52 protein-coding genes, 2 tRNA genes and 2 CRISPR repeat arrays (1 of these 56 only partly in view) are annotated in these 56,247 nt (G+C 57.9%); of the genes, 38 read left to right on the top strand and 16 right to left on the bottom strand.

Annotation, left to right across the window (positions count from 1 at the left end; genetic code table 11):
• Window positions 1-813, bottom strand: partial view of an octaprenyl diphosphate synthase gene (ispB, locus tag ACTJJ6_RS17750; protein ID WP_016929331.1) — the 5' portion only. The gene continues 159 nt to the left of window position 1, outside the view; the window shows 813 of its 972 coding nt (coding positions 1-813); the start codon lies at window positions 811-813; the stop codon falls past the left edge of the window.
• Between the two features lie 270 nt (window positions 814-1,083).
• On the opposite strand from ispB, the gene rplU reads away from it, so the two are divergent.
• The 4 genes from rplU to cgtA all read left to right on the top strand — a co-directional run bounded on the left by rplU (window position 1,084) and on the right by cgtA (window position 3,936).
• The gene (gene rplU / locus ACTJJ6_RS17745; RefSeq protein ID WP_004933561.1) at window positions 1,084-1,395 is read left to right on the top strand and encodes a 50S ribosomal protein L21; all 312 of its coding nucleotides are present in this window, start codon (window positions 1,084-1,086) and stop codon (window positions 1,393-1,395) included.
• 17 nt (window positions 1,396-1,412) lie between these two features.
• Window positions 1,413-1,670, top strand: a complete 258-nt coding sequence (rpmA, locus tag ACTJJ6_RS17740) for a 50S ribosomal protein L27 (RefSeq protein WP_004933559.1) — start codon at window positions 1,413-1,415, stop codon at window positions 1,668-1,670.
• A 105-nt stretch (window positions 1,671-1,775) separates the two neighbouring features.
• Entirely contained in the window at window positions 1,776-2,747 is a 972-nt protein-coding gene (locus ACTJJ6_RS17735) for a DMT family transporter (protein ID WP_021504260.1), read from the top strand.
• 16 nt (window positions 2,748-2,763) lie between these two features.
• Complete coding sequence (cgtA, locus tag ACTJJ6_RS17730; RefSeq protein ID WP_004933553.1) at window positions 2,764-3,936, top strand: Obg family GTPase CgtA; 1,173 nt, start codon at window positions 2,764-2,766, stop codon at window positions 3,934-3,936.
• 36 nt (window positions 3,937-3,972) lie between these two features.
• Here cgtA and pmrB read toward each other — a convergent pair whose 3' ends face one another.
• From pmrB to dacB, 3 genes are read right to left on the bottom strand one after another with little or no spacing between them, the layout of a single operon-like run.
• On the bottom strand, window positions 3,973-5,034 hold the full coding sequence (gene pmrB / locus ACTJJ6_RS17725; protein ID WP_176063786.1) for a two-component system sensor histidine kinase PmrB: 1,062 nt from the start codon (window positions 5,032-5,034) through the stop codon (window positions 3,973-3,975).
• A complete protein-coding gene (gene pmrA, locus ACTJJ6_RS17720; protein ID WP_004933545.1) occupies window positions 5,031-5,693 on the bottom strand; it encodes a two-component system response regulator PmrA in 663 nt (220 codons plus the stop codon). Before pmrA ends, pmrB begins: the two co-directional genes overlap by 4 nt.
• A gap of 8 nt (window positions 5,694-5,701) precedes the next feature.
• Entirely contained in the window at window positions 5,702-7,135 is a 1,434-nt protein-coding gene (gene dacB, locus ACTJJ6_RS17715) for a serine-type D-Ala-D-Ala carboxypeptidase (RefSeq protein WP_015376410.1), read from the bottom strand.
• A 256-nt stretch (window positions 7,136-7,391) separates the two neighbouring features.
• On the opposite strand from dacB, the gene greA reads away from it, so the two are divergent.
• Complete coding sequence (gene greA / locus ACTJJ6_RS17710; protein ID WP_004933539.1) at window positions 7,392-7,868, top strand: transcription elongation factor GreA; 477 nt, start codon at window positions 7,392-7,394, stop codon at window positions 7,866-7,868.
• 112 nt (window positions 7,869-7,980) lie between these two features.
• Here greA and yhbY read toward each other — a convergent pair whose 3' ends face one another.
• The gene (yhbY, locus tag ACTJJ6_RS17705; protein WP_004933536.1) at window positions 7,981-8,274 is read right to left on the bottom strand and encodes a ribosome assembly RNA-binding protein YhbY; all 294 of its coding nucleotides are present in this window, start codon (window positions 8,272-8,274) and stop codon (window positions 7,981-7,983) included.
• A 143-nt stretch (window positions 8,275-8,417) separates the two neighbouring features.
• On the opposite strand from yhbY, the gene rlmE reads away from it, so the two are divergent.
• From rlmE to yedF, 19 genes are all read left to right on the top strand, one after another.
• Entirely contained in the window at window positions 8,418-9,047 is a 630-nt protein-coding gene (gene rlmE / locus ACTJJ6_RS17700; protein WP_004933533.1) for a 23S rRNA (uridine(2552)-2'-O)-methyltransferase RlmE, read from the top strand.
• Between the two features lie 56 nt (window positions 9,048-9,103).
• Window positions 9,104-11,035 carry an ATP-dependent zinc metalloprotease FtsH gene (gene ftsH / locus ACTJJ6_RS17695; RefSeq protein ID WP_004933529.1) on the top strand — a complete coding sequence of 644 codons (1,932 nt, stop codon included), beginning with the start codon at window positions 9,104-9,106 and terminating at the stop codon, window positions 11,033-11,035.
• Between the two features lie 90 nt (window positions 11,036-11,125).
• Window positions 11,126-11,962, top strand: a complete 837-nt coding sequence (gene folP, locus ACTJJ6_RS17690) for a dihydropteroate synthase (RefSeq protein WP_016929326.1) — start codon at window positions 11,126-11,128, stop codon at window positions 11,960-11,962.
• A 4-nt stretch (window positions 11,963-11,966) separates the two neighbouring features.
• Entirely contained in the window at window positions 11,967-13,304 is a 1,338-nt protein-coding gene (glmM, locus tag ACTJJ6_RS17685; protein WP_021504256.1) for a phosphoglucosamine mutase, read from the top strand.
• A 220-nt stretch (window positions 13,305-13,524) separates the two neighbouring features.
• Window positions 13,525-13,860, top strand: a complete 336-nt coding sequence (gene secG / locus ACTJJ6_RS17680) for a preprotein translocase subunit SecG (protein ID WP_004933519.1) — start codon at window positions 13,525-13,527, stop codon at window positions 13,858-13,860.
• 68 nt (window positions 13,861-13,928) lie between these two features.
• Window positions 13,929-14,015: transfer RNA gene (locus ACTJJ6_RS17675), tRNA-Leu, on the top strand.
• Between the two features lie 60 nt (window positions 14,016-14,075).
• Window positions 14,076-14,152, top strand: a tRNA-Met gene (locus ACTJJ6_RS17670).
• Between the two features lie 217 nt (window positions 14,153-14,369).
• Window positions 14,370-14,822, top strand: a complete 453-nt coding sequence (gene rimP / locus ACTJJ6_RS17665) for a ribosome maturation factor RimP (RefSeq protein WP_028127574.1) — start codon at window positions 14,370-14,372, stop codon at window positions 14,820-14,822.
• A gap of 21 nt (window positions 14,823-14,843) precedes the next feature.
• A complete protein-coding gene (gene nusA / locus ACTJJ6_RS17660; protein WP_004933514.1) occupies window positions 14,844-16,352 on the top strand; it encodes a transcription termination factor NusA in 1,509 nt (502 codons plus the stop codon).
• A 23-nt stretch (window positions 16,353-16,375) separates the two neighbouring features.
• Window positions 16,376-19,063 carry a translation initiation factor IF-2 gene (infB, locus tag ACTJJ6_RS17655; RefSeq protein WP_004933511.1) on the top strand — a complete coding sequence of 896 codons (2,688 nt, stop codon included), beginning with the start codon at window positions 16,376-16,378 and terminating at the stop codon, window positions 19,061-19,063.
• Window positions 19,064-19,133: 70 nt separating this feature from the next.
• Window positions 19,134-19,544, top strand: coding sequence for a 30S ribosome-binding factor RbfA (rbfA, locus tag ACTJJ6_RS17650; RefSeq protein ID WP_004933508.1), 411 nt, complete (start codon window positions 19,134-19,136; stop codon window positions 19,542-19,544).
• Complete coding sequence (gene truB, locus ACTJJ6_RS17645; RefSeq protein ID WP_039567792.1) at window positions 19,544-20,488, top strand: tRNA pseudouridine(55) synthase TruB; 945 nt, start codon at window positions 19,544-19,546, stop codon at window positions 20,486-20,488. Before rbfA ends, truB begins: the two co-directional genes overlap by 1 nt.
• Before the next feature lie 124 nt (window positions 20,489-20,612).
• On the top strand, window positions 20,613-20,882 hold the full coding sequence (gene rpsO / locus ACTJJ6_RS17640; protein ID WP_004933502.1) for a 30S ribosomal protein S15: 270 nt from the start codon (window positions 20,613-20,615) through the stop codon (window positions 20,880-20,882).
• 256 nt (window positions 20,883-21,138) lie between these two features.
• On the top strand, window positions 21,139-23,256 hold the full coding sequence (gene pnp / locus ACTJJ6_RS17635) for a polyribonucleotide nucleotidyltransferase (protein ID WP_016929321.1): 2,118 nt from the start codon (window positions 21,139-21,141) through the stop codon (window positions 23,254-23,256).
• A gap of 128 nt (window positions 23,257-23,384) precedes the next feature.
• Window positions 23,385-24,269, top strand: coding sequence for a lipoprotein NlpI (nlpI, locus tag ACTJJ6_RS17630; RefSeq protein ID WP_004933495.1), 885 nt, complete (start codon window positions 23,385-23,387; stop codon window positions 24,267-24,269).
• A 116-nt stretch (window positions 24,270-24,385) separates the two neighbouring features.
• Entirely contained in the window at window positions 24,386-24,466 is an 81-nt protein-coding gene (gene yrbN, locus ACTJJ6_RS17625; RefSeq protein WP_099032700.1) for a protein YrbN, read from the top strand.
• Window positions 24,456-26,378: a DEAD/DEAH family ATP-dependent RNA helicase gene (locus ACTJJ6_RS17620; protein WP_004933492.1), complete on the top strand. Its 1,923-nt coding sequence runs from the start codon at window positions 24,456-24,458 to the stop codon at window positions 26,376-26,378. The genes yrbN and ACTJJ6_RS17620 overlap by 11 nt, the downstream gene beginning before the upstream one ends.
• A gap of 146 nt (window positions 26,379-26,524) precedes the next feature.
• Window positions 26,525-27,739 (top strand): selenium metabolism membrane protein YedE/FdhT, encoded by a 1,215-nt coding sequence (gene yedE, locus ACTJJ6_RS17615; RefSeq protein WP_097102908.1) that lies wholly within the window; start codon window positions 26,525-26,527, stop codon window positions 27,737-27,739.
• Entirely contained in the window at window positions 27,736-27,975 is a 240-nt protein-coding gene (gene yedF / locus ACTJJ6_RS17610; RefSeq protein WP_004933486.1) for a sulfurtransferase-like selenium metabolism protein YedF, read from the top strand. Before yedE ends, yedF begins: the two co-directional genes overlap by 4 nt.
• Window positions 27,976-28,012: 37 nt before the next feature.
• Here yedF and ACTJJ6_RS17605 read toward each other — a convergent pair whose 3' ends face one another.
• Window positions 28,013-29,026, bottom strand: coding sequence for a luciferase-like monooxygenase (locus tag ACTJJ6_RS17605; RefSeq protein WP_033633542.1), 1,014 nt, complete (start codon window positions 29,024-29,026; stop codon window positions 28,013-28,015).
• Between the two features lie 232 nt (window positions 29,027-29,258).
• Between ACTJJ6_RS17605 and ACTJJ6_RS17600 the strand changes: the two genes are divergently transcribed.
• The 4 genes from ACTJJ6_RS17600 to ACTJJ6_RS17585 all read left to right on the top strand — a co-directional run bounded on the left by ACTJJ6_RS17600 (window position 29,259) and on the right by ACTJJ6_RS17585 (window position 33,031).
• Window positions 29,259-30,230 (top strand): HlyD family secretion protein, encoded by a 972-nt coding sequence (locus ACTJJ6_RS17600; RefSeq protein WP_016929318.1) that lies wholly within the window; start codon window positions 29,259-29,261, stop codon window positions 30,228-30,230.
• Window positions 30,212-31,366 (top strand): ABC transporter permease, encoded by a 1,155-nt coding sequence (locus ACTJJ6_RS17595; protein ID WP_082997130.1) that lies wholly within the window; start codon window positions 30,212-30,214, stop codon window positions 31,364-31,366. Before ACTJJ6_RS17600 ends, ACTJJ6_RS17595 begins: the two co-directional genes overlap by 19 nt.
• The gene (locus tag ACTJJ6_RS17590; RefSeq protein ID WP_440802900.1) at window positions 31,363-32,502 is read left to right on the top strand and encodes an ABC transporter permease; all 1,140 of its coding nucleotides are present in this window, start codon (window positions 31,363-31,365) and stop codon (window positions 32,500-32,502) included. The genes ACTJJ6_RS17595 and ACTJJ6_RS17590 overlap by 4 nt, the downstream gene beginning before the upstream one ends.
• A 109-nt stretch (window positions 32,503-32,611) precedes the next feature.
• Window positions 32,612-33,031 carry a hypothetical protein gene (locus ACTJJ6_RS17585; protein ID WP_134954209.1) on the top strand — a complete coding sequence of 140 codons (420 nt, stop codon included), beginning with the start codon at window positions 32,612-32,614 and terminating at the stop codon, window positions 33,029-33,031.
• Between the two features lie 307 nt (window positions 33,032-33,338).
• On the opposite strand, the gene ACTJJ6_RS17580 is transcribed toward ACTJJ6_RS17585, so the two are convergent.
• Together ACTJJ6_RS17580 and ubiU are read right to left on the bottom strand one after the other, a co-directional pair.
• Window positions 33,339-34,217, bottom strand: coding sequence for a U32 family peptidase (locus ACTJJ6_RS17580; protein ID WP_033638898.1), 879 nt, complete (start codon window positions 34,215-34,217; stop codon window positions 33,339-33,341).
• An 11-nt stretch (window positions 34,218-34,228) separates the two neighbouring features.
• Window positions 34,229-35,224 (bottom strand): ubiquinone anaerobic biosynthesis protein UbiU, encoded by a 996-nt coding sequence (ubiU, locus tag ACTJJ6_RS17575; protein WP_440802897.1) that lies wholly within the window; start codon window positions 35,222-35,224, stop codon window positions 34,229-34,231.
• A 258-nt stretch (window positions 35,225-35,482) separates the two neighbouring features.
• On the opposite strand from ubiU, the gene ubiT reads away from it, so the two are divergent.
• The 8 genes from ubiT to cas6f all read left to right on the top strand — a co-directional run bounded on the left by ubiT (window position 35,483) and on the right by cas6f (window position 46,112).
• Window positions 35,483-36,004 (top strand): ubiquinone anaerobic biosynthesis accessory factor UbiT, encoded by a 522-nt coding sequence (ubiT, locus tag ACTJJ6_RS17570; RefSeq protein WP_028127577.1) that lies wholly within the window; start codon window positions 35,483-35,485, stop codon window positions 36,002-36,004.
• The gene (locus ACTJJ6_RS17565) at window positions 35,998-36,501 is read left to right on the top strand and encodes a GNAT family N-acetyltransferase (protein ID WP_016929312.1); all 504 of its coding nucleotides are present in this window, start codon (window positions 35,998-36,000) and stop codon (window positions 36,499-36,501) included. The genes ubiT and ACTJJ6_RS17565 overlap by 7 nt, the downstream gene beginning before the upstream one ends.
• A gap of 333 nt (window positions 36,502-36,834) precedes the next feature.
• A CRISPR array of direct repeats spans window positions 36,835-37,763; the repeat unit is 28 nt; unit sequence GTGCACTGCCGTACAGGCAGCTTAGAAA.
• A 200-nt stretch (window positions 37,764-37,963) separates the two neighbouring features.
• Window positions 37,964-38,944 carry a type I-F CRISPR-associated endonuclease Cas1f gene (gene cas1f / locus ACTJJ6_RS17560; protein ID WP_440802894.1) on the top strand — a complete coding sequence of 327 codons (981 nt, stop codon included), beginning with the start codon at window positions 37,964-37,966 and terminating at the stop codon, window positions 38,942-38,944.
• On the top strand, window positions 38,941-42,213 hold the full coding sequence (cas3f, locus tag ACTJJ6_RS17555; protein WP_440802892.1) for a type I-F CRISPR-associated helicase Cas3f: 3,273 nt from the start codon (window positions 38,941-38,943) through the stop codon (window positions 42,211-42,213). Before cas1f ends, cas3f begins: the two co-directional genes overlap by 4 nt.
• Window positions 42,214-42,243: 30 nt before the next feature.
• Window positions 42,244-43,581 carry a type I-F CRISPR-associated protein Csy1 gene (gene csy1 / locus ACTJJ6_RS17550; RefSeq protein WP_440802889.1) on the top strand — a complete coding sequence of 446 codons (1,338 nt, stop codon included), beginning with the start codon at window positions 42,244-42,246 and terminating at the stop codon, window positions 43,579-43,581.
• On the top strand, window positions 43,578-44,543 hold the full coding sequence (gene csy2 / locus ACTJJ6_RS17545; RefSeq protein ID WP_173888100.1) for a type I-F CRISPR-associated protein Csy2: 966 nt from the start codon (window positions 43,578-43,580) through the stop codon (window positions 44,541-44,543). Before csy1 ends, csy2 begins: the two co-directional genes overlap by 4 nt.
• 12 nt (window positions 44,544-44,555) lie before the next feature.
• A complete protein-coding gene (gene csy3 / locus ACTJJ6_RS17540; RefSeq protein WP_440802886.1) occupies window positions 44,556-45,548 on the top strand; it encodes a type I-F CRISPR-associated protein Csy3 in 993 nt (330 codons plus the stop codon).
• A 9-nt stretch (window positions 45,549-45,557) separates the two neighbouring features.
• Entirely contained in the window at window positions 45,558-46,112 is a 555-nt protein-coding gene (gene cas6f, locus ACTJJ6_RS17535; protein WP_440802884.1) for a type I-F CRISPR-associated endoribonuclease Cas6/Csy4, read from the top strand.
• A 129-nt stretch (window positions 46,113-46,241) separates the two neighbouring features.
• Window positions 46,242-47,950: direct repeats of the CRISPR family, unit length 28 nt; unit sequence GTTCACTGCCGTATAGGCAGCTTAGAAA.
• Window positions 47,951-48,037: 87 nt separating this feature from the next.
• On the opposite strand, the gene ACTJJ6_RS17530 is transcribed toward cas6f, so the two are convergent.
• The 4 genes from ACTJJ6_RS17530 to speFL form a co-directional block, all read right to left on the bottom strand.
• The gene (locus ACTJJ6_RS17530) at window positions 48,038-48,331 is read right to left on the bottom strand and encodes a GIY-YIG nuclease family protein (protein ID WP_325994716.1); all 294 of its coding nucleotides are present in this window, start codon (window positions 48,329-48,331) and stop codon (window positions 48,038-48,040) included.
• Between the two features lie 86 nt (window positions 48,332-48,417).
• A complete protein-coding gene (gene potE / locus ACTJJ6_RS17525) occupies window positions 48,418-49,734 on the bottom strand; it encodes a putrescine-ornithine antiporter (RefSeq protein WP_025305085.1) in 1,317 nt (438 codons plus the stop codon).
• Between the two features lie 62 nt (window positions 49,735-49,796).
• Window positions 49,797-51,959 (bottom strand): ornithine decarboxylase SpeF, encoded by a 2,163-nt coding sequence (gene speF / locus ACTJJ6_RS17520; RefSeq protein WP_016929309.1) that lies wholly within the window; start codon window positions 51,957-51,959, stop codon window positions 49,797-49,799.
• A gap of 275 nt (window positions 51,960-52,234) precedes the next feature.
• Window positions 52,235-52,339, bottom strand: coding sequence for a leader peptide SpeFL (speFL, locus tag ACTJJ6_RS17515; RefSeq protein WP_004933443.1), 105 nt, complete (start codon window positions 52,337-52,339; stop codon window positions 52,235-52,237).
• Window positions 52,340-52,772: 433 nt separating this feature from the next.
• On the opposite strand from speFL, the gene ACTJJ6_RS17510 reads away from it, so the two are divergent.
• The gene (locus ACTJJ6_RS17510; protein ID WP_015376428.1) at window positions 52,773-53,213 is read left to right on the top strand and encodes a YhbP family protein; all 441 of its coding nucleotides are present in this window, start codon (window positions 52,773-52,775) and stop codon (window positions 53,211-53,213) included.
• 30 nt (window positions 53,214-53,243) lie between these two features.
• Entirely contained in the window at window positions 53,244-53,876 is a 633-nt protein-coding gene (locus ACTJJ6_RS17505; RefSeq protein WP_197758665.1) for an NAD(P)H-binding protein, read from the top strand.
• On the opposite strand, the gene phnP is transcribed toward ACTJJ6_RS17505, so the two are convergent.
• The 4 genes from phnP to ACTJJ6_RS17485 all read right to left on the bottom strand — a co-directional run.
• The gene (phnP, locus tag ACTJJ6_RS17500; protein ID WP_049300827.1) at window positions 53,833-54,615 is read right to left on the bottom strand and encodes a phosphonate metabolism protein PhnP; all 783 of its coding nucleotides are present in this window, start codon (window positions 54,613-54,615) and stop codon (window positions 53,833-53,835) included. The two genes, ACTJJ6_RS17505 and phnP, sit on opposite strands and share 44 nt — an antisense overlap.
• Before the next feature lie 12 nt (window positions 54,616-54,627).
• Window positions 54,628-55,230: a DapH/DapD/GlmU-related protein gene (locus ACTJJ6_RS17495; RefSeq protein WP_049243056.1), complete on the bottom strand. Its 603-nt coding sequence runs from the start codon at window positions 55,228-55,230 to the stop codon at window positions 54,628-54,630.
• The gene (gene phnN, locus ACTJJ6_RS17490; protein WP_021504235.1) at window positions 55,227-55,796 is read right to left on the bottom strand and encodes a ribose 1,5-bisphosphokinase; all 570 of its coding nucleotides are present in this window, start codon (window positions 55,794-55,796) and stop codon (window positions 55,227-55,229) included. Before phnN ends, ACTJJ6_RS17495 begins: the two co-directional genes overlap by 4 nt.
• On the bottom strand, window positions 55,796-56,247 hold a 452-nt coding region (locus tag ACTJJ6_RS17485; RefSeq protein WP_440827417.1), incomplete at its 5' end, for an amidohydrolase family protein. The genes phnN and ACTJJ6_RS17485, both read right to left, overlap by 1 nt.

The following is a 56,247-nucleotide window of genomic DNA, read 5'->3' as shown; positions in this document are numbered from 1 at the left end:
CACCGGCTCCAACAGGTGACGGCCGTTGCCTTGCTCAATCGCGCCGCGGATCATGTCACGCTGGGCGTCGTCGCCGTTGTGCATCGCGTGCAGCAGCGGCAGGGTCGGTTTCCCTTCGTTCAGATCGTCGCCGGTGTTTTTGCCCAGGGTGCTGCCGTCGGCGCTGTAGTCGAGCAGATCGTCGATCAGCTGGAAAGCGGTGCCGAGGTAGCGGCCATAATCTTGCAGAGCCTGTTCTTGCTCAGCGCTGGCGCCGGACAGGATCGCCGACGATTGCGCCGCCGCTTCAAACAGACGGGCGGTTTTGCTGTAGATCACCCGCATATAACTTTCTTCGCTGATGTCGGGATCGTGCACGTTCATCAACTGCAGCACTTCACCTTCGGCGATGACGTTGACCGCCTCCGACATCAGCGCCAGCACGCGCAGGGATTCCAGGCTGGTCATCATCTGGAAGGCGCGGGTATAGATAAAGTCGCCGACCAGCACGCTGGCGGCGTTGCCGAACGCCGCGTTGGCGGTGGCTTTGCCGCGGCGCATGTCCGATTCGTCGACGACGTCGTCATGCAGCAGCGTGGCGGTATGAATGAATTCGATCAGGGCGGCGACGGTGACGTGCTTGTTGCCTTCGTAGCCCAACGCCCGCGCCGCCAGGACGGCGATCATCGGCCGGATGCGCTTACCGCCACCGCTGATAATGTAATAGCCAAGCTGATTGATGAGCGTGACATCGGAATTCAGCTGTTCGAGAATTGTTGCGTTCACGGCCGCCATATCTTGCGCGGTTAACTCGGTAATTTGCTCTAGGTTCATTGTGTTTTTTTCAGCTGTGTTTCTCTTCACCGCGTTGAGATCGCTGCTCACATCGGTACATGGCGGTAACTGTCCCTATGATTGTACTTGAAAAACGGTTCAGATAAACGCCACGAAAGAAACTGCGCTTTTTTTCTTCTTTTTTCTTGTTCTGGTCTTATTCTGCTCTTGTCATGCGCTGCTTTTTTGCGTAGAATTCGCGCCCTATTGTGAATATTTATAGCGCGCTCTGAACTAACACAGTCGGGCACGCGGAAAGCGGAGTTTTATATGTACGCGGTTTTCCAAAGTGGTGGTAAACAACACCGAGTAAGCGAAGGTCAGACCGTTCGCTTGGAAAAGCTGGACATCGCAACTGGTGAAGCGGTTGAGTTTGACCAGATTCTGATGATCGCTAATGGCGAAGATATCAAAATCGGCGTTCCTTTCGTCGATGGCGGCAAGATCAAAGCTGAAGTCGTTGCTCACGGTCGTGGCGAGAAAATTAAAATCGTTAAGTTTCGTCGTCGTAAACACCACCGTAAGCAGCAGGGCCACCGTCAGTGGTTCACTGACGTTAAAATCACCGGCATCAGCGCTTAAGTTAGGAGAGCGGATTAATGGCACACAAAAAGGCTGGCGGCTCGACTCGTAACGGTCGCGATTCAGAAGCTAAACGTCTGGGCGTAAAACGCTTTGGCGGCGAAGCAGTACTGGCAGGCAGCATCATCGTTCGTCAGCGCGGCACCAAATTCCACGCTGGTACCAACGTGGGTTGCGGCAAAGACCACACTCTGTTTGCTTTGAAAGACGGTAAAGTCAAATTCGAAGTTAAAGGCCCGAGCAATCGTAAATTCATCAGCATCGAAGCTGAATAATTTTTCGAGCCTTACGAAATAGATGTAAGCCCCGCAATTCGTTGCGGGGCTTTTTACATTTATGGGTTGCCTGAGGGCAGGCCCGTCAGCGTTGGCGAAGGTGATATGGATACGAAGCAGCAGGTCGGCGTTGGCATTTCTCTGGCGTTAACCACGGCGGTTTGCTGGGGCGCGTTGCCGATCGCGATGAAAGAAGTGTTGGTGGTGATGGAGCCGTTTACCGTTGTCTGGTATCGCTTTACCATGGCCGCCATCGGTTTGGGCGTGATCCTTGCGGTGCGCGGCAAGCTGCCGCCGCTGACGATGTTCCGCCAGCCGCGTTGGCTGCTGCTGTTGGCGATCGCGACGGCGGGGCTGCTGGGCAACTTTGTGTTCTTCAGCTCCTCGCTGCAATACCTGAGCCCGACGGCTTCGCAGGTGATTGGCCAGCTGTCGCCAGTCGGTATGATGTTCGCCAGCGTGCTGATTTTAAAAGAACGCATGCGCATCACCCAGGTCATTGGCGCCCTGATGCTGATTTGCGGGCTGATGCTGTTTTTCAACGTCAGTCTGATAGAGATCTTCACCCGGCTGACGGACTACACGCTGGGCGTCATGCTGGGTGTGTGTGCGGCGATGGTCTGGGTGAGCTATGGCGTGGCGCAGAAGGTGTTGCTGCGCCGGCTGGCTTCGCCGCAGATCCTGGTTATGTTGTACACTTTATGTGCGATTGCGTTGTTCCCTCTGGCCAAACCCGAGGTGATTTTCCAGCTTAGCGGCTGGCAATTGGCGTGCCTGCTGTTTTGCGGCGCCAACACGCTGATCGGCTATGGCGCGCTGGCGGAAGCGATGGCGCGCTGGCAGGCGGCGCAGGTGAGCGCGTTGGTTACGCTGACCCCGCTGTTTACCCTGCTGTTTTCAGATTTATTGGCGCTGGCTTGGCCCCAGGCATTCGCCATGCCGACGCTGAACATCGTCGGCTATGTCGGTGCGTTTGTGGTTGTGGCGGGCGCCATGTTTTCCGCAATTGGTCACCGGTGGTGGCCGCGACGGGCAGACCCTCCCCTGGTTGCTCCTTTGAAGCAGCCCGGTGAATGATTTACGGAGACGGTAAATGAAGTTTGTAGATGAAGCAGCGATTCTGGTCGTTGCAGGCGACGGCGGCAACGGGTGCGTCAGCTTCCGCCGCGAAAAATATATCCCGAACGGTGGGCCTGACGGCGGTGACGGCGGCGACGGCGGCGACGTCTACCTGCTGGCGGACGAGAACCTTAACACCCTGATCGACTACCGCTTTGAGAAGTCTTTCCGCGCCGAGCGTGGCCAGAACGGCCAGAGCCGCGATTGTACCGGCAAACGCGGTAAAGACGTCATCATTAAGGTGCCGGTCGGCACGCGCGTGAAGGATCAGGGCACCGGCGAGATCCTCGGCGACATGACCCGCCACGAGCAGAAGCTGATGGTCGCCAAAGGCGGCTGGCACGGTCTGGGCAACACCCGTTTCAAATCTTCGGTCAACCGAGCGCCGCGTCAGAAGACGCTGGGTACCGCCGGCGAAGCGCGTGACCTGTTGCTGGAGCTGTTGCTGCTGGCCGATGTGGGCATGCTGGGGCTGCCGAACGCCGGCAAATCGACCTTCATCCGCGCGGTGTCCGCCGCCAAGCCGAAGGTGGCCGATTATCCGTTCACCACGCTGGTGCCGAGCCTGGGCGTGGTGCGCATGGACCACGAGCAGAGCTTTGTGGTCGCCGACATTCCGGGGCTGATCGAGGGCGCTTCGGAAGGCGCCGGTCTGGGTATTCGTTTCCTGAAACACCTGGAGCGTTGCCGCGTGCTGCTGCACCTGGTGGACATCGCGCCGATCGACGAATCCGATCCGGTGGAAAACGCCAAAGTCATTATCAACGAGTTGAACCAATACAGCGAAAATCTGGCGCAGAAGCCGCGCTGGCTGGTGTTCAACAAAATTGATGTGATTGGTGAGGAAGAAGCCGCCGAACGCGCCAAGGCGATTGTGGAAGGCATGGGCTGGGAAGGGAAGTACTACATGATCTCCGCCGCCAACCGCGAAGGCGTCAATGCGCTGTGCTGGGACGTGATGAACTTCATCAACACCCAGCCGAAAGCGATGGCGATCGAAGAAAGCGCACCGGAAAAAGTCGAATTCATGTGGGATGACTACCACCGCGAGCAAATTGCGGAAGTGGAAGCCGAAGCGGAAGATGACTGGGATGACGACTGGGACGAAGACGACGACGAAGGCGTCGAAATCATTTACCAGAAGTAATTCGGTGATAAAGGGCTCAGCAACGCTGGGCCCTTATTATTTGAGCGCCTTTTCCGGCAGCCAGCACTGGGCATTCAGGCCGCGCGCATCGCGGCGGTTTTCCAGCGTCAAACGCCCCTGGTGCAGTTGCGCGATGCGGATTACGATATTCAGGCCCAGTCCGCTGCCGCCGTAGCGTTGATCCATGCGGCGAAACGCCTGCGTCAGTTCCCCGACCATCTCTTCCTTGATTCCCGGGCCATCGTCGATGACCTGCAGCAGATAGCCGTTGTCTTGCGGCGTTAACCGCACCTGTATCGCGCCGCCTTCCGGGCCGTAACGGTGGGCGTTTTCGACCAGGTTGCGCAGCAGCAGCCGCAGCAGCACCGGATCGCCGTTCACGGTGGCAGCAGCCGGCAATTGCCAGCCCAGCGTCTGCTCGCGTTGGGCGGCCATTTCGTCGAGCTCTTCACGCAGCGGCTGGATCACATCAGCCACCCAATCGAAATGCTGATAATGGCCGCTGGCGAAGTCTTGCCCGGCGCGCGACAGCATCAGCAACTGCTCGACGGTGTGCATCAGCTGATCGATGCGGGCGATCAGCGCCTGGCTGCCCTTGACGCCCTGCTTTTCCATCAGTTCCAGGTGCAGGCGGATGCCGGCCAGCGGCGTGCGCAGCTCGTGGGCGGCGTCGGCAGTGAACAGGCGTTCCTGTTGAATGGTGTTATCCAGCCGTGAAAACAGCTGATTGAGTGCATTGGTGACCGCCACCATTTCCTGACTGTCGCTGGTGATTGGCAGCGGCGTCAGGTTATCGGCAGAGCGTTTTTCCAGCCGTTGCTGCAGTTGGTTGAGTGGGCGGATGATCCAACTGATGGCCCAAAACGACGCCAACAGCGTGACGATCATCATGATCAGCGAAGGCGCCAACAGCGACGCGATGGCCTCGGCGATCTCGGTATCGACGCGTTCGGTACGCACTTTGGCGGACAGGGTTTCGTCCACCAGGAAGCTGATCTGCTCCTGGCTTTCGTGCCACAGCCAGAAGGCGCTGATGAGTTGCGTGACCAGCAGGATCAGCGCCAGCATCAGCAGCAGGCGGCGGCGCATGCTGATCATGACGAGGGTTCCAGGCGGTAGCCGATGCCGCGCACGGTGCGGATGCGATCCTTGCCCAGTTTGCGGCGCAGGTTGTGGATATGCACTTCCAGGGTGTTGGAACCTAAATCATCTTGCCAGGTGTAGAGATCCTGCTGCAGGAGTTCGCGGTTGACCGTCTGCCCGGCACGCATGATCAGGCGCGCCAGAATGGCGAACTCTTTCGGCGTGACCTCCACCGGCTGCTGTTGCAGATAGACCTGCTGGCTGGAGAGATTCAACTGCAGGTCATCCACCTGCATCAGATTGTCGCTGTGGCCCTGGTAGCGCCGCAGGAGAGCGCGCACGCGCGCCTGTAGCTCAACCAGCGCGAAGGGTTTGACCAGGTAGTCGTCGGCGCCGGCGTCCAGCCCATCGACGCGGTCTTCCAGGGCGTCGCGGGCGGTCAGGATCAGCACCGGCAGATCGATCTGCTGGCGGCGCCACTGCCGCAGCAGCGCTGCGCCGTCCATGTCCGGCAGGCCGAGATCCAGGATCACCATGCTGTATTGGCTGGTGATGAGCAGGCTGCTGGCCTCCGCCGCTGTGGCGGCGCAGTCGCACACGTAGCCTTCACCGGTCAGCGCCAGCGCCAGCCCTTGTTGCAGCAGTTCATCATCTTCAACGACCAGCAGCTTCATGGCGATCCTCAGTTGTTTTGGTAAATATCCCGATACAGGCGGCTTTCGAAACGCACCAGCGGCGCACGGCGCTGTTTCTGATCTTCCGGTGGCACGGCGTAGCCGGAGAGATACTGCACGAAGGCCATGCGCTGGCCGCTGGCGGTAGTGATGAAACCCGCCAGGTTGTAGACGCCCTGCAGCGCGCCGGTCTTGGCCGACACCTTGCCGTCTACGCCGGCCTCATGCAGGCCGCCGCGGTAGCGCAGGGTGCCGTCATAGCCGGACAGCGGCAGCATCGAGATAAAGTTCAGCTCGTTGTCGTGCTGCGCGATGTACTGCAGCGCCTGCATCATGGTCGCCGGGGCCAGCAGGTTGTGGCGCGACAGGCCGGAACCGTCGGCGATGATGGTGTTGCCCAGATCGATGCCGGCCTTCTGGCGCAGCACCTGCCGTACCGCATCGGAACCGGCTCGCCAGGTGCCCGGCACGCCGAAGCGTTCGTGGCCGATGGTGCGGAAGACGGTATCGGCGATCATGTTGTCCGATTTCTTCAGCATGATTTTCAACAGATCGTGCAGCGGCGCCGACTGGGTTTGTGCGATCACCGTGCCGGTGATGCCGGGGCGCGTCTGGCGTTTCAAATGCCCGTCGATCTGGATGTCGGCCTGCTTCAGCTCGTCTTTCAGGATGGCGCCCGCATAGCTGGCACCGTCCTGGATGGCGAAGGCCAACGGCAGCGGTTCGCTGCGCTGCGTCAGGCAGCCGGTCAGGGTAAAGCGGTTCAGCTCGCCCGGCACCACGTCCAGTTCGCAGTATTGCGCGTCTGCGGATCCGCGCGCCAGGGTGCGCACCTGGCTAAACATATTGACCGGATAATAGGAGGCGACGCGGATAAACGCCATGTCGCCCGGGTTCGGCGCGCTGTACAGCGAGACCGAGAAACAGTTGCGATCGACGATGGCGGCGGCCGGCGGCGCGCTGAAGCACTGCGTCAGATCGTTCCACGGCCAACCAGGCGCCTTGTCATGGCTGGCGAAGACCGAGGTATCGACCAGCACGTCGCCGCTGATTTGGCGCACGCCCTGCTTCTTCAGGACGGCCACCATATTGCGCAGGCTCTGACGTTTGAAGGTCGGATCGCCGCTGAAGCGGGCGATCAGGTTGCCGCGCAGCACGCCGTCGCGGATATCGCCCTGGCTCTCCAGCGTGGTGGTGAAACGGTAATCGGGCCCGAGTTGCAGCAATGCCGCCAGCGCCGTCAGCACTTTTTGGGTACTGGCCGGCAGCGCCATCTGCTGAGAGTGATAATCGATCGTCGGCGCACCGGCACCGATCTTCTGAACGACCAGGGCAAGGTTGGCCCCATCAGGCAGATATTGTGTGTACTCTTCAACCGGGGCCGCATTCGCATTCAGAACAAATGCGCAAGCCAATGCACTGACAATTCGTGAAAAACGCATAATCTCGGGATAACAGCTGGATAACGTGCCGTCATACTACGGTGCAATCAGGGAAAAAGTAAACGATGACCCTCAAGGAACTCTAGGCTAAAATGCGTATCAAAATGCAAAACCGATCTTGGCTTGGGCCCCGTTCCGAGTCAGGTTTCTTTTGTTTGTCGCCTGGAGGCGGGGGGCGGAATGCCAACCGTGTTTTCATACGAATACGTCAGGATGACGGTTATTTGAACAGGAAAGATTTAGAGGTATTTATACGATGAACCAAATTCCGATGACCTTGTTTGGCGCTGAAAAACTGCGCGAAGAGCTCGAATATCTGAAAAGCGTGCGCCGCCCGAAAATCATTGCGGATATCGCTGAAGCGCGTGAACACGGCGACTTGAAAGAAAATGCCGAGTACCATGCCGCCCGCGAACAGCAGGGTTTCTGCGAAGGCCGCATTCAGGAGATCGAAGCCAAGCTGTCCAATGCGCAGGTGATCGATATCACCAAGATGCCGAACACCGGTCGGGTGATCTTCGGCGCCACCGTATCGGTGATGAATCTGGACAGCGAAGAAGAAGTGACTTACCGCATCGTTGGCGACGATGAGGCCGATTTCAAGAAAAATCTGATTTCGGTAAACTCGCCGATGGCGCGCGGCCTGATCGGCAAAGAGCAAGACGATGTGGTGGTGATCAAAACCCCTGGCGGCGACGTGGAATACGAGATCCTGAAGGTCGAGTATCTCTGATCGGGACCGTTGGTCATTAATGCGCCAACGTTTTGTAAAGATAGGAAAAAGGCCGCAAGCGGCCTTTTATCTTGGTCAGGCGCATGGCACCTTTTCGTTAACCTGATGGTTATTAACGCGGTAGACTGATCTTGCGCTCTTTCGACGGGCGGTAAAGAATAAGTGTACTGCCGATAACTTGCACATTGCAGGCGCCCGTTTCACGCACGATAGCGTCGGCGATCAGGGTCTTGGTTTCGCGATCTTCAGCGGCGATTTTTACCTTGATCAGCTCATGATGCTCCAGAGCCTGTTCAATTTCAGCCAGCACCCCTTCGGTAAGACCGTTATTGCCCAGCATCACCACCGGTTTTAACGGATGCGCCAGGCCTTTCAGGTGCTGTTTTTGTTTATTATTCAGATTCATTGTCTTTTTTGCTTAAGTTGGGATTGAAAACGGTACATTCTACCGCCATCTCATGTATATCACCAAATCGGTCTTCACCGGTGTGAGTCTACGTGAGCAGCGACCCTGACATAAGACTCTTTTTATGATAGTTGGAAAACGAGATGGCTAATAAAAAGCGTTCGGCTAGCTCCAGTCGCTGGTTACAAGAACACTTTAGCGATAAATATGTACAGCAGGCGCAGAAAAAGGGACTGCGTTCCCGTGCCTGGTTTAAACTTGATGAAATACAGCAGAGCGACAAACTGTTCAAACCGGGCATGACCGTGGTTGACCTGGGCGCCGCACCGGGCGGCTGGTCGCAGTATGTGGTCACCCAAATCGGCGGTACCGGGCGCATCATCGCCTGTGATATTTTGCCAATGGATCCTATCGTTGGCGTCGATTTCCTTCAGGGCGATTTCCGTGATGAACTGGTGCTGAAGGCACTGTTGGAACGAGTAGGCGAGAGTAAGGTTCAGGTGGTCATGTCCGATATGGCCCCGAATATGAGTGGCACCCCGGCGGTCGATATTCCAAGGTCGATGTATCTGGTGGAGTTGGCGCTGGATATGTGTCGTGATGTCCTCGCACCAGGCGGAAGTTTCCTGGTGAAGGTGTTCCAGGGAGATGGCTTTGACGAGTACCTACGGGAAATTCGCTCCCTGTTTACGAAGGTTAAGATTCGTAAGCCAGACGCTTCCCGCGCCCGTTCGCGCGAAGTGTACATTGTAGCGACAGGGCGCAAACTGTAGTACCCTAACGCTGTTTGTTAACACAGTTGTAAGATGAGGTTAATCCCTTGAGTGACATGGCGAAAAACCTAATTCTCTGGTTAGTCATCGCGGTAGTGTTGATGTCTGTATTCCAGAGCTTTGGGCCCAGCGAGTCGAATGGCCGTAGGGTGGATTACTCTACCTTCATGTCCGAACTGACCCAGGACCAGGTTCGCGAAGCGCGAATCAACGGACGTGAAATTAACGTTACCAAGAAAGACAGTAACAAATACACGACCTACATCCCTGTCAACGATCCTAAGTTGCTGGATACGTTGTTAACGAAGAATGTGAAAGTGGTCGGCGAGCCGCCTGAAGAGCCGAGCCTGCTGGCTTCTATCTTTATCTCCTGGTTCCCGATGCTGTTGCTGATCGGGGTCTGGATCTTCTTTATGCGGCAAATGCAGGGCGGCGGCGGCAAGGGCGCGATGTCCTTCGGCAAGAGCAAGGCCCGCATGCTGACGGAAGACCAGATCAAGACCACTTTCGCCGATGTCGCCGGGTGTGACGAAGCGAAAGAAGAGGTGAGCGAACTGGTGGAATACCTGCGCGAACCGAGCCGTTTCCAGAAATTGGGCGGCAAGATCCCGAAAGGCGTGCTGATGGTTGGCCCGCCGGGGACCGGTAAAACGCTGTTGGCGAAAGCGATCGCCGGCGAAGCGAAGGTGCCGTTCTTCACCATTTCCGGTTCCGACTTCGTCGAAATGTTCGTCGGCGTGGGCGCATCCCGCGTGCGTGACATGTTCGAACAAGCGAAGAAAGCCGCGCCGTGCATCATCTTCATCGATGAAATCGACGCCGTCGGCCGCCAGCGTGGCGCCGGCCTGGGTGGCGGTCACGATGAGCGCGAGCAGACCCTGAACCAGATGCTGGTTGAGATGGACGGTTTCGAAGGCAACGAGGGCATCATCGTCATCGCGGCTACCAACCGTCCGGACGTGCTTGACCCTGCGCTGCTGCGCCCGGGCCGTTTCGACCGTCAGGTCGTGGTCGGGCTGCCGGATGTGCGTGGCCGTGAGCAGATCCTGAAGGTGCACATGCGCCGCGTGCCGTTGGCTGCCGACATCGACGCCTCCGTCATTGCGCGCGGTACGCCGGGCTTCTCCGGTGCCGACCTGGCCAACCTGGTCAACGAAGCGGCGCTGTTCGCCGCCCGCGGCAACAAGCGCGTGGTGTCGATGGTGGAGTTCGAGAAAGCCAAAGACAAGATCATGATGGGTGCGGAACGTCGCTCCATGGTGATGACCGAAGCGCAGAAAGAGTCGACCGCGTATCACGAAGCGGGCCACGCCATCATCGGCCGCCTGGTTCCTGAACACGATCCGGTACACAAAGTGACCATCATTCCTCGTGGCCGTGCGCTTGGCGTGACCTTCTTCCTGCCGGAAGGGGATGCGATCAGCGCCAGCCGTCAGAAGCTGGAGAGCCAAATCTCCACCCTGTACGGCGGCCGTCTGGCGGAAGAGATCATCTACGGGCCGGAAAAAGTCTCTACCGGTGCGTCGAACGACATCAAAGTGGCGACCTCCATCGCCCGCAACATGGTGACCCAATGGGGCTTCTCCGAGAAGCTGGGGCCACTGCTGTATGCGGAAGAAGAGGGTGAAGTGTTCCTGGGCCGCTCCGTGGCCAAGGCGAAGCACATGTCGGATGAAACCGCGCGTATCATCGACCAGGAAGTGAAGTCGCTGATCGAACGTAACTACACGCGTGCTCGCTCGCTGCTGATGGAAAACATGGACATCCTGCACTCGATGAAGGATGCGCTGATGAAGTATGAAACCATCGATGCGCCGCAGATCGACGATCTGATGAACCGCAAAGACGTGCGTCCGCCGGCGGGCTGGGACGATGCGAACAAAGGCAACAGCTCCGACAACGGCGGCACCCCGAAAGCCCCGACGCCGGTAGATGAGCCGCGCACCCCAACGCCGGGCAACACCATGTCCGAACAGCTCGACAAGTAAGAACGGCTGTGTAATAACATCAAACCCCGGTACGCCGGGGTTTTTTTTGCCCGGCGGGCAGTGAACCAGGCAACAGTAAGGTGAAACAACATGCAGTTAACCGTGCGCGACATGACGCTCAACCTCTCTCATCCACAGGTGATGGGCATCCTCAACGTGACGCCGGATTCGTTTTCCGACGGCGGTCGCCACAACACGCTGAATCAGGCGTTGCTGCACGCGCATGCGCTGATTTCGGCCGGCGCTACGATGATTGATATCGGCGGCGAGTCGACAAGGCCGGGGGCGGCGGAGGTGAGTGAAGAGGAAGAATTGGAACGGGTCGTGCCGGTGGTGGAAGCGCTGGCGCAGCGTTTCGAAGTCTTCATCTCGGTCGATACCTCGAAAGCGGGCGTGATCCGCGAATCGGCGCACGCCGGCGCGCATCTGATCAACGACATTCGTTCGCTGCAGGAGCCGGGTGCCCTGGCGGCGGCGGCGGAAAGCGGCCTGCCGGTCTGCCTGATGCACATGCAGGGGCAGCCGCGTACCATGCAACAGGCACCGCACTACGACGATCTGATCGCCGACGTTCAGGCGTTTTTCGAACACCATATCCAGCGCTGTAACGAGGCAGGGATAACAAATCAGAAATTGCTGCTCGACCCAGGCTTCGGTTTCGGTAAAAATTTGGCGCACAACTATCAGCTTCTGGCCCGGTTGTCGGAGTTTCATCGTTTTGGTTTGCCGCTGTTGGTCGGCATGTCGCGCAAATCGATGATTGGACAACTGTTGAACGTACCGCCGGATCAACGGGTTATCGGCAGCGTGGCCTGCGCGGTGATCGCGGCGATGCAGGGTGCGCAGATTGTCAGAGTGCATGACGTTAAAGAAACCGTCGAGGCGATGCGTGTCGTCGAGGCAACACTTTCAGCTAAGGGACAGTAGAAACATGAGCGAGCGCAAATATTTTGGCACCGACGGCATCCGTGGCAAGGTCGGGGACAGCCCCATCACGCCGGACTTCGTGCTGAAGCTGGGCTGGGCGGCCGGCAAGGTGCTGGCGCGTCACGGTTCCCGCAAGATCATCATCGGAAAGGATACGCGCATCTCCGGCTATATGCTGGAGTCCGCGCTGGAAGCCGGCCTGGCGGCCGCCGGATTGTCCGCGTCCTTCACCGGGCCGATGCCCACGCCGGCGGTGGCTTATTTGACGCGTACCTTCCGGGCTGAAGCGGGCATTGTCATTTCCGCTTCGCATAACCCGTTCTATGACAACGGCATCAAGTTTTTCTCGATCGACGGCGCCAAGCTGCCGGACAATGTCGAAGAAGCGATCGAGGCCGAAATGGAAAAACCGCTGACCTGCGTGGAGTCCGCGGAGCTGGGTAAAGCCAGCCGCATCATCGACGCCGCCGGTCGCTATATCGAATTCTGCAAAGGCACCTTCCCGAGCGAGCTGAGTCTGAAAGGGCTGAAAATCGTGGTCGACTGCGCCAACGGCGCGACTTACCACATCGCGCCGAGCGTGCTGCGCGAGCTGGGCGCCACGGTGATCGCCATCGGCGTTGAGCCGGACGGCATGAACATCAACGAGAAATGCGGCGCTACCGATGTACGTCAGCTGCAGGAGCGCGTGCTGCAGGAAAAAGCGCACGTTGGCCTGGCGTTCGACGGCGACGGCGACCGCGTGATGATGGTGGATCACCTGGGCAACAAGGTGGACGGCGATCAGATCTTGTACATCATCGCCCGCGAAGGCCTGCGTCAGGGGCAGCTGCGCGGTGGCGCGGTCGGCACCCTGATGAGCAATATGGGGCTGGAACTGGCGCTGAAACAGCTGGGCATTCCGTTCGCTCGCGCCAAAGTGGGCGACCGTTACGTGCTGGAGAAGTTGCAGGAGTTGGGCTGGCGCATCGGTGCGGAAAACTCCGGCCATGTGATCCTGCTGGACAAAACCACCACCGGCGATGGCATCGTGGCCGGGTTGCAGGTGCTGACCGCCATGGTGCGCAACCACATGAGCCTGCATGACCTGTGCAGCGGCATGAAGCTGTTACCGCAGATCCTGGTCAACGTGCGTTTCGCCGGCGATCACAATCCGCTGGAATCTGAAGCGGTGCGCAAGGTCACCGAACAGGTGGAAGCCGAGCTGGCCGGCCGCGGCCGGGTGCTGCTGCGTAAATCGGGCACCGAGCCGCTGATCCGCGTGATGGTGGAGGGCGAGGACGAGCAGCAGGTGACCGCGCTGGCACATCGCATCGCCGACGCGGTGAAATCCGCAGGTTAAAACAGACAGTTAGCCACCGGGCTTGGCATCGCTGAGCCCGAATAGACGATTGTTGGCGTTTTTTTCCGCAAACGCGCCGGCGGCTGCAAATTGCCCTTGCGCGGGTTGGCGGCTTTGGTTAGTATTCACACCCGCTTCAGTAGGCAGTTTATAAACACGCCTGCTTGATGAGTGTGAAGCATTTGGCATGCGGTGAGGCCGCAAGGATACGGGTACTACTATGTACGAAGCTCTTCTGGTAATTTTCCTGCTGATTTCAATCGGGCTGGTTGCTCTGATTATGTTGCAGCAAGGTAAAGGCGCTGATATGGGAGCCTCTTTCGGAGCAGGTGCATCAGGCACGTTGTTCGGTTCGAGTGGTTCCGGTAACTTTATGACCCGCATGACTGCTGTATTGGCGACGCTGTTCTTCGTCATCAGCCTGATTTTGGGCAACCTCAGCAGCAACCAAAGCAAGAAAGGCAGCGAGTGGGAAAATCTGGGTCAGCCGGTGAAAACTGAGCAGACAACCGCGCCGGCAGCACCTGCCAAGCCGAGCAGCGATATCCCGCAGTAAGCCGTAAAAGTTTGTAAACGGTGGTTGTGAACTCGAAAGAACAACGGCCGTTAGCAGTAAGAATCAGTACCGAGGTGGTGGAATTGGTAGACACGCTACCTTGAGGTGGTAGTGCCCTAACGGGCTTGTGGGTTCGAGTCCCATCCTCGGTACCAAATCCCAGAGATAACTTGCAATTTTGCGATTATCGGCGTAGTATTTGCCACGTTTTCGGACGCGGGGTGGAGCAGCCTGGTAGCTCGTCGGGCTCATAACCCGAAGGTCGTCGGTTCAAATCCGGCCCCCGCAACCACTTTCCTTTAAGTGTTTATTTTCAAATACACTTTTCGATTGAAATCCGCTTTTCTCGATCATCATTTGAAAATGACACTTGCTCGAAAGTTGTACCGAGGCCGCCTAGCGGCAAACAGGGTCCAGTTGCATAAAGCCCCGATTTTTCGGGGTTTTTTGTTATTTGGCAACAGAATCACTGGGCTATTTAGCCCTTTTTTTATGTCTTGGGGGTGGGCTTGTCCACATTAGAGCAACAGTTAACAGAGATGCTTTCGGCACCGGTAGAAGCGTTGGGCTTTGAGCTTGTAGGCATCGAATTCATTCGTGCGCGCCAATCGACGCTCCGCATCTATATTGATAGTGATAACGGCATCAATGTTGATGATTGCGCTGATGTCAGCCACCAGGTCAGCGCTGTATTGGACGTCGAAGATCCAATCACGGTCGCTTACAACTTGGAAGTCTCCTCTCCTGGCCTTGATCGCCCGATGTTCACCGCAGAGCACTATACGCGTTTCCTCGGTGAAGAAGTCAGCCTGGTCCTGCGCATGGCGGTACAGAACCGTCGCAAGTGGCAGGGTATTATCAAGTCTGTCGAAGGCGAGATGATCACGGTTACTGTGGAAGGGAAAGATGAAGTGTTCGCGCTGAGCAACATCCAGAAAGCGAACCTGGTACCCCACTTTTAAAGTTTGGAAGAGGCAACTAGGATGAACAAAGAGATTCTGGCTGTTGTTGAAGCAGTTTCCAATGAAAAATCCCTTCCGCGCGAGAAGATTTTCGAAGCGCTGGAAACTGCATTAGCCACCGCAACCAAGAAAAAATACGAGCAGGAAATCGACGTGCGCGTCAGCATTGACCGCAGAACCGGCGATTTCGATACCTTCCGCCGTTGGGTCGCCGTAGACGAAGTGACGCAGCCAACGCGTGAAATCACGCTGGAAGCCGCTCAGTTTGAAGATCCGAGCATCGAGCTCGGCGGCTACGTCGAAGATCAGATCGAATCCGTGACCTTCGACCGCATCACCACCCAAACCGCCAAGCAGGTTATCGTGCAGAAAGTGCGCGAGGCCGAGCGTGCGATGGTGGTCGACGCTTTCCGTGAACACGAAGGTGAGATCGTCACCGGCGTGGTGAAGAAAGTGAACCGTGACAGCATCGCGCTGGATCTGGGCAACAACGCCGAAGCGGTGATTGGCCGTGAAGACATGCTGCCGCGCGAAAACTTCCGTCCGGGCGACCGCATTCGTGGCGTACTGTACGCCGTGCGTCCTGAGGCCCGCGGCGCGCAGCTGTTCGTCAGCCGTTCCAGCCCGGAAATGCTGAAAGAACTGTTCCGCATCGAAGTGCCGGAAATCGGCGAAGAAGTGATTGAAATTAAAGCGGCAGCCCGCGATCCTGGCTCCCGTGCGAAAATTGCAGTGAAAACCAACGACAAGCGCATCGACCCGGTCGGTGCCTGCGTAGGTATGCGCGGTGCGCGCGTTCAGGCCGTGTCGAGCGAGCTCGGCGGCGAACGCATCGACATCATCCTGTGGGATGATAACCCAGCGCAATTCGTCATCAACGCCATGGCGCCGGCCGACGTCGCGTCGATCGTGGTAGATGAAGATAACTGCACCATGGATATCGCCGTTGAAGCCAGCAACCTGGCACAGGCGATCGGCCGTAACGGCCAAAACGTGCGTTTGGCTTCCCAGCTGCTGAAACAACACCGCGGCGACGATCGTTGGGAACTGAACGTGATGACGGCGGACGACCTGCAGGCCAAGCACCAGGCCGAGGCTCATGCCGCTATTGATACCTTCACCAAGTATCTTGATATCGACGAAGATTTCGCCACCGTACTGGTTGAAGAAGGCTTCTCCACGCTGGAAGAGCTGGCCTACGTGCCGATCAAAGAGCTGTTGGAAATCGACGGTCTGGATGAAGATACGGTTGAAGCATTGCGCGAACGCGCCAAAGCTGCATTGACCACGCTGGCCCTGGCACAAGAAGAAAGCCTGGGCGACAACAAACCGGCCGACGATTTGCTCAACCTGCCGGGTCTTGAGCGCAGCATGGCCTTTAAACTGGCCGCGCGTGGGGTTTGTACGCTGGAAGATCTTGCCGAGCAGGGTGTTGACGATCTGGCTGATATTGAAGGGCTTAGCGACGAGCAAGCCGGCGAGCTGATCATGGCTGCGCGCAATATCTGTTGGTTTGGCGACAACGCGTAATAACTGTAGCAGGAAGGAACAGCATGACGACAGATGTAACCGTAAAATCGCTGGCAGCAGAGATTCAGACTCCGGTTGATCGCCTGGTACAGCAGTTTGCTGATGCAGGGATCAACAAGTCCGAGTCGGACTCTGTTACCCAGCAAGAAAAAGAAACATTGCTGGCGCACCTGAACCGTGAACACGGCAGCGCGCCGGGTAAACTCACTTTGCAGCGCAAAACGCGCAGCACCTTGAATATCCCGAGCACCGGCGGTAAAAGTAAATCGGTGCAAATTGAGGTCCGCAAGAAACGCACTTATGTAAATCGCGATACGCAGGAAGCCCAGTTGGCTGAAGCGGCAGAGCAGGCACAGCGTGAAGCGGAAGAGCAGGCACGGCGCGAAGCGGAAGAGCTCGCAAAACGCGAAGCGGAAGCGAAGCGCGCAGCCGAAGAGCAAGCCAAACGTGAGGCCGCGGAGATTGCTAAGCGTAATTCAGCGGAAAAAGAAAAAGTGACCAATCAACATACCGACGAAATGACCAAGCCAGCTCAGGCGGAAAAAGCACGCCGTGAAGCCGAAGCCGCTGAACTGAAACGCAAAGCGGAAGAGGAAGTGCGCCGCAAGGTTGAAGAGGAAGCCAAGCGCGTGGCGGAAGAAGCCCGTCGCATGGCCGAAGAGAACGGCGAGAAGTGGGCCCAGGCAGACGCGGCAAGCGCCGCGGTTGAAAGCGCCGACTATCACGTGACCACCTCTCAGCACGCCCGTGCCGCAGAAGATGAAAACGACGCCAAAGTTGAAGGCGATCGTCGCAGCCGCACCCGCGGCGGCAAAGCCACCAAGCAGAAGAAAGGCAACAAGCTGTCCGAATCCAAAGCGGATCGCGAAGAAGCGCGCGCCGTTACCCGTGGCGGTAAAGGCAAACGCAAACCTAGCGCTCTGCAGCAGGGCTTCAACAAGCCGGCGCAGGTGGTTAACCGCGACGTGGTGATCGGCGAAACCATCACCGTGGCCGAGTTGGCCAACAAGATGGCGGTAAAAGGTTCTCAGGTCATCAAAGTGATGATGAAGCTGGGCGCCATGGCCACCATCAACCAGGTTATCGACCAGGAAACCGCGCAGCTGGTTGCCGAAGAGATGGGCCACAAAGTTATCCTGCGTCGTGAAAACGAGCTGGAAGAAGCGCTGATGAGCGACCGTGATACGGGCGCTGCGGCCGAGCCGCGCGCGCCGGTCGTGACCATCATGGGCCACGTTGACCACGGTAAAACCTCTCTGCTGGACTACATTCGCTCCACCAAAGTGGCGGCGGGCGAAGCCGGCGGCATTACCCAGCACATCGGTGCCTACCACGTAGAAACCGAGAACGGCATGATCACCTTCCTGGATACCCCGGGCCACGCCGCGTTTACCTCGATGCGTGCTCGCGGTGCTCAGGCGACTGACATCGTGGTTCTGGTGGTGGCGGCTGATGACGGCGTGATGCCACAGACCATTGAAGCTATCCAGCACGCGAAAGCGGCGCAGGTGCCGTTGGTGGTTGCGGTGAACAAAATCGACAAGCCGGAAGCCGATCCGGACCGCGTTAAGCAAGAACTGTCTCAGTACGGCGTGATGCCGGAAGAGTGGGGCGGCGAAGCGCAGTTCGTCCACGTGTCCGCGAAAGCCGGTACCGGTATCGACGAGCTGCTGCAGGCTATCCTGCTGCAGGCCGAAGTTCTGGAACTGAAAGCGGTACGCAGCGGCATGGCGAGCGGCGTGGTGATCGAGTCCTTCCTGGATAAAGGCCGTGGCCCGGTTGCCACCGTGCTGGTTCAGGAAGGTACGCTGAACAAGGGCGACATCGTCCTGTGTGGCTTCGAATACGGCCGTGTGCGTGCGATGCGCGACGAGCTGGGCCGTGAAGTGACCTCCGCCGGTCCGTCTATCCCTGTGGAAATCCTGGGTCTGTCCAGCGTGCCTGCAGCGGGTGACGAAGCCACCGTGGTGCGCGACGAGAAGAAAGCGCGTGAAGTGGCGCTGTACCGTCAGGGCAAGTTCCGCGAAGTCAAACTGGCGCGTCAGCAGAAGTCCAAGCTGGAAAACATGTTCGCCAACATGACCGACGGCGAAGTGTCCGAGCTGAACATCGTACTGAAATCCGACGTACAGGGTTCTTGCGAAGCGATCAGCGACTCGCTGCTGAAACTCTCCACCGACGAAGTGAAGGTGAAGATTGTCGGCTCCGGCGTAGGTGGGATCACCGAAACCGACGCGACGCTGGCTGCGGCTTCCAACGCCATCATCCTGGGCTTCAACGTGCGTGCCGACGCTTCTGCGCGCCGCGTAATCGAAGCGGAAAGCCTGGATCTGCGTTACTACTCCGTGATCTATAACCTGATCGACGAAGTGAAGCAGGCGATGAGCGGCATGCTGGCGCCGGAATACAAGCAGCAGATCATCGGCCTGGCCGAAGTGCGCGACGTGTTCAAATCGCCTAAGTTCGGCGCTATCGCCGGCTGTATGGTTACCGAAGGGACCATCAAGCGTCACAACCCAATCCGCGTACTGCGCGACAACGTGGTTATCTATGAAGGCGAGCTGGAATCCCTGCGCCGCTTCAAAGATGACGTTAACGAAGTCCGTAACGGCATGGAATGTGGTATCGGCGTTAAGAACTATAACGACGTGCGCGTCGGCGACATGATCGAAGTGTTCGAAATCATTGAGATCCAACGCACCATCGCTTAACGATTGCACATCTGCTTATATCTGTTTACGGGGGGCCTTTGTGCCCCCCGATTTGTCTGGAGAATCCAAAATGGCAAAAGAATTCAGCCGCGGTCAACGCGTGGCGCAAGAGATGCAGAAAGAGATTGCGATCATTCTGCAGCGTGAAGTGAAAGATCCGCGCGTCGGCATGGCGACCGTTTCCGGCGTGGAAGTCTCCCGTGACCTGGCGTATGCCAAGGTTTACGTCACCTTCCTGAACGTGCTGACCGAGAACCACGATCCGGATCTGGTCACCAACGGCATCAAAGCGTTGCAGGACGCTTCCGGCTATATCCGCACCCTGCTGGGCAAAGCGATGCGCCTGCGCGTGGTGCCGGAGCTGACCTTCGCCTACGACAACTCCCTGGTGGAAGGCATGCGCATGTCCAACCTGGTGACCAACGTGGTGAAGAACGACGCCGAGCGCCGTTCCGCCTCAGGCGATGACAAGGAGGATTAATGAGTCGCCCTCGTCGCCGCGGCCGTGATATCCACGGCGTGCTGTTGCTGGACAAGCCGCAAGGGTTGTCGTCCAACGATGCGCTGCAAAAAGTAAAACGCCTGTACAACGCCAACCGAGCGGGCCATACCGGCGCGCTCGATCCGTTGGCGACCGGCATGCTGCCTATCTGCCTGGGCGAAGCGACCAAGTTTTCGCAATACCTGCTCGATTCCGACAAGCGCTATCGGGTGATCGCCAAGCTGGGGCAGCGTACCGATACTTCCGACGCCGACGGTCAGATCGTGCAGGAACGCCCGGTGAACTTCACCCAGGCGCAGCTCGACGCGGCGCTGGACACCTTCCGCGGCGACATCCAGCAGGTGCCGTCGATGTATTCGGCGCTGAAATACCAGGGCAAGAAACTCTACGAGTATGCGCGCCAGGGGATTGAAGTGCCGCGAGAAGCGCGCAGCATCACGGTGTACGAGCTGCAGTTTATCCGCTGGGAAGGGGATGAGCTGGAGCTGGAGATCCACTGCTCGAAAGGCACCTACATCCGCACCATCACCGACGATCTCGGCGAGTTGCTGGGCTGCGGCGCGCACGTGATCTATCTGCGCCGCCTGCAGGTGGCGACTTATCCGATCGCGCGCATGGTGACGCTGGAACAGCTGAATGCTTTGCTGGCGCAGGCGCAGGAACAAGCGATCGCGCCCGGCGAGCTGCTCGATCCGCTGCTGATGCCGATGGACAGCCCGGTTGAGAACTATCCGGAAGTGAATTTGCTGCCGGTGGTGGCGGGTTACGTCAAGCAGGGGCAACCGGTGCAAGTGGCCGGCGCGCCGGCTTCCGGTCTGGTGCGCATCACCGAGGGTGAAGAGCGAAAATTCATCGGCGTTGGCGACATCGCCGAGGATGGTCGCGTGGCGCCGCGCCGCCTGGTGGTCGAGCATTTCGACTGACGGCGGGGCACTGCGTCGCCTTGCGATCGCACTGCGCTAAGAGTAGAATGGCGCAGCTTATGCATTGGGTTGCTGAATTAGAGATCGGCGCCTGTTTTTATTATCTATAATCTGGAGTATTACAATGTCTCTAAGTGTTGAAGCTAAAGCTCAAATCGTAGCTGATTTCGGTCGTGGTACTAACGACAGCGGTTCTACCGAAGTTCAGGTTGCCCTGCTGACTGCGCAGATCAACCATCTGCAAGGCCACTTCTCCGAGCACAAAAAAGATCACCACAGCCGTCGTGGTCTGCTGCGTATGGTTTCTCAGCGTCGTAAGCTGCTGGACTACCTGAAGCGTAAAGATGTAGCACGTTACACCAGCCTGATCGAGCGTCTGGGTCTGCGTCGCTAATCTAGCAAGTTTCAGTGGAAAGGGGCCTATTTTGGCCCCTTTCTTCTAGGAAGCATAAGCAAATCAGGTTAATGTATTACTGATGTTTCCAAACAGGTTCTTCCGTTACAGAGGTTCGCGCGGCTAATGAGAGGCTTTATCTCCCGCCTGAGATAAGGATTGTCATTAGTCGCGAGGATGTAGTGAGAAGGCAAATCGAGTCACAGGCGTGTCGAGTCGTCAATGCGATTGCGCGCCGTTAATCAAGGATATAATTTTGCTGACACCGATCATTCGCAAATTCCAGTATGGCCAGCATACCGTCACCATCGAAACCGGTATGATGGCGCGTCAGGCCACCGCCGCCGTTATGGTGAGCATGGATGACACCGCCGTATTCGTTACCGTCGTTGGCCAGAAAAAAGCCAAGCCGGGCCAGAGCTTCTTCCCGCTGACCGTTAACTACCAAGAGCGTACCTACGCCGCCGGCCGCATCCCGGGCAGCTTCTTCCGTCGCGAAGGCCGTCCGAGCGAAGGTGAGACGCTGACTTCCCGTCTGATCGACCGTCCGATCCGTCCACTGTTCCCGGACAGCTTCCTGAACGAAGTTCAGGTGATTGCGACCGTGGTTTCCGTTAACCCACAGGTGAACCCGGACATCGTTGCGATGATCGGTGCTTCCGCGGCCCTGAGCCTGTCCGGTATTCCGTTCAACGGCCCAATCGGTGCCGCGCGCGTAGGTTACATCAACGACCAGTACGTACTGAACCCAACGACTGACGAACTGAAAGAAAGCCGTCTGGATCTGGTGGTTGCCGGTACTGCAGGCGCGGTGCTGATGGTTGAATCCGAAGCGGACGTGCTGAGCGAAGACCAGATGCTGGGCGCCGTGGTGTTCGGCCATGACCAGCAGCAAGTGGTTATCGAAAACATCAACGCGCTGGTTGCCGAAGCGGGCAAACCGAAGTGGGATTGGCAGGCGCCTGCGGTCAACGAAGCGCTGCACGCGCGCGTGGCTGAACTGGCCGAAGCTCGCCTGGGCGACGCTTACCATATCACCGAAAAACAAGAGCGTTACGCTCAGGTTGACGCGATCAAAGACAGCGTTGTTGAAACCCTGCTGGCGCAGGACGAGACGCTGGACGCCGGCGAAATTCAGGACATCCTGGGCACCGTCGAGAAAAACGTGGTGCGCAGCCGCGTACTGCGTGGCGAGCCGCGTATCGACGGCCGTGAAAAAGACATGATCCGTGGCCTGGACGTGCGCACCGGCGTACTGCCGCGCACCCACGGTTCCGCGCTGTTCACCCGTGGCGAAACTCAGGCGCTGGTTACCGCGACCCTGGGCACCGCGCGCGACGCACAGAACCTGGACGAGCTGATGGGCGAGAAGACCGACAGCTTCCTGTTCCACTACAACTTCCCTCCGTACTCCGTAGGCGAAACCGGCATGGTCGGTTCTCCTAAGCGTCGTGAAATCGGTCACGGTCGCCTGGCGAAACGCGGCGTATTGGCTATGATGCCTAAACCGGAAGATTTCCCGTACACGGTTCGCGTGGTGTCTGAAATCACCGAATCCAACGGTTCTTCTTCCATGGCTTCCGTGTGCGGCGCGTCTCTGGCGCTGATGGACGCCGGTGTGCCAATCAAGGCTGCCGTTGCGGGCATCGCGATGGGCCTGGTGAAAGAAGCCGACAACTATGTGGTTCTGTCCGACATTCTGGGTGACGAAGATCACCTGGGCGACATGGACTTCAAAGTGGCCGGTAGCCGCGACGGTATCACCGCGCTGCAGATGGACATCAAAATCGAAGGCATCACCCGCGAAATCATGCAGGTGGCTCTGAACCAGGCCAAGGGCGCGCGTCTGCACATCCTGGGCGTGATGGAACAGGCTATCAGCACTCCGCGCGGCGATATCTCCGAATTCGCACCGCGCATTCATACTATCCGCATCAACCCGGATAAAATCAAAGACGTGATCGGTAAGGGCGGTTCCGTTATCCGCGCGCTGACCGAAGAGACTGGCACTACCATCGAAATCGAAGATGATGGTACAGTTAAAATCGCTGCGACCGACGGTGAGAAAGCGAAATTCGCTATCCGTCGCATCGAAGAGATCACGGCAGAGATCGAAGTGGGCCGTATCTATCAGGGTAAAGTGACCCGTATCGTTGATTTCGGTGCATTCGTCGCTATCGGCGGTGGTAAAGAAGGCCTGGTGCACATTTCTCAGATCGCCGACAAGCGCGTTGAGAAAGTGACCGACTATCTGCAGATGGGTCAGGAAGTGCCGGTTAAGGTACTGGAAGTTGACCGTCAGGGCCGTGTGCGTCTGAGCATCAAAGAAGCGATGGCGCCGGAAGCGGGTTCACCTGCGCCTGAAGCAGAATAACTGTATAGATAGTTTTACAGCTCCCCGCCACGGGGTTGGGAGCTGTTCGTATCGCGCGGGTAGGATGCCCGCGTTTTAGCAAACGGAGGACAGGACGTTCATCCAATGTTTGTCTTCGGGAGTGGGAAATGAAGCCTTTCTTGCGCTGGTGTTACGTTGCGACAGCACTCATGCTGGCAGGATGCAGCAACCATGATTGGCGTAAAGACGAAGTTTTGGCAATCCCGTTGCAGCCAACGTTGCAGCAGGAAGTGATCCTGGCGCGCATGGAACAAATTCTTGCCAGCCGGGCACTGACGGATGACGAACGCGCACAGCTTTTATATGAGCGCGGTGTGCTGTATGATAGCCTCGGGTTACGTGCATTAGCGCGCAATGATTTCTCGCAGGCGCTGGCGATACGTCCCGACATGCCGGAAGTTTTCAACTACCTGGGCATTTACCTAACGCAGGCAGGCAATTTTGATGCTGCCTATGAAGCGTTTGATTCTGTACTAGAGCTTGATCCAACTTACAATTACGCGCGTTTAAACCGGGGCATCGCACTGTATTATGGCGGCCGCTTCCCGTTGGCGCAGGATGATCTGCAGGCGTTTTATCAAGACGACCCAAACGATCCCTTCCGTTCGTTATGGCTGTATCTGGTGGAGAGAGAAATCGATCCCAAGAAGGCCGAGGTAGCGCTTCAGCAGCGCTATGACAAAGCGGACAGAGGGCAATGGGGATGGAATATTGTCGAATTCTACCTGGGCAAGATCAGCGAAAAAACGCTGATGGAACGCCTCAAGGCAGATGCAACGGATAACACTTCGCTCGCTGAGCATCTCAGTGAAACTGACTTCTATTTGGGTAAACACTACCTGAGTCTGGGGGACAAGGACACCGCTTCGGCGCTGTTCAAACTGACGGTGTCTAACAACGTTCACAACTTCGTTGAGCACCGCTATGCATTGTTGGAATTGGCGCTTTTGGGCCAAGAGCAAGACGACCTATCGGAATCGGACCAGCAATAGCTGACGAACACCTATCAGCCTGATGGACATTGGTTTTTAACCAAAGTTATCGCCTTCACGGGCGAGGGCTTTTTTGTTCGTTTTATAATCTAATTTGAGCCGGTTCACACTTTTCAATGAAAATGACTGAAAATTTTCTCGACGAGTTATGTAGACTGGCTGCCATTATTAATGAGGCACGTGTACATGACGACTGAGTTTGAAACCTCTTTTGCTGATCTGGGGCTGTCTGCTCCAATCATTTCCGCCCTGAACGATCTGGGCTATGAAAAACCATCTCCGATCCAGGCTGAGTGTATTCCTCACCTGTTGAACGGCCGCGACGTGCTGGGCATGGCGCAGACCGGTAGTGGTAAAACTGCAGCGTTCTCGCTGCCGCTGCTGCACAACCTGCAGGCAGACCTGAAAGCACCTCAGATCCTGGTGCTGGCGCCGACCCGTGAACTGGCGGTTCAGGTTGCCGAAGCGATGACCGATTTCTCCAAACACATGAACGGCGTCAACGTGGTAGCCCTGTACGGCGGCCAGCGTTACGACGTGCAGCTGCGCGCTCTGCGCCAGGGCCCGCAAATCGTTGTGGGTACCCCAGGCCGCCTGCTGGACCACCTGAAGCGCGGCACCCTGAACCTCTCCAACCTGAGCGGTCTGGTGCTGGATGAAGCCGACGAAATGCTGCGCATGGGCTTTATCGAAGACGTAGAAACCATCATGGCTGAGATCCCGGCTGAACATCAGACCGCGCTGTTCTCCGCCACCATGCCGGAAGCGATCCGTCGCATTACCCGCCGCTTCATGAAAGAGCCGCAGGAAGTGCGCATCCAATCCAGCGTGACCACCCGTCCGGACATTAGCCAGAGCTACTGGTCGGTCTACGGCATGCGTAAAAACGAAGCGCTGGTGCGTTTCCTGGAAGCCGAAGACTTTGACGCGGCGATCATCTTCGTCCGTACCAAGAACGCGACCCTGGAAGTGGCCGAAGCGCTGGAGCGCAGCGGTTACAGCAGCGCCGCGCTGAACGGCGACATGAACCAGGCGCTGCGTGAGCAGACTCTGGAGCGTCTGAAAGACGGTCGTCTGGATATCCTGATCGCGACCGACGTTGCGGCCCGTGGCCTGGACGTTGAGCGCATCAGCCTGGTTGTCAACTACGACATCCCGATGGACTCCGAGTCTTACGTTCACCGTATCGGCCGTACCGGTCGTGCGGGCCGCGCCGGCCGCGCGCTGCTGTTCGTGGAAAACCGCGAACGCCGCCTGCTGCGCAATATCGAACGCACCATGAAGCTGACCATCCCTGAAGTGGAACTGCCGAACGCAGAACTGCTGGGCGAGCGTCGTCTGGCCAAGTTCGCCGCGAAAGTTCAGCAGCAGCTGGAAAGCAGCGATCTGGACCTGTACCGCGCACTGCTGACCAAACTGCAGCCGGAAGAAGAGCTGGATATGGAAACCCTGGCCGCAGCGCTGCTGAAAATGGCTCAGGGCGAACGTCCGCTGATCCTGCCGCCGGATCCGGTCTTCAAACCGCGTCAGCGCCGCGAGTTCAACGACCGTGACGATCGTCGCGGTGACCGTGGCGATCGCCGCGACAGCCGTGACGGCGATCGTCCGCGTCGCGAACGTCGTGACGTTGGCGAAATGCAGCTGTACCGCATCGAAGTGGGCCGTGACGATGGCGTAGAAGTCCGTCATATCGTTGGCGCTATCGCTAACGAAGGCGACATCAGCAGCCGTTACATCGGCAACATCAAGCTGTTCGCTTCCCACTCCACCATCGAGCTGCCAAAAGGCATGCCGGGCGAGATCCTGAATCACTTCACTCGCACTCGCATCCTGAACAAGCCGATGAACATGCAGCTGCTGGGCGATGCACAGCCGTTCGAACGTCGCGAGCGTCGTGACGGCGGCAACGGCGGCGAGCGTCGCGGCAACGGTCGTCCGTTCAACGGCGAACGTCGTGAAGGCGGCCCGCGTCGCTCCTTCGGCGAACGTCGTGAAGGCGGTAACGGCGGCGAGCGTCGTGGCGGCAACTACAACCGCGACGGCAAGCCGGCGCCACGCCGTGATGATGGCGCACCGGCGGCACCACGTCGTCGTTTCGGCGACGCGTAATTGCTGATTCGCCGTTCGCGGTGAAGCGCTCTGAAAAACCAGCCTGCGGGCTGGTTTTTTTATGCCTGAAAGTTGCCGTCAAACGCCCCTGAATGGCGTATCATTCATAAGGTTTTTTCTTACGGATGATATGCACGGGAGATGCCATGAGTTGGCAGCAGTTTAAATCTCAATACCTGGTGCGCTTTTGGGCGCCGCTGCCGGCGGTGATCGCCGCCGGGATCCTTTCTACCTACTACTTCGGCATGACCGGCACCTTCTGGGCGGTGACCGGCGAATTCACTCGCTGGGGCGGCCATGTGCTGCAGTGGTTCGGCCTGCACCCCGAGCAGTGGGGCTATTTCAAGGTCATCGGCCTGCAGGGCACGCCGCTGGAGCGCATCGACGGGCGCATGATCATCGGCATGTTCGCCGGCTGCATCGCCGCCGCGCTGTGGGCCAACAACATCAAACTGCGTCAGCCGCAGCACCGCATTCGCATCGTGCAGGCGCTGCTGGGCGGCATCATCGCCGGCTTCGGCGCACGCCTGGCGATGGGCTGCAACCTGGCGGCATTCTTCACCGGCATTCCGCAGTTCTCGTTGCACGCCTGGTTCTTCGCGCTGGCGACTGCCGCCGGCTCCTACTTCGGCGCCAAATTCACGCTGCTGCCGATGTTCCGCATTCCGGTCAAATTGCAAAAGGTAAAGGCCGCCGCGCCGCTGACGCAGAAGCCTGAGCAGGCGCGCCGCCGCTTCCAGCTGGGCATGGCCGTCTTCGGCCTGGCGGTGGCATGGTCGCTGTGGACGCTGTTCGATGCGCCGAAGCTTGGCATCGCCATGCTGTTCGGCATCGGCTTTGGCCTGCTGATCGAACGCGCGCAGATCTGCTTCACCTCGGCGTTCCGCGATCTGTGGATCACCGGCCGCACCCACATGGCGAAAGCCATCATCATCGGCATGGCGGTGAGCGCCATCGGCATCTTCAGCTATGTGCAGCTCGGCGTGGCGCCGAAGATCATGTGGGCCGGCCCGAATGCGGTGCTGGGCGGTTTGCTGTTCGGCTTCGGCATCGTGCTGGCCGGCGGCTGCGAGACCGGTTGGATGTACCGTGCGGTGGAAGGGCAGGTGCACTACTGGTGGGTGGGGCTGGGCAACATCATCGGCGCTACGCTGCTGGCCTATTACTGGGACGACCTGGCGCCGGCGCTGGCGACCGATTACGACAAGATCAACCTGCTCGATACCTTCGGCCCGATCGGCGGCCTGCTGGTGACTTACCTGCTGCTGGCGCTGGCCTTCGCCGCCATGCTGTGGTGGGAGAAACGCTTTTTCCGCGCCCGGCCTGAGGCGCAGGTGGTGAATTTGAGGAGCATGCCATGAAAGAGACGACGATAGTGCCGGACTACCGGCTGGACATGCTGGGCGAGCCTTGCCCGTACCCGGCGGTGGCGACGCTGGAGGCGATGCCGCAGCTGAAGCCGGGAGAGATCCTGGAGGTGATCAGCGATTGCCCGCAGTCGATCAACAACATCCCGCTTGATGCGCGCAACCACGGCTACAAGGTGCTGGATATCCAGCAGGACGGGCCGACCATCCGCTATCTGATCCAGCGTTAACGCCAAGGCGGTGGGGTTCCCACCGCCTTTTCGCTTTTTAGCCCTTCACGATATCGCCCTTCACGCCGGCGACGATCTCGAACGAACGCAGCCGCGCCTGATGATCGAAAATCTGGCCGTTGACCATGATCTCGTCGGCATCGGTTTCACGCAGCAGCGTTTGCAGCCCGTGGCGCACCGTTTTTTCATCGCCGACGATCGACATCCGCAGCGCCTGCTCGACGCCGTACTGCTCGCCGGCGGTCCACAGCGCGTGAATGTTATCCACCGGCGGCGGCAGCGGGCCGGGCGAACCGCGGCGCAGATTGATGAATTGCTGCTGCATCGAGCTGAACAGGAAGCGCGCGTCGCGGTCGCTGTCGGCGGCGATCACGTTGACGCACACCATGGCGTGCGGCTGCGCCAGCTGTTTGGAGGGTTTGAAGTTCTCGCGGTACAGCTGCAGCGCCTGGAACAGCATATCCGGAGCGAAGTGCGAAGCGAAGGCGAATGGCAGGCCGAGCTGCGCCGCCAGCTGGGCGCTGTAGAGGCTGGAGCCGAGCAGCCAGAGCGGCACATGCAGCCCCTGGCCCGGCACCGCCTGCACCGGCTGGCCGGGCTGCGCGTCGCAGAAGTAGTTTTGCAGTTCCTGCACGTCGCGCGGGAAGGTATCCACGTCGCCGGACAGGTGGCGACGCAGCGCCATCATGGTGCGTTGATCGGTGCCGGGCGCGCGGCCCAGCCCCAGATCGATGCGGCCGGGGTAGAGCGACTCCAGCGTGCCGAACTGCTCGGCGATCACCAGCGGCGCATGGTTCGGCAGCATCACGCCGCCGGAGCCGAGGCGAATGCTCTGGGTGCCGGCGGCCAGATAGCCCAGCAGCACCGAGGTGGCGGCGCTGCCGATGCCGGTCATATTGTGGTGCTCGGCCAGCCAGTAACGCTGGTAGCCCCAGCGTTCGGCGTGCTGCGCCAGATCCAGCGAACAGTGGAAAGCGTCGCGCGCCTTGGCCCCTTGCGGGATTGGCGATAAATCCAGTACCGAAAGCGGTACGGCAGTGTGTTCAGTCATGACATCGTCCATCAGAGAGTGGATCGCTTAAAGGGCGATTGCAGGAGTCTGCATACTAAAAGGCCGAAAAAAAGATGCTTTTTAGTGTTAAAAGCATAATCCAATTTATAGTTATAAAAGAGGAGATATGTGCTTGTGATATCCTCATGAGTGCAATGGTGTTTTTTGGAGCAATTTGAGACATGGAAATGATGATCCCCGCCCGCCGCTTACCGTTCCGGGAGCTGACATAATGAAAAAAAAGACGCTGTTTACCCTGTTGCTGATGTTGGCGGCGATCGCATTGGCGATCCTGTTCCGCGCGCACAATCAGGATCTGTTACTGCAGGGTGAAGTGGATGCCCCCGAAGTGATCGTCGCATCCAAGGCGAAAGGCCGAGTCGTTGAACGCCTGATCGAACGCGGCGACGACGTGAAAAGCGGCCAACTGATCATCCAACTCGACAGCCCCGAACTGATGGCGCAGCTGCGTTCCGCGCAGGCGACGCGCGACGAGGCCAAAGCGCAGCTCGAGCTGTCGCTGCACGGCACCCGTGAAGAGAGCATCCGCAACCTGCGCGCCAACCTGGCGCAGGCCGAGGCGCAGTATCGCAATGCGCAAAACGACTATAACCGTAACCTGAGCGTGGCCGGCAAGGGCTATATCTCGAAGTCCGAGCTGGACGCTTCGCGCCGGTCGCGCGACACCGCCTTCCAGCAGGTGCAGGCCGCCAAGGCCAACCTGGATGAAGGCATCAACGGCGACCGCGTCGAGCAGCGGCAGCAATATGCGGCGGCGCTGCGGGCGGCGGAAGAGAACCTGCTGCAGGTCCAGGCGCAGAGCGACGATCTGCAGGTGAAAGCGCCGGTGGACGGCGAAGTGGGGCCGATCCCGGCCGAAGTGGGCGAATTGCTGAACGCCGGCAGCCCGCTGGTGACGTTGATCCGGGTGCCGGACGCCTACTTCGTGTTTAACCTGCGTGAAGACATCCTGGCCCACGTGCGCAAAGGCGACAAGGTCAAGCTGCGGGTGCCGGCGCTGAAGGACAAAATGATCGACACCGAGGTGCGCTACATCGCGCCGCTGGGGGATTACGCCACCAAACGCGCCACCCGCGCCACCGGCGACTTCGACCTGAAAACCTTCGAAGTGCGCCTGTATCCGTCACAGCCGGTGGACGGCCTGCGTCCGGGGATGAGCACCTTATGGCAATGGAAAGAGTAAGGGCCGGCTGGCGCTGCTTCAGTCACGCGTTCGACAAAGAGTGTCGCGTCGCCTTTCGCAGCCCGGTGGTGCACTGGCTGAGCTGGATCTTTCCGCTGATCTTGTTTGCGCTGATCAGCAGTAACTTCTCCGAAGGCACGCTGCTCGATCTGCCGGTCTCGGTGGTGGACAGCGATCACAGCCCGCTGTCCAAATCGCTGACGCGCCGGCTGGACGCCGGTTCGCACGCCCACGTCGAGGCTTACGGCGGCGGGCTGCCGGAGTCACTGAGCCGCCTGCGCAGCGCGCAGGATTACGCGTTGCTGTATATCCCGCCGGATCTTGAGGCCAACGCGCTGTCGGGCAAACAGCCGAGCGTGGTGATGTACTACAATGCGTTGTTCTACGGCGCCGGGCTGTACTCCACTCAGGACTTCGGCGGCCTGATGAACGAAATCAACGCCAGCACCCGCAGCATCATCGCCACCGAGATGGGCAAAACGCTGCCGCCGTTGGCGGACGTGACGCTCTCCTACGGCAGCCTGTTCAACGCCAGCGGCAGCTATATCTATTACCAGCAGTTCGCCGCCACCATCCATCTGCTGCAGCTGTTCGCGGTGACCTGCATGATCTACGTGCTGGCGCGCAGCAAGTCGCTGCTGCAGGCCAAGCCGTTCAGCCTGGCGCTGCTCGGCAAGCTGGCGCCGTACACGCTGTGTTTCACCACCCTGCTGATGGTCGAGATCGCGGCGCTGGTGGGCATCTTTGACGCCCGCGTCAGCGGCAACCCGCTGTTTATGCTGATGATCGGCCTGTTCTATGTGATGGCGGCGCAGAGCATCGGCCTGCTGCTGTACACCTTTACCGGCAGCACCATCACCGCCTACAGCCTGATCGGTATTTTGGTCAGTATCGCGATGACCTTCTCCGGCATGGCGGTGCCTGAGCTGTCGATGCCGCTGCCGGCGCGCATCATTTCCAACATCGAACCGCTGACCCACGCGCTGTACGCGATGTTTGACGTGTTCCTGCGGCAGGTGCACGCCAGTGCCATCTTCAGCGTGTGCGCGCTGCTGGCGGTCTATCCGCTGGTGGCCGCGCTGCTGGTGCGCAATCGCTTGCCGGCGCGGCTGGCAAAAGAGGGGAGCGCCGGATGAAGCTTTATTGGCAAACCTTTGTTAAGGTGCTGCTCGGCATGCTGGAGCGGCCGGTGTGGCTGATGCTGATCCTGTCGCTGTGCATCATGAGCCTGGTGTACGCCAACCGCACGGTGTGGGATCTGCCGGTGGGCGTGATCGATCAGGATCACAGCACCGCCAGCCGGCAGCTGATCCGCCAACTGGACGCAACCTCCAAGATCGCGATTGAAACCTACGACAGCCTGGAACAGGCGCAGCGCGATCTCAGCTGGCGCAAGCTGTTTGCGGTGATCATCATGCCGGTGGATCTGGAGAAGAAGATCCTCAGCGGGCAAAACATCGTGGTGCCGGTCTACGGCGACGCCACCAACCGCCTGGCTAACGGCCAGATCCAACAAGACGTGGTGGCGGCCTATCAGCAGCTGCTGACGGAGTACAACAACGGGCTGCTGCTGCGCAGCGGCTTCAGCGAACGGCAGGCGCAGATACTGCTGACGCCGATACTGGGACAAACGCTGGACGTGTTCAACCCCGGCATCAGCTTTGCGGCGATCATCTTCCCCGGCCTGCTGGTGATGCTGTTGCAGCACTCGTTGCTGATCGCCTGTATCCGCGTCAATATCGCCATGAAGAGCATGCCCGGCGGCAAAGCGCCGCTGGCGGCGCACCTCGGCGGGCTGACGGCGCTGCTGCCGATCTGGCTGTTCCTGTCGATCGTGCTGTTCGTGCTGTGGCCGTGGGTATTGGGCTATAGGCAGACGGCGAACATCGCCGAACTGCTGCTGCTGACCTTCCCGTTCCTGCTGGCGGTATTGGGGCTGGGCAAGCTGGTGACCGAGTGCCTGCGCAGCGTCGAGATGATCTACCTCACGCTGGCGTTCATCACGACGCCGGTCTTCTACCTGTCCGGCACCATCTGGCCGCTGCAGTCGATGCCGGCCTGGGTGCGCGCCATCTCGTACAGCATTCCCTCCACCTGGGGCACCAAGGCGATCGCCGGCGTCAACCAGATGGGGCTGTCGCTGAATGAAGTGTGGGGCGATGTGGTGATGATGTTGATACTCGGCGTGGTCTACACCCTGCTGGGCTTCGGCGTGGCCTTCTTGCGCAACAGCGTGGCGCTGCGCGGGATGTTCAGGAGGCGGCGGGCGTAGGGGATAAATAAAGGCGCCATTTTCGGCGCCTTTATTATTTCGTATTATTGATATGTCTAAGGTGATTTATTTGGCTGGGCATCTACTCTTATTTTTAATTTGATTTGTTATGTTGATTTTGGTAGTTGTAATTGTCGACCTGCTTAGGGAATTAATGGTTGGCGTTAACTTTATCTATAACGTGTTATTTAAAGGATGGAATAATATGTCAACAATAAGAGCGCTTGATTTTGATGAGATGAAATTGATTGGCGGTTGTGGCGATGGAAATAACGGCGGCGATCGTGACAGGCCAGGCAGAGGTGCGTCAAACTCTTGTGCCAATCAGGTTGGAATGGGCATTATCATTGGCGCATTTACCGGTTTTTCCGGCGGCCCGCCAGGGATGATAGGTATGGCCGTTGCCGGTGGCTTAATGGGGGCGGTCTCTTGCGCAGATAACAGCCCTGCCGGGAATAATAAGAATAACGGTGGTGCCTTGGGTGGGAATAAAAACGCCAATAGCGTTAATGGGCAATGTCGCTGGTGATGAGTAAATCGCTTTTAGAGTGTCAAAAATAGAGGGTGGGTTATGGTTAACAGACGTCTTTTAAACCCGCTATGTAATATGATTGCGCTAACGTTGAGTATGTTACTTGTCTCGTTCTCCTCACTGAGTATTATTTCATACGGAGAACATTTGGTAGATGCGGCCATCGCGGTTTTCACTTATTTTGGTATCAGAAGCTGCTGCCTGATGTGTGTAAGTTTATTCCATTGGTTCCACGGTGGAGATGAGCGCATTAATCTTGATAAATAAACAGTGCCGGCAGCGCCCGCTGCCGGCACTGTCCTCGTTAAGACACCAACTCCAACCCCGCCACGCGGCGCCAGTAGCCGTTGCAGTCGGCGTGGTCGGTCAAAGTCAGCGGCTGCTCGCCATACTCGTTGGCGCGGAAGGCGTCGATTTGCGCCAGTGTCTCGGCGCCCTGCGGCGATAGCCGCACGATGTCCACCAGCCCCTGCATGCTCGGCAGCTCGTTGCCGAGGTTGTAGCAGTAGCCGCTCATGGTCTGGATGCCATTGAGCACGAACACCTGCTGTTGCTCCTGTGAGCGCATCATGCGACCCTGCGGATACTTGATGCAGCAGGTTTCGCACTCGTCCTTGCCGCGGTTTTCCGAGCGGGCGGTGAAGCAGCGCGCCGAATAGGCCAGCGGCAGGTGGCCGTAGCTCAGCACCTCCACTTCGAAGTCGTGGCGGAAGCCCAGTTCGTCGCACTGCGTCAGCAGGTTGGCCAGCCAGTCGCGCGACAGCTCGACCGGCATGCACCAGCGCATCATGCCCTGGCGGCGCAGCAGGCGTAGGGTATAGGCGTTGTAGCAGTTCAGCGCATGGCCGGCGACGAACGGCAGACCGCGCTCCGCCGCCATGTTGACCGCGCCCAGATCGTTGGCTTCAAACAGGAACTCGCCGTTCTCCACATAGCGTTTCAGCTCATTCAGTTCGGACGGCGCCTGCAGCAGCGCCAGCGTGGAGATCACCACCTGCTTGCCGCTGCGGGCGATTTCACGCGCCAGCGCCAGCCAATCGCCGACCTTCATCTCGCGCCGCTTGGTGCAGACGCTCTCGCCAAGGTAAATGATGTCGGCGCTGCTCTCCGCCGCCTGCTGATAGAACGCCGCGATGTCGTTTTTCGGCCAGTAGTAGAGTACCGGCCCCAGTGCGTATTTCATGTTTCCTCCGGCTACTGCCATTTGCGGTGATAGGCGCCCAGCGTGGTCTGGGTGCCCTCGGACATCGCGCCCAGCGTCTCCATCCAGGCGGCGTCGGCGCGGTAGGCGGCGGGATTGGCCTGACAACGGTCGATCGCCTGGCGCCAGACGCGCGCCACCTGGCTGACGTAAGCCGGGCTGCGCTGGCGGCCTTCGATCTTCACCGAGGCGATGTTGGCGGCCAGCAGCTCCGGCAGCAGCTCCAGCGTATTGAGGCTGGTGGGCTCTTCCAGCGCGTGGTAGCGCACGTCGTCCACCAGATAGCGGCCCTTGCACAGCGTCGGGTAACCGGCGTTTTCATGGTCCTGGTAGCGGTCGATCAGCACGTCGTTCAGGCGCGACTCCATACCCTGCGGGGTTTGCTGCCAGCGCACGAAGCGCGCCGGCGAGCAGGCGCCGACGGTGTTCGGCGACTCGCCGGTCAGGTAGGAGGAGAGGTAGCAGCGCCCCTCGGCCATGATGCACAGGCTGCCGAAGGCGAACACTTCCAGCGGCACCGGGCTGGTGCGCGCCAGCTGTTTCACCTGATGCATCGACAGCACGCGCGGCAGCACCACCCGGCCCACCTCGAAGTTGCGCTGGTAGAAACGGATCGCTTCCTCGTTGGTGGCGGAAGCTTGCACCGAAACGTGGCGTTCCAACTGCGGGTAGCGTTGGGCGGCATATTCCAGCATCGCCAGATCCGCCAGAATCAGGGCGTCGGCGCCCAGTTGGGCCGCCATATCCACCGCGCGCTGCCAGCGGACGTAGCCGTCGGGATGGGCGAAGGTATTGATGGCGATATGCAGTTTGCGGCCGTGGCGATGCACGTAATCGACCGCTTCCTGCAGCTTTTTCTCGGTGAAGTTGAGGCCGGCGAAGTGGCGCGCGTTGGTATCGTCTTTCAGACCGATGTAAACGGCATCGGCGCCGTTATCCACCGCGGCCTTCAGGGCCGGCAGGTTGCCGGCGGGACAAAGCAGCTCCATAGATTTATCCTGGCTTAGCCGTACGCCCGGCCGGGCGCACGCTGTCTTTAAAGGTTGCCGGCGGCGGTGTTCCGCCGGCAAACGCGAATCGGGGAGGCCATTTTAGGCAAAGGGGCGCACACAGGTTTTGATTTGGGGCAGCTTATGGCGTATTGATAAACATGGCGGTGAAATGCACTATTTGTTGATATAGACCGCTGAAGCCGCGCGCCAGTGTGGCAAAATAGCGGTAGTCCGTATTGAAAGGAGTGGATGACCGTGTTGGAACAACTACGAGCACGCCTTGTGCGCCAGGGGCCGTCGCTGCTGCGCATCCCGCTGAAATTCACGCCGTTCGCCCTGCAGCGCCAGTTGCTGCAACAGGTGCTGAGCTGGCAGTTCCGCCAGGCGTTGGCGGATGGCGAGCTGGAATTTCTCGAATCGCGCTGGTTGAAGATCGAAGTTCGCGATCTGGCGCTACACTGGTTTATGACGGTAGAAAACGACAAACTGGTGGTCAGCCAGCACGCCGAAGCGGACGTCAGCTTCAGCGGCGACGCCAACGATCTGATCCTGATCGCGGCGCGCAAGCAAGATCCGGATACGCTGTTCTTTCAGCGTCGGCTGCAGATTGAAGGGGATACCGAATTGGGCCTGTATGTGAAAAATTTGATGGACGCCATCGAGCTGGAAAGCATGCCTGCGCCGCTGCGCATGGGGCTGCTGCAGTTGGCTGATTTTGTCGAAGCAGGGCTGCAGGAGGGCACGGCGTCGGTTTCCCGTGTGGCGGTATCATGCTGATCCGCGTAGAGATCCCGGTAGACGCGGCGGGCATTGACGCCTTGCTGCGCCGCGCCTTTGGCCGCGACGACGAAGCCGATCTGGTGCAGCAGCTGCGTGAAGACGGCCTGCTGACGCTGGGCGTGGTCGCCACTGACGACGAAGGCGGGGTAGTGGGTTACGCCGCGTTCAGCCCGGTAGACGTGGCCGGCGAAGACCGCCAATGGGTGGCGCTGGCGCCGCTGGCGGTTGATGAAAGCCTGCGCCGCCAGGGGCTGGCTGAAAAGCTGGTGTACGAAGGCTTGGATTCGCTGAACGAATTCAGCTACGCCGCGGTGGTGGTGCTGGGCGATCCGGCCTACTACGGCCGCTTCGGCTTTAAACCGGCCGCCGCCTATGGCCTGCACTGCCGCTGGCCGGAGACGGAAAGCGCATTCCAGGTGTATCCGCTGGCGGAAGACGCCCTGAATGGCGTCAGTGGCGAAGTGGCTTTTTCGGCGCCGTTTAATCGCTTCTAGCGCCCGGCAACAAATACTCCAACGACAGCGGCGGGTGATTCACCAGCCGCTCTTTTTGTATTTTGCTCAGCTGTTTTAGCTGGCAATTTATGTCTTCTGTGGTGTCCATGTGTCTCAGTGAGGCGAATAGTAATACCAAACAGGAAACCTATAATTCCCCCCTAAAATGTAGAAATGTCACCTTATTCCATTCATGGTTGCCGAACCCTTTTTTGAATGCTTTCCATAATTCATTGATTATAAATAATATTCATAGGCATTTTTAAAAAAGGTTTTTTAAAAGACATACCGATTTTCTTCCAACAATCAGATGATTAGCGCTAAGATTCAACGGTGCACTGCCGTACAGGCAGCTTAGAAAGGTAGTATTCGATATCCAGTTCCATCAGTAACGTGCACTGCCGTACAGGCAGCTTAGAAACTCAGCTGTGCAGCTTAATCAGTGGAAAAACTGTGCACTGCCGTACAGGCAGCTTAGAAAAGAGCGCCAATTCCTCCCAGGCGTTATCCAGCGTGCACTGCCGTACAGGCAGCTTAGAAAAGAACCAGTCACTCTTTTGAACCAGTCATTGAGTGCACTGCCGTACAGGCAGCTTAGAAAAAACAGGATGAAGCAATCCGCGATGCAATCCTGTGCACTGCCATACAGGCAGCTTAGAAAAGATGGGGCGGCCAGAGCCGCGACCCAGAAACGTGCACTGCCGTACAGGCAGCTTAGAAATGATCGAGCTGTCACCGGTCGGCGACCCTACCGTGCACTGCCGTACAGGCAGCTTAGAAATTCAAAACCCAGCTACCAGGCACCAGCCGCTGGTGCACTGCCGTACAGGCAGCTTAGAAAGTCGGCCAGACGCTCCATGGCTTTCTGGATATGTGCACTGCCGTACAGGCAGCTTAGAAACGCCGACAGTCTTGACCGATGCTAGAGACTCGCGTGCACTGCCGTACAGGCAGCTTAGAAACATAGCACGCACTGACGATGTTATTCGCCAGCGTGCACTGCCGTACAGGCAGCTTAGAAAAGAATTAAAAACTCATACGGGAATACCGTAGTGTGCACTGCCGTACAGGCAGCTTAGAAAGCTATGCGCTGGATTATCTGGTGTTCGGCAACGTGCACTGCCGTACAGGCAGCTTAGAAAAGAAGCGGCGTCCAATTCATCGGCGATTTGGTGTGCACTGCCGCATAGGCAGCTTAGAAATACACAGTATAAAGCCCCGGTTCGATGCGCCAGTGCACTGCCGTACAGGCAGAATATAGGAAAAAGTAATATGTATTTGGCTCATTCCGGCAGTGATCAATAAGTGGATGATTTTATTTGTCCGATTGATGGATATTGACTCGGTTGCAACGGATTTCCTTGGAGAAACGTGGTAGAACGTTGGTGTCGCCTGCATTGATATGCATTGCTTGTTATTTATTTTAATTGTAATTATTTCATTATGGATAAGAAATAAAACAATGAAGAATGCCCTCTCTTCCTCTGAATTAAAAACAATACTGCACTCGAAACGAGCAAACTTGTATTACCTGCAATATTGCCGAGTTTTAGTGAATGGCGGCCGCGTCGAATATGTCACGGACGAAGGAAAGCAGTCCCTTTACTGGAACATCCCCATTGCCAACACAACCGCCATCATGCTGGGAACCGGAACCTCGGTCACGCAGGCTGCAATGCGTGAGTTTGCTCGCGCCGGCGTTTTAGTCGGATTCTGTGGTGGCGGTGGAACACCCCTATTTGCAGCGAACGAAGTGGAAGTTGCCGTTTCGTGGCTGACTCCGCAGAGCGAGTATCGTTCTACGGAATACCTTCAGAACTGGGTAAGTTTTTGGTTCGATGAGGCAAAAAGGCTTGAAGCTGCCCGAGTTTTTCAACAGGTGCGTATCGAGCAAATTAAACGACATTGGCTGGGCGCTCGAATGCAGCGCGAAGACGGTTTTGTATTGAATGAAGAGCGGTTATTGGCGTTGGTTGAGCGCTATCAGTCAAAGCTCAGCGAGAGCGCAACGCACAATGAATTGATGTTGCAAGAAGCCGTAATGACTAAAGCGCTGTATAAGTTAGCGGCGGAAGCGGTCAGCTATGGCGATTTTATTCGCGCCAAGCGTGGTGGCGGCAGCGATCTGGCTAACCGTTTTCTCGATCACGGTAATTACCTGGCTTATGGGCTGGCGGCAACGGCAACCTGGGTGACCGGCTTGCCCCACGGTTTAGCCGTCTTGCATGGCAAAACGCGGCGCGGCGGGTTAGTTTTCGACGTAGCAGACTTGATAAAAGACGCATTGATTTTGCCCCAGGCCTTCATAGCGGCGATGGCGGGGGAAGAGGAGCAAGACTTTAGGCAACGCTGCCTGAATGGTTTTCAGCGTGCCGACGCATTGGATCTGATGATTGATACCCTACAAGAAACCGCCTTGCGTTTAGGGGCGGGCCCCTCATGAATATTCTGCTGATTGCGCAATGCAATAAGTTCGCACTTACTCAAACGCGTAAAATTCTCGACCAGTTCGCAGAACGAAAGGGCGATCGCACTTGGCAAACGGCAATTACGCTGCAGGGACTGGACACGTTGCGGCGGGCATTGCGTAAGACGGCGCGCCGAAATACTGCGGTTGCCTGCCACTGGATCCGGGGAGCTAATCAGACGGAGCTGCTGTGGGTGGTAGGCAATCCGCGCAGGTTTAACGCCCAGGGAACCGTGCCGACCAATAGCACCGCCCGCGATGTTTTGAAAAGCCAGGATGAGAATCACTGGCACAGCGCTGAGGCGATGGCCTTGATGGCAGGGATTGCCGGGCTGTTTCATGACTTTGGCAAGGCGAACGCGCTGTTTCAGGCGGGGTTGATACAACCAGGGGCGAAACGGTTTCAGCCGTATCGCCATGAATGGATTTCTCTGCGACTGTTCCAGGCCTTTGTCGGTCAGCGGCAAGATAAGCAGTGGTTAGCTGCGTTAGCTGAAATCACTGCAGAGGATGAACCGGCTTTATTACAGCGCTTGTATCGGGATCGGCAAGGGATGTCAGATAGTCCTTTCAAAGCCTTACCGCCCTTGGCGCAGGCGATTGGCTGGCTGATAGTGGCTCACCATCGATTACCGGCATATCCCCGGCAAGATGATGCCGAACGTTATCGTGATACCCCAGACTTTGCTTGCAGCGACAGTTGGTTGGAAAATCAGCTTAACGCATGCTGGAACTCGACGAATCAGGATCGCAGTGACTGGATACCGGAGGATTTCGCTCAGGTATGGCAGTTCCCACAAGGCACACCGCTGCAAAGTGCCTTATGGTGCGCGAAAGCGCAAAAGCTGGCCAAGCGCGCTCAACAACTTGGTTCATTGGTTCAATTCGGCAATCTGGATCAACAGTTTGCCGTTCATTTGGCACGCTTGACGCTGATGTTGGCGGATCATGTCTATTCCGCTGGGCCGGCGGTAACCGATTGGCAGGCACCTGGGTATGCGGCATGGGCGAATACCGATCATCAGACCGGCCAGCGTAAACAGCAGTTGGACGAGCATAATATTGGCGTAGGGCAAGGCGCGTTGCTTTTAGGGCGCTTACTGCCGCATGTACGCAAAACGCTGCCCGCCATCACTCGCCACAAAGGCTTCAAACGCCGCTCTGCGCACGAAAGATATCGCTGGCAGGACAAGGCCTACGACGTCGCGGCCGCACTGCGGCAGCGTTCGGTTAAACAAGGCTTTTTTGGCGTGAACATGGCGTCGACCGGCTGCGGAAAAACATTTGCCAACGCTCGCATTATGTATGCGCTGGCGGACGAACAGGAGGGATGCCGTTTCAGCATTGCGCTTGGCCTGCGTACGTTGACGTTGCAAACTGGCGATGCGTTACGTGACCGGCTGCATTTACAAGACGACGATCTCGCCGTGATGATCGGTTCCACGGCCGTTCAGCAACTGCATAAGACTCCTGTTTCAGATGTCGGTAGCGTTTCTGCTGAAGCGCTATTTGCCGAACATCAGTATGTCCGTTACGACGGTTCGCTGGATGATGGCCGCCTGAGCCGCTGGCTGGCCCAGGATAGCCGCCTGCACAAGTTGATCAGTGCACCGGTCTTGGTCAGCACTATCGATTACCTCATCCCGGCGACGGAGGGCGTTCGTGGCGGGCGGCAAATAGCCCCGATGTTGCGCCTGCTTACCGCCGATCTGGTGCTGGATGAGCCGGATGACTTCGACATTGCTGACTTGCCGGCGCTCTGCCGTTTGGTTAATTGGGCAGGCATGCTGGGTACCCGCGTGTTGCTTTCGTCCGCGACGCTGCCCCCTGCGTTGGTGCAGGCACTGTTTAACGCCTACTGCACGGGAAGACGCGAGTATCAACGTTCCTGCTCTGAGCCGGGCACACCGTTGAACGTTTGCTGCGCCTGGTTCGATGAGCATGGCGCTGTCAGTGCTGAGATAGATAAAGCGTCGATGTTTTTGGATGAGCACACCCGTTTTGTCACGCAGCGTATCGGCAAGCTGGAACAGCTTACGCCTTTACGTCAGGCGGAATTGTTGCCCGTCGTGGTGGCGGGGCGGCAAAAAGAGGTGGTGTTGGAGGCTGTCGCGGCCTGTTTGCACTCTGCCATTATCCAACTGCATCAACATCACTGCCAGCAGCATGCAAACGGTAAGACAGTCTCCATCGGCCTGATTCGCATGGCGAATATCGATCCGTTAGTGGCGGTAGCCCAATGCCTGATGCAACTCGCTCCACCGGCCGGTTACCGCATTCATTATTGCATTTACCACAGCCAGCATCCTTTGGCGATGCGTTCGCATATCGAACGGCGGCTGGATGCCACGCTGACGCGCCACCAACCGGAAACTTTATGGGAGGTTGAGGAGATCAAGCGGGCTGTCGCGTGTGATGGTGAATCGAACCATCTTTTTGTCGTACTGGCTTCACCGGTCGCGGAGGTTGGGCGTGACTGGGATCTGGATTGGGCAATCGCCGAACCCAGCTCGATGCGTTCGCTTATCCAATTGGCGGGACGTGTTCAGCGACACCGGCAGCAGACGCCGGTAACGCCTAATTTGTTAATTCTCAATAAAAACATTAAAGCGCTGCGCGAGCGAAATAACGAAGGCCTGGCGTATTGCCGGCCGGGGTTCGAATCCCGACATTTCCGGTTAGCCAGCCACGATCTGCAGGCGTTGCTGTTACCTCAGCAATACCAATTCCCCAGCGCTATTCCACGAATTCGCGAACGGCAAGGCGCCGGTAAGGGGCCCCTGTTCGAGAATTTGGTCGATCTGGAGCATCGCCGGTTGTGGGAAACGTTACTGGGTACGCAGAAAACCACAGAAAGCGCCGCTCTGTGGTGGCGTTATCCCCTGAGCTGGAATGCTGAAATGCAACGGCGCTACCCATTCCGTCAGTCTGCCCAAGAAACACAGTATTACCTGTCTCTGGAAGAAGACGAAGAAAGCATGGTGTTTGTGAAACGCGACGCGGGCCCCAACGGCAGCAAACAGAGCGGTGATTTTGACTACCCGAGTCTGGCATTAGCGGATGGCAACAGCCTTTGGATGGATAACGATTATCCGCAGCTATACCGCCGCCTGGCGGATACGTTGGGGATGGAATTTGCGCAGATCAGCGAGAGGTTTGGCGAAATCAATTTACGCAAGCTGGATGAGGACGACACCGATACGTGGCGATTCCATCCGGCGCTTGGAGTGTTCCGCGCATTTTGAATCATAGATTTGATAATTAAGGAGCTCAATATGCCACAACAAGGACTGGCTTCTTTTATCGTGACCTACATAGAAGGCAGGCGAGAGCCCAAGCTCGAAGCCTTCGATAAGGACGCGCAGAAGAAGCTGGCGGCAGCAACGGAGGCCGAACAGGGTGTGTTGCAACAGCAGTTGGCGCAGGAACGGCGCGATCTGGAGCAGCGTTATGAGGTGCGGGCCTGGTTAACGGACGCCGCCGTGCGTGCCGGGCAAATCAGCCTGGTCACCCATGCCGCCAAATACACCCACAGCGATGCCAAAGGCAGCAGCGTATACGGCGAGGGGGAGGGTGATGAACGCTATTTGTCAACGGCTGCATTGCCAAAGCCTGCGGTGGATGCCGTCGGCAATGCCGCCGCGTTGGATGTCGCCAAACTATTGCAAACCGAGCATCAAGGCGATTCTCTGCTGGCCTGCTTACAGCGGCAGGATCGTTCGGCGTTAGCTGAGCTGGCTGAAAATGCTGAGCAGCTTGAACAGTGGGTTCTCGGTTTTAGCCAGGCGCTGATGAACAAACAGCCCAGCTCGCATAAGTTGGCCAAGCAGATCTATTTCCCGGTGGAGGATGGTTATCATTTGCTGAGCCCGCTGTTTTCTTCCTCCCTTGCCCAGGCATTGCACGATCGTTTGCTGCACGTGCGTTTCAGCGACGAAACCAAAGAGGTCAATCAGGCGCGCAGAGCGGGGCAGTGGCACCCGCAGCAGCTGACTTATTTCCCGCATACGGCGGTGATGAATATGGGCGGCACCAAACCACAGAATATTTCCTACCTTAACAGCGCACGTGGCGGCCGAGTGTGGCTGCTGCCATGTACGCCGCCGGACTGGCAAAGCCTGGATAAGCCGCCTTATGGCTGTAAATCCATTTTTGATCGGCGCGGGCCGTTCAGCTATCTGGTGCGTGGCATCGTGGCGCAACTGAGGCATTTTTTGCTTGAGGTACAGGAGCGGGAAAGCACCAAAGAGATCCGTCGTCGCCGCCAGGATTATATCGATCAGATCATCGACATGCTGTTTAACGTTGCAGCAGATATTCAACGTGAGGAATGGCGCGGCTGGAGTCGTAACGATAATTGCGAGCTGAAAGCGGCGCAGCAGCTATGGCTCGATCCCTTCCGGAGTATGGACGACGAGCTGTTCCGAGCCGAACGGGAAAAGGATGCGTGGCAGGTTGATATTGCCGATGACTTCGCCGTTTGGTTGAATCGTCAGTTGAGTATTGAGCCGATGAATATGGGAATGGTAGAGCGCCGAGAGTGGCGCACTGCGCCGCTGTTCCGGCAACGGCTAAGAGAGCTGGAAGACGCGCTGGCGGAGGATCTCAAATGAGCCATGTGATCGTATTGCGTCATCTTCAGGTTGAGAATGCCAACGCGGTGGCGGGGCTGACCTACGGTTTTCCTGCCATCAGCCACTTCCTCGGCTATGTGCACGCGCTGTCGCGCAAGTTACAGGCCAGTCACGGTTTAACGCTGGGTGGCTGTGGTGTGATATGCCACAGGCGCCAAATTCATGCCCATTCATCGGGGCGTGACTACCAGTTCGCGTTGACGCGCAATCCATTGACCAAAGAAGCTAAAACCGCCGCCTTCAATGAAGAAGGGCGTATGCACATGACGGTCTCGCTGGTGATTGAATGCACCGGCGAAATTGCCAACGGCGATATTGGCTTGGATCAGTTGCAAGAACACCTTTACCGCTTATGCCAAACGCAAAAAATGGCCGGCGGCAGCATTACGCGGCTGCGAGGCGTGAGCGTGCGCGGCTATCCGCAGCAGCCTGATGACGTGCGGCGTTTAGTGTGCCGGCTGTTACCCGGCTTTGCCTTGTTAGATCGTTCAGAGCTGTTGCAACAACATTTCACGGCGCTAAAACAACATCGGCCGCAGGCGGAAATGTTGGATGCCTGGCTCGACTTCGCCGCATTGAAAATGCAGGCGGTGCCCACTCATCAGGATAAAACACCCGAAGTGGGAGACAAGGCTGATTGGGAATACGTAGGTAAGCCTCAGCCCGGCTATTTAGTGCCGCTCATGACGGGTTATCAGCGTATTTCTCCTCTCTACCCGGCAGGTGAAGTGCTGAATGCGCGCGATGCGTCGACGCCGTTCTGCTTCGCTGAAGCCGTTTACGGCGTGGGTGAATGGTGCGGCCTGCACCGTATTCACGATTTATCCGCGCTGTTCTGGCGCTATCAAACGACCGATAACGGCTATTACTGCCGTACTCCGTCTGCAGTGATTCCGCAGGATGACGAATCCGCTGACTCAATTTATCTCGACGACTTTTAAAGGATTATTGCAATGGTTAAATCAACGATTAAAACCGCTTCGGTGTTGGCATTTGAACGCAAATTGGCAAACTCGGACGCCATCATGTTGGCGGGTGAGTGGGGAACCGATAGCTGGCAGCCTATCGTCATTAAAGAAAAGGCGGTGCGTGGGACCATCTCTAACCGCCTGAAAAACGCGATTACCAGTGATCCCGCCAAGCTTGATGCGGAAATTCAGAAGCCAAACCTGCAAACGGTCGATGTTGCGGCGCTGCCGCAAAATGCCGATACCCTAAAGGTGGCGTTCACGCTGCGCGTATTGGGCAATCTGGCGATGCCGTCGGTCTGTAACGATCAGGACTATCAAAATGCGCTGCAGGCGGTGATCGAAGGCTATATCGCCGAGCATGGTTTTGGTGCTGTAGCCGCGCGCTACGCCGAGAACCTGGCGAATGGGCGCTTCTTGTGGCGTAACCGCGTGGGGGCTGAAAAGATCGCCGTGCGAGTGACCGGCAGTAAAACCTGGGAATTCAACGCGCATGAGTACAACCTGCGCGAATTTAGCCAACCGAAAGGGGCGCTAGGCGAGCTGGCGGCGGAAATTGAGCGTGGCCTGGTGGGAGAAAGTTTTGCTTTGTTCAATGTCGAGGCGTTTGTACGCCTGGGGAATGGGCAGGAAATTTTCCCTTCTCAGGAGCTGGTATTAGACAGCAACAGTAAGAAAAGTAAGTTGCTGTACCAGGTCGATGGCGTTGCCGCGATGCACTCGCAGAAAGTCGGTAATGCTTTGCGCACTATTGATACCTGGCATTCTCAGGCCGATTCTCTTGGCGCGATCGCCGTAGAACCTTATGGGTCGGTGACCAGCCGTGGCATCGCCTGCCGTCAGCCAAAGGAAAAGATGGATTTTTACACGCTACTCGACCGCTGGGTGATTAAAGAGGAGAAACCGTCGGTTGAACAGCAGCACTACGTGATGGCGGTGCTGATCCGTGGCGGCGTATTTGGCGAAAAAGGCGAATAAGGGGATACCATGGATCATTATCAGGACGTCCGCGTATTGCCCGATCCTGAGTTCAGCGAACCCATTTTGCTGTCGGCATTGTTCGCCAAGTTGCATCGGGCGCTGGCTGCCTATGGCAAAGGTGATATCGGTATCAGCTTTCCGCAGATGCAACGTACGCCAGGCGCCATTTTGCGGTTGCATGGCAGCCACGATGCGCTGACGGCGCTGGGGGGATTCGACTGGCTTAAAGGACTGCGGGACTATACCGACCTATCGCCCATCCAGGCCGTGCCTGCTGAGGCGGCGTTCCGTACGGTCAGCAGAGTTCAGGTAAAGAGTAGCGTAGAGCGTATACGCCGCCGGGCCGTCAATAAAGGTTGGCTGACTGAAGAACAGGCACGGGAAAGAATACGGATGGCGAACGAGCAGCGAACCTCATTGCCCTTTATTGCCTTGAAAAGTCTCTCCACCGGACAACATTTTCGCTTGTTCGTGAAACAGGGCCAATTACAGGAGAAACCAACGCCGGGCGTTTTTAGTTTCTATGGGTTGAGCGCGTCCGCTACGGTGCCTTGGTTTTAACCCTTTTTTTCGTTCAGAGGTAACACATTGATTTTGTTGCCTCTGAACGGTATCTGAAAAATTAGGGTTAAACCGAGGTATTTGACTGTTGTTCTTTAATAATCAGTTTGTTAGTGATTTTTTTGTTCAGTTCACTGCCGTATAGGCAGCTTAGAAATCAACCATCTGCGGATCATAGGGAGAGGTAATGTTCACTGCCGTATAGGCAGCTTAGAAATAAGTGATGATAAGAGGGGTTATGTCTTCTTAGTTCACTGCCGTATAGGCAGCTTAGAAATATGACGGCGTGCTGGAGTGGGACAAGTATCCGTTCACTGCCGTATAGGCAGCTTAGAAAAGGTGCCGCCGGCGCTGATCGCCTTCCGCGATGTTCACTGCCGTATAGGCAGCTTAGAAATGGCTAACGTAACGCTTTGGAAGCTCCATTTTGTTCACTGCCGTATAGGCAGCTTAGAAAAGACTGCGATTACAGCAATGACGGTGTTCATTGTTCACTGCCGTATAGGCAGCTTAGAAAATGTCGCCATGCAGACACGCATGCTGCACGCCGTTCACTGCCGTATAGGCAGCTTAGAAACAGCCCGTTCGAATTCTGAGCAACTGCTGCGCGTTCACTGCCGTATAGGCAGCTTAGAAAATCTCGCCGTTGAAAATCACCGGGCGCTCTTTGTTCACTGCCGTATAGGCAGCTTAGAAACAGACGCGGCGGATTGTGAAGTCTGACTGCATGGTTCACTGCCGTATAGGCAGCTTAGAAATCGGCACGTCTGCAGCGACGGCGCAGTCCTACGTTCACTGCCGTATAGGCAGCTTAGAAAGATTCACGCATCACCGGTTCGACGTGGTCGGCGTTCACTGCCGTATAGGCAGCTTAGAAAAACGACGCCGGGGGTTACTTCATCATCAAGATGTTCACTGCCGTATAGGCAGCTTAGAAATTTACGGGAGTGTAAATATTGTCACCGTTGGCGTTCACTGCCGTATAGGCAGCTTAGAAACGACCAGGTGCGCGTTGTCGAACGCCACATTGGTTCACTGCCGTATAGGCAGCTTAGAAAATTATCCGCAGGGATTGGCCTCTACTGCCTCGGTTCACTGCCGTATAGGCAGCTTAGAAAACTACAGCACGATGACGCTGCAGGACTTGAAAGTTCACTGCCGCATAGGCAGCTTAGAAAAAGGGGTAATCCATTAACCAACAACTGAACATGTTCACTGCCGCATAGGCAGCTTAGAAAGATCGAGGATGAAACCGGCGCCGTCGACTGGCGTTCACTGCCGCATAGGCAGCTTAGAAAACGGATAGAAGTGGAAGCGGAACTCTTTGTTCGTTCACTGCCGCATAGGCAGCTTAGAAAACCTCGATTGATGCGCGCCTGGTGCAACTGACGTTCACTGCCGCATAGGCAGCTTAGAAATTTAAAAGGCATAAACTATACTCCCTGCATAGTTCACTGCCGTATAGGCAGCTTAGAAAAAGGGCTTCGAATTCTCGCCAAACTCCGTGACGTTCACTGCCGTATAGGCAGTTTAGAAAAGTCGATGCACTCGGCGGCGGTGCGGTATGGCGTTCACTGCCGTATAGGTAGCTTAGAAATTGTCGCCGATCCAGTTGAATACTGGCATCAAGTTCACTGCCGTATAGGCAGCTTAGAAAACTCGTACCAGCCATCTGCCATCACTAGCGCGCGTTCACTGCTGTATAGGCAGCTTAGAAAGACGAGAGATAAATCAACCACCCAGGAAGGAGGTTCACTGCCGTATAGGCAGCTTAGAAAAATCTCCACGCGGCAGAATGGCTGCGGGCCGTGTTCACTGCCGTATAGGCAGCTTAGAAATTCGGCGGCCGGCCGCGAGCGTCTTGCCATCAGTTCACTGCCGTCCAGGCAGTTCGAATAGAAGGGATAAAACTTTACCGACACCTGTTAACGGGGAAGCAAATACGCCAACGACAGCGGCGGGTGATTCACCAGCCGCTCTTTTTGTATTTTGCTCAGCTGTTTGACGCGGTATTCCAGCTTCAGCGCCGTTGAGCGATCCCCCACCTGGCAGTGAAACGCCAATGTCAGCTCCCCTTTGCCGCGCAGCGCCTTGGCGCCTTTGCCGGCCTGATGTTGCGCCAGACGGCGCGCCACGTCGGTGGTGATGCCGGTATACAGTATGCCGCTCGGTAAACGCAGCATATAGAGGTGCCAGGGAGTGGGGGTAGTATCGGTCATCGTACGCCGTTTCGGTGGCCAGGGTCGGCGTATGATGGCATGTTCGCCATCACAATCCCATCCCCGGCCGCCGGAGCCTTACCGCTTTACCCCTTTTTTCCCGCCAGCTCGAAGCGCGGCGAAACGATGCCGTACAGCGTCCAGCCGAGGAAGGTGGCGATGGCGCCCCACATCATCGCTTCTTCACCGGAGCTGTAGAGCGCATAGAAGCTGTACAGCGCGCCGATGCCGGCGATGATATTGGCGATGCGTGCCTTGTTGTCCGGCACCTTCGCCACTTTCTGAATAATGACCAGCGCCGCCATCGACAGGATGTAAGGGATGATGTTGGTCACCACCGCCAGGTTCACCAGCACGTTGAACTGCTTGTTCAGCGACGGGCTGATGGTCATCAGCGACAAACCGCTCTGGATGACGACGATGGTCAGCATGCCTTTAACCGGCGCGTCGGCCTTGCTCAGCTTGGAGAAGATTTTCGGGAAGAAGCCGCTGTCGGCGGAGGATTTGAACACCTGAGCGATGGTGAACTGCCAGCCGAGCAGCGAGCCGACGCAGGACATGACCATCAACGCCATGATGATCTTGCCGACCGTCGGGTTGAACATGTGGGAGAACGCCAGCCCGAACGGGGCGGTGGAGTTGGCCAGATCCATGTTCGGCACGATGCCGGCGATCACGTTGGTCGAAATGATATAGATCACCGCCGCGCTGAGGGTGCCGCCCAGTACGGCGATCGGCACGTTGCGCTCCGGGTTTTCCACCACGTCGGTGTTGGCGCAGGCGGATTCCAGCCCCAGGAACGCCCACAGGGTCATTGAGATGGAGGCGCCGATGGCTTCGAAGGTCGGCACCTGATGCGGGTTCCAGGCGGCGACGTAGGCGCTGCCGCTGAACCAGTACCAGCCGATGACCGAGATGCCCACCACCGGAATGATCACGCCCCAGACGGTGATGCCGCTGATTTTGCCGGTGATGCGCGCGCCGCCGAAGTTAGCGACGGTCGCCAGCCACAGCACGCCGATGGTGGCGATACAGATACCGAGCGGGCTGAGCGTGGTGTCGAACAGCTCGGTGCCGTAGCCGACGGCTGAAATGGCGATGGCGATATTGGCGATCAGCAGCGAAACGCCGTAGGTATAGTTCGCCATGAAGTTGCCTGATTTACCGAAGGCGTATTCGGCGTAGCCGCCCATGCCGCCGGATTTACGGCTGAACATGCCGCATTTGGCGAAGGCGTAGGCCAGCGCCATCGAGCCGACGGCGGTCACCAGCCAGGAAACGATCGAAATCGTGCCTACTTCGGCCAGCTTGGTCGGCAGCATAATTATGCCGGAACCCATCATATTCACGGCGGTCAGGATCGTTAATTGTACGACCCCCATTTTATTATTGGACTTACTCATGATCATTTTCTCTTTTAGGATGCGATCCGGGCGGCGAGAATAATCGCCGCCCCGTAAGGTGATTAATTTTTCATGACGTAGCCGTAAGCGCGGTTCCAGCCGTCCTCATCCTGTTGGATATAAACGCCCTGCAATTCCGGCGCGAACCCCGGCAATAAATTGATGCCTTCTTCCAGTGCCAGGAAATAACGCTGCGCGGCGCCGCCCCAAATTTCACCGGGAACCACGCACAGCACGCCAGGCGGGTAAGGCAGGGCGCCTTCGGCGGCGATGCGGCCCTCGGCCTTGGCCAGCGACACCAATTCCACATTGCCGCGCACGAACTCGGTATTGGCGTCCTGTGGATTCATCACCACGCGTGGGAAATAGCTTTTGCGGAACATCTCTTTTTGCAGTTCTTTAACGTCATAGCTGACGTAAAGGTCGTGCATTTCCTGGCACAGCTGGCGGATGGTGTAGTTTTTGTAGCGCTGCTGGTGGTTTTTATAGACCGCAGGCAGCACCTCGCTGAGCAGGGAGTTTTGCTCGATGTGCTTCTCGAAGCGGGCGATCAGGGCCACCAGGTGTTGCATCTTGGCGATGTCTTCCGCCGGCGTCAGCAGGAACAGGATCGAGTTGAGATCGCATTTTTCCGGCACGATGCCGTTTTCGCGCAGGTAGTTGGCCAGAATGGTCGCCGGGATGCCGAACTCGCTGTAGCTGCCGGTCGCGGTATCGATGCCCGGCGTGGTGAGCAGCAGCTTGCATGGATCGACGAAGTACTGCGACTCGGCATAGCCCTCAAAGGCGTGCCACTTCTCGCCGGGCACGAAGTTGAAGAAGCGCAGATCGTTGGCCATCGCCGCGGTGTCATAGGCCTGCCACGGCTTGCCGTCGATCTGATCCGGCACGAACGGTTTGATCATCGTGCAGGTATCCAGCAGCATTTTGCGCGCTTCGATGCCCACGCGCACGCACTCTTGCCACAGGCGCTGGCCGCTCTTGCCCTCGTGCATCTTGGCGTTGACGTCCAGCGCGGCGAACAGCGGATAGAACGGGCTGGTGGAGGCGTGCAACATAAAGGCGTTGTTGAAGCGCTTGTGGTTGCAGTAGCGGCTCTGCCCCTTGATATGCTTGTCTTTTTTATGGATCTGCGAGGTTTGCGAGAAGCCGGCCTGCTGTTTGTGCACCGACTGGGTGACGATGATGCCGGGATCGTTTTCGTTCAGCTCCAGCAGCAGCGGCGAGCAGTCTTTCATCATCGGAATGAACTGCTCATAGCCCACCCAGGCGGAGTCGAACAGGATGTAATCGCACAGGTGGCCAATCTTGTCGACCACCTGGCGGGCGTTGTAGATGGTGCCGTCGTAGGTGCCGAGCTGGATGATCGCCAGGCGGAACGGGCGGGCTTCGTTGGCGCGTTCCGGCGCCACTTCGCGGATCTGTTGGCGCAGGTAGCGTTCGTCGAAGCAGTGCGCGTCGATGCCGCCGATAAAGCCGAACGGGTTGCGCGCGGTTTCCAGATAAACCGGCGTGGCGCCGGCCTGGATCAACGCGCCGTGGTGGTTAGATTTATGGTTGTTGCGGTCGAACAGCACCAGATCGCCGCGCGTCAGCAGAGCATTGGTCGCCACCTTGTTCGAGGCCGAGGTGCCGTTGAGCACGAAGTAGGTCTTGTCGGCGTTGAACACCTTGGCGGCGTGCTGCTGTGCAGCGCAAGGCGCGCCTTCGTGGATCAACAGATCGCCCAGTTTGACGTCGGCGTTGCACATGTCGGAGCGGAAAAGCGTTTCGCCGTAGAAGTCGAAGAACTGGCGGCCCGCCGGATGTTTGCGGAAGAACTCGCCGCCCTGGTGGCCGGGGCAGGCGAAAGTGGCGTTGCCCATTTCTACGTATTGCGTCAGCGTGTTGAAGAACGGCGGCAGCAGTTCGCTCTCATATTTGGCGGCGGCGGCCTCCAGCTGTTTGCCGTAGAACTGGGTATTCTTGCCGCACAGTTCAAACACACCGTGCAGCGCCGGCAAGACGGCGTTATCCAGCTCTTCTTCGCAGCAGACGGCGACGAACAGCGGAATGTTCAGGCCGTGTTCTTCGATGCGCGCCACCATGCCTTGCGCGACGTCCTCCACCGACAGCACGATGGCGGCGACGTCATTGAAATCGCTGTGATGCACATCGACGATGTCGCGTTCAGTTTCAAAGCAGCCGAGGGTTTGGGTGTTGGCGGCAATTTTTAATTTTTTCATTTTTCTCATTCTTCAGGCAAAGGCATTCCGCCGGCAAATAATTTCATTTGCCGCTAACGCCTTCACGAAAATAAAGGTGTACGAGAGCCCAGTGATGCCCTAAGACATTAACTGTGTTCTTTGTTTTATTTTTCTTGGAGGCTCTTTGACGGTATTAAAAATGTATTGCGCGCCCTTCCCGGTTTACGGGGGAAAGACATTATCACCGGAGTGCGGAGAATAAAGTGAAACGCAAAGACACTCTTAACAACGGCGTAAGAGCGAGGGGGTGAGGGTTATCTGTAGTTGAAGAATGCGAAACTAAAGCAGCTGCGATGAGCCATCATCATAATATGGGTTGTGCGCCTGATGTGCGCCATTTTTCGGTTATTGTTTTCCATTTTCTAATCCACCTTGTTGAGTGAAAAGATGGCGCTATTTTAACGCAAGATGGGCAGAAAATCGTGATTCTCATCACATAAATGCCGGTGTTTATAAATAACTATTCATTGATTATGCAGTGAGTTGCATAAACTGCGGCCAGGCAGACAAATGAGCATGTAAATAAATTGCTAATCGGCGCCGGGCAGACGCGCTAAATTTGCGTGTCGTCAGGATGAGAACAATAAAATCGCTCGATTAACCGGTTGCATAACGATCAAATAAATCCGCCTTGTATTTTTTATGTTATAAATCCGCTTAACGCTGAAGTGAGTAAAAATACGAATATTGTGATTTTATATTCATGTGGGTTTTTTGGTGATTATCGTTATTTGTGACTCGCCTCAACAACGCAGGGTAAGATGAAGTGAGTGAACAGGGAGGCGAGTAACCTTGAATACCCCAGAACAACGGCAGCAGATTGCGGATTTTATCGGTAAACAACACGTCTTGACGCTGTGCGCCGGCGACGGCCTCGACATGTGGTGCGCCAACTGTTTTTACGTGTTCGACGCCGCGACGATGGCGCTGTGGCTGATGACCGAACCGCACACCCGCCACGGCGGGCTGATGCTGAACAACGGCCGGGTGGTCGGCACCATCGCGCCGAAACCGAAAAGCATCGCGCTGATCCGCGGCGTGCAGTATCGCGCCGAGGCGGTGCTGCTGAGCGGCGAAGAGGCCGAGGCGGCGCGCGCGCGTTACTGCAAGCGCTTCCCGATCGCCAGGGCGATGAAGGCCTCGGTATGGCGGTTGGATCTGCACGAGGTGAAGATGACCGACAACACCCTGGGCTTCGGCAAGAAGCTGCATTGGGCGCGGTCTATACTTTAAATCGACGTATTGATTACAACGGGAGATCGCATGGCGCGAGCACTGTTAGTCGGCGCAACCGGGCTGGTGGGGCGCGAGTTGCTGCAGCTGTTGCAAAGCGATCCGCAGATAACGGCCATCGTGGCGCCGACGCGCACGCCGCTGCCGCCGCACGGCAAGCTGACCAACCCGGTCGGTGATGCGCTGTTCGAACTGCTGAGCGGCCTGCAGCAGCCGGTCGATCTGGTGTTCTGCTGCCTGGGCACCACCCGCCAGGCGGCGGGCAGCGCCGATGCCTTCCGCTACGTCGATTACCAACTGGTGGTGGAGAGCGCGCTGACTGGCCGCCGGTTGGGGGCACAGCACTGTCTGGTGGTGAGCGCGTTGGGTGCCAACGCGGATTCCACCTTCCTGTATAACCGCACCAAAGGCGAGATGGAGCAGGCGCTGCGCGAACAGCGCTGGCCGCGCCTGACGCTGGTGCGGCCTTCCATGCTGGTGGGGGATCGCCCTGCGCCGCGCCTGATGGAGCGCCTTACGCTGCCGTTGTTCAGGCTGCTGCCCGGCAAATGGCGCGCGGTCGCCGCCAAAGACGTGGCGCAAACGCTGCTGCAGCAGGCGTTCACGCCGGGTGAAGGGGTCAGGGTGCTGGAGTCGGATCGGCTGCACTGCTACCGAGGCTGACGCTGAGGTGATCGAACGCCAGCTCCAGCCCGGTGGGCAGTTCGTGGTCCAGCAGCCACCGATCGAGATGATGGCTGATGTGCGTCAGCAGCGTGCGTTTGGGCTGCAGCAACCGCTGCGTCTCCTGCGCGCGGGTCAGATCGTTGTGGTTGCGCGGCGCCTGCGGCTGAGGCGGCAGGCTGCAGTCGAGCACCAGCAGATCCAGCGCCACGTTCTGCAGATAGTCGGCGGTGGCCGGCGGCAGGCCGACGGTGTCGGTCAGGTAGGCCAGCGCAGCGCCCCCCGCCTGGATCAGATAGCCGTGGGTCAGTTTGGAGTGTTGCAGCGGCAGCGGGGTGATGCGCATGCCGCCCAGTTCGACGGTGGTGAAGGGCGCCAGCGGCGGCTGAAACGCCAGAATGCCGGGGTGTTTGAACAGATCGTCGCAGCCCTGTTCATCCGGCGGGCCATATACCGGAATGGAATTTCCGCACCCCCAACGCAAAGGAAATAACCCCTGAACGTGATCCATGTGGTAATGTGTCAGTAAAAAACGTTGAATTTGCCCCGCCGAAAATCGCCGCTCCAAAGCCGGTAATCCCGCATCCAATAAGGTCGTTTCCCCCTGATAGTTGAGCATGGCGCTGCATGCTCGCCGCCGAAATGCCGGCTCGCGCCGCGCCCGTTGGCAGATAGGGCAGTCGCAGCCGAACACCGGCACCTGCTGCGCGCCGCCGGTGCCGAGAAAGGTCAGTTGCATCGCTCCCCTCCGTTAAAGGTACTTCTGCGCAAAGCGGTTGATGTCGCGAAAATCCGCCAGCCGCGCCTGCAGCGTGGCGTGATCCCAGTGCCACCACTGGCTGCGTTCGATGCGTTCTATCAGCGCGTCGTCAAAGCGCATGCCGATCTTTTTGGCCGCCACGCCGGCGACGATGCTGTAGGGCTCCACGTCCTTGGTGACCACCGCCGCGCTGCCGATCACCGCGCCGTTGCCGACGCTGACGCCCGGCATCAGGATGGCGTTATGGCCGATCCACACGTCGTGGCCGACGGTGACGTGGTGCTCGCGCCGCCAGTCGAAGAACGCTGCGTCGTCTTCCCCCAGCCCGTATTCGGAAGCGCGGTAGGTGAAGTGGTGCTGCGCGACGCGCTGGTAGGTCGGGTGGTTGCCGGGATTGATGCGCGCATAGGAGGCGATGGAGACGAACTTGCCGATAGTGGCGTAAAAGATCTGGTTGTGCCCGGCGGTGTAGGAGTAGTCCCCCATCTCTACCTCTTCCAGGATCGCATCGTCGGCCAGATGCACATACTGGCCGAGCCGGGTGCGGTTAAGGGTCACGTTGTCGCCGATTTTCGGCTGGGCGAAGTCGTTCATGGCGTCGCGTCCTGAGTTTGTCGGGTAGAGGTCGGCAGCAGCGCCAGCAGCGCCGCCAGGGTGTCGTCGAGTGGGCCGTCGTTGTGCAGCACCCGGCAGCCGGCGGGCAGGCTCTGCTGATATTCCGCCGCCCGCGCCAGCCGCTGCTCGATCTGTTCGGCGCTTTCCCGCCCGCGATCCTGCAGGCGCTGGCGCAGGATCGCGGCGCTGACCTGCAGGCACACCGGCAGCAGCTGGGCCCCGTAGCGCTGCTGCGCCTGCGGCAGGTGGGCGCGCGAACCGTTGACCGCCACGTCGATCCCCTGCAGCAGCCAAAGATCCACTTCGATCCCGAACGCGTAGCGCTGCTGGTGCGCCTGCCAGTCGAGCGCGAACAGCCCCTTGGCGCGGCGGCGCAGAAATTCGGGTTCGCTCAGCGCGATATGATTCTCGCAGCCGGCGTCTGCCGGCCGGGTGATGTAGCGGTGCGCCACCAGCGGCGCGCGGTCGGCGTCGGCCCGCAGCGCGGCCAGCAGGCTGTCCTTGCCTGCGCCGGAAGGCCCCATCAGATAGATGAGCCGCGCCATCAGAACACCTGCCTGCCCTGACGCCACACGTTCTGCACATAAACGTGCTCGCCGTGCGGCCGTGCCAGCACCAGATCCGCCCGCAATCCTTCGGCGATGGTGCCGCGATCCTGCAGATCCAGCGCCCGCGCCGGGTTGCGGGTGATCATACGCACCGCCTGGGGCAGATCGTAGGCGTTGCGCTCGTCCGCTGCGAGGCGAAACGCCGCGTCCAGCAGGCTGGCCGGGTAATAATCGGAAGAGAGAATATCCAGCACCCCCAGCGCCGCCAGGTGGTGCGCCGCCACGTTGCCGGAGTGGGAGCCGCCGCGCACGATGTTCGGCGCGCCCATCAGCACCTGCAGGCCCTGCTGGTGCGAGGCGCGGGCGGCCGCCTCGGTGGTGGGGAACTCGGCGATGGCGCTGCCCAGCGCGCAGGATTCGGCCACGTGCGCGGCGGTGGCGTCGTCAT

The organism is Serratia sp. 22278 (assembly GCF_052045405.1).
Lineage (GTDB): Bacteria > Pseudomonadota > Gammaproteobacteria > Enterobacterales > Enterobacteriaceae > Serratia > Serratia marcescens.
This window is presented reverse-complemented; position numbering and strand designations above follow the sequence as displayed.

Excerpts from the sequence above, each read along its gene's own strand:
- speF (WP_016929309.1), bottom strand. The coding sequence starts at position 51,959 with ATGAAAAAATTAAAAATTGCCGCCAACACCCAAACCCTCGGCTGCTTT.
- secG (WP_004933519.1), top strand. The coding sequence starts at position 13,525 with ATGTACGAAGCTCTTCTGGTAATTTTCCTGCTGATTTCAATCGGGCTG.
- ACTJJ6_RS17600 (WP_016929318.1), top strand. The coding sequence starts at position 29,259 with ATGAAAAAAAAGACGCTGTTTACCCTGTTGCTGATGTTGGCGGCGATC.
- ACTJJ6_RS17595 (WP_082997130.1), top strand. The coding sequence starts at position 30,212 with ATGGCAATGGAAAGAGTAAGGGCCGGCTGGCGCTGCTTCAGTCACGCG.
- rbfA (WP_004933508.1), top strand. The coding sequence starts at position 19,134 with ATGGCAAAAGAATTCAGCCGCGGTCAACGCGTGGCGCAAGAGATGCAG.
- rpmA (WP_004933559.1), top strand. The coding sequence starts at position 1,413 with ATGGCACACAAAAAGGCTGGCGGCTCGACTCGTAACGGTCGCGATTCA.
- ACTJJ6_RS17505 (WP_197758665.1), top strand. The coding sequence starts at position 53,244 with ATGGCGCGAGCACTGTTAGTCGGCGCAACCGGGCTGGTGGGGCGCGAG.
- ftsH (WP_004933529.1), top strand. The coding sequence starts at position 9,104 with ATGGCGAAAAACCTAATTCTCTGGTTAGTCATCGCGGTAGTGTTGATG.
- truB (WP_039567792.1), top strand. The coding sequence starts at position 19,544 with ATGAGTCGCCCTCGTCGCCGCGGCCGTGATATCCACGGCGTGCTGTTG.
- infB (WP_004933511.1), top strand. The coding sequence starts at position 16,376 with ATGACGACAGATGTAACCGTAAAATCGCTGGCAGCAGAGATTCAGACT.
- rpsO (WP_004933502.1), top strand. The coding sequence starts at position 20,613 with ATGTCTCTAAGTGTTGAAGCTAAAGCTCAAATCGTAGCTGATTTCGGT.
- dacB (WP_015376410.1), bottom strand. The coding sequence starts at position 7,135 with ATGCGTTTTTCACGAATTGTCAGTGCATTGGCTTGCGCATTTGTTCTG.
- ACTJJ6_RS17620 (WP_004933492.1), top strand. The coding sequence starts at position 24,456 with ATGACGACTGAGTTTGAAACCTCTTTTGCTGATCTGGGGCTGTCTGCT.
- rlmE (WP_004933533.1), top strand. The coding sequence starts at position 8,418 with ATGGCTAATAAAAAGCGTTCGGCTAGCTCCAGTCGCTGGTTACAAGAA.
- cas6f (WP_440802884.1), top strand. The coding sequence starts at position 45,558 with ATGGATCATTATCAGGACGTCCGCGTATTGCCCGATCCTGAGTTCAGC.
- yhbY (WP_004933536.1), bottom strand. The coding sequence starts at position 8,274 with ATGAATCTGAATAATAAACAAAAACAGCACCTGAAAGGCCTGGCGCAT.
- ACTJJ6_RS17585 (WP_134954209.1), top strand. The coding sequence starts at position 32,612 with ATGTTGATTTTGGTAGTTGTAATTGTCGACCTGCTTAGGGAATTAATG.
- folP (WP_016929326.1), top strand. The coding sequence starts at position 11,126 with ATGCAGTTAACCGTGCGCGACATGACGCTCAACCTCTCTCATCCACAG.
- cas3f (WP_440802892.1), top strand. The coding sequence starts at position 38,941 with ATGAATATTCTGCTGATTGCGCAATGCAATAAGTTCGCACTTACTCAA.
- cas1f (WP_440802894.1), top strand. The coding sequence starts at position 37,964 with ATGAAGAATGCCCTCTCTTCCTCTGAATTAAAAACAATACTGCACTCG.
- ACTJJ6_RS17565 (WP_016929312.1), top strand. The coding sequence starts at position 35,998 with ATGCTGATCCGCGTAGAGATCCCGGTAGACGCGGCGGGCATTGACGCC.
- csy3 (WP_440802886.1), top strand. The coding sequence starts at position 44,556 with ATGGTTAAATCAACGATTAAAACCGCTTCGGTGTTGGCATTTGAACGC.
- nusA (WP_004933514.1), top strand. The coding sequence starts at position 14,844 with ATGAACAAAGAGATTCTGGCTGTTGTTGAAGCAGTTTCCAATGAAAAA.
- phnN (WP_021504235.1), bottom strand. The coding sequence starts at position 55,796 with ATGGCGCGGCTCATCTATCTGATGGGGCCTTCCGGCGCAGGCAAGGAC.
- speFL (WP_004933443.1), bottom strand. The coding sequence starts at position 52,339 with ATGGAAAACAATAACCGAAAAATGGCGCACATCAGGCGCACAACCCAT.
- ACTJJ6_RS17605 (WP_033633542.1), bottom strand. The coding sequence starts at position 29,026 with ATGACTGAACACACTGCCGTACCGCTTTCGGTACTGGATTTATCGCCA.
- cgtA (WP_004933553.1), top strand. The coding sequence starts at position 2,764 with ATGAAGTTTGTAGATGAAGCAGCGATTCTGGTCGTTGCAGGCGACGGC.
- ACTJJ6_RS17735 (WP_021504260.1), top strand. The coding sequence starts at position 1,776 with ATGGATACGAAGCAGCAGGTCGGCGTTGGCATTTCTCTGGCGTTAACC.
- ACTJJ6_RS17580 (WP_033638898.1), bottom strand. The coding sequence starts at position 34,217 with ATGAAATACGCACTGGGGCCGGTACTCTACTACTGGCCGAAAAACGAC.
- ACTJJ6_RS17495 (WP_049243056.1), bottom strand. The coding sequence starts at position 55,230 with ATGAACGACTTCGCCCAGCCGAAAATCGGCGACAACGTGACCCTTAAC.
- ACTJJ6_RS17530 (WP_325994716.1), bottom strand. The coding sequence starts at position 48,331 with ATGACCGATACTACCCCCACTCCCTGGCACCTCTATATGCTGCGTTTA.
- glmM (WP_021504256.1), top strand. The coding sequence starts at position 11,967 with ATGAGCGAGCGCAAATATTTTGGCACCGACGGCATCCGTGGCAAGGTC.
- greA (WP_004933539.1), top strand. The coding sequence starts at position 7,392 with ATGAACCAAATTCCGATGACCTTGTTTGGCGCTGAAAAACTGCGCGAA.
- nlpI (WP_004933495.1), top strand. The coding sequence starts at position 23,385 with ATGAAGCCTTTCTTGCGCTGGTGTTACGTTGCGACAGCACTCATGCTG.
- ubiU (WP_440802897.1), bottom strand. The coding sequence starts at position 35,224 with ATGGAGCTGCTTTGTCCCGCCGGCAACCTGCCGGCCCTGAAGGCCGCG.
- yedE (WP_097102908.1), top strand. The coding sequence starts at position 26,525 with ATGAGTTGGCAGCAGTTTAAATCTCAATACCTGGTGCGCTTTTGGGCG.
- csy1 (WP_440802889.1), top strand. The coding sequence starts at position 42,244 with ATGCCACAACAAGGACTGGCTTCTTTTATCGTGACCTACATAGAAGGC.
- pmrB (WP_176063786.1), bottom strand. The coding sequence starts at position 5,034 with ATGATCAGCATGCGCCGCCGCCTGCTGCTGATGCTGGCGCTGATCCTG.
- rplU (WP_004933561.1), top strand. The coding sequence starts at position 1,084 with ATGTACGCGGTTTTCCAAAGTGGTGGTAAACAACACCGAGTAAGCGAA.
- yrbN (WP_099032700.1), top strand. The coding sequence starts at position 24,386 with ATGAAAATGACTGAAAATTTTCTCGACGAGTTATGTAGACTGGCTGCC.
- ACTJJ6_RS17590 (WP_440802900.1), top strand. The coding sequence starts at position 31,363 with ATGAAGCTTTATTGGCAAACCTTTGTTAAGGTGCTGCTCGGCATGCTG.
- potE (WP_025305085.1), bottom strand. The coding sequence starts at position 49,734 with ATGAGTAAGTCCAATAATAAAATGGGGGTCGTACAATTAACGATCCTG.
- pmrA (WP_004933545.1), bottom strand. The coding sequence starts at position 5,693 with ATGAAGCTGCTGGTCGTTGAAGATGATGAACTGCTGCAACAAGGGCTG.
- yedF (WP_004933486.1), top strand. The coding sequence starts at position 27,736 with ATGAAAGAGACGACGATAGTGCCGGACTACCGGCTGGACATGCTGGGC.
- csy2 (WP_173888100.1), top strand. The coding sequence starts at position 43,578 with ATGAGCCATGTGATCGTATTGCGTCATCTTCAGGTTGAGAATGCCAAC.
- phnP (WP_049300827.1), bottom strand. The coding sequence starts at position 54,615 with ATGCAACTGACCTTTCTCGGCACCGGCGGCGCGCAGCAGGTGCCGGTG.